57 protein-coding genes (2 of these 57 cut by a window edge) are annotated in these 57,671 nt (G+C 63.6%); 35 read left to right on the forward strand and 22 right to left on the reverse strand.

The features are described 5' to 3' along the window. Positions 1-531, reverse strand: the 5' portion of a protein-coding gene (locus G8767_RS20355; protein ID WP_166811432.1) for an NAD-dependent protein deacetylase. It extends 327 nt beyond the left edge of the window; the window shows 531 of its 858 coding nt (coding positions 1-531); its start codon is at positions 529-531; its stop codon lies beyond the left edge, outside the window. A gap of 50 nt (positions 532-581) precedes the next feature. On the opposite strand from G8767_RS20355, the gene G8767_RS20360 reads away from it, so the two are divergent. Further along, positions 582-1,103, forward strand: a complete 522-nt coding sequence (locus G8767_RS20360; RefSeq protein WP_206029569.1) for a VOC family protein — start codon at positions 582-584, stop codon at positions 1,101-1,103. Between the two features lie 44 nt (positions 1,104-1,147). On the opposite strand, the gene G8767_RS20365 is transcribed toward G8767_RS20360, so the two are convergent. The 9 genes from G8767_RS20365 to G8767_RS20400 all read right to left on the reverse strand — a co-directional run bounded on the left by G8767_RS20365 (position 1,148) and on the right by G8767_RS20400 (position 11,222). Further along, positions 1,148-2,080: a D-isomer specific 2-hydroxyacid dehydrogenase family protein gene (locus G8767_RS20365; RefSeq protein ID WP_166811436.1), complete on the reverse strand. Its 933-nt coding sequence runs from the start codon at positions 2,078-2,080 to the stop codon at positions 1,148-1,150. 9 nt (positions 2,081-2,089) lie between these two features. Continuing rightward, positions 2,090-2,488 (reverse strand): ectoine synthase, encoded by a 399-nt coding sequence (locus G8767_RS20370; RefSeq protein WP_095969734.1) that lies wholly within the window; start codon positions 2,486-2,488, stop codon positions 2,090-2,092. A 15-nt stretch (positions 2,489-2,503) separates the two neighbouring features. Beyond that, positions 2,504-3,766, reverse strand: a complete 1,263-nt coding sequence (gene ectB, locus G8767_RS20375; protein WP_234036631.1) for a diaminobutyrate--2-oxoglutarate transaminase — start codon at positions 3,764-3,766, stop codon at positions 2,504-2,506. A 48-nt stretch (positions 3,767-3,814) separates the two neighbouring features. Further along, positions 3,815-4,330, reverse strand: a complete 516-nt coding sequence (ectA, locus tag G8767_RS35870) for a diaminobutyrate acetyltransferase (protein ID WP_240952469.1) — start codon at positions 4,328-4,330, stop codon at positions 3,815-3,817. A gap of 160 nt (positions 4,331-4,490) precedes the next feature. Then, positions 4,491-6,590, reverse strand: coding sequence for a DEAD/DEAH box helicase (locus tag G8767_RS20380; RefSeq protein ID WP_166811438.1), 2,100 nt, complete (start codon positions 6,588-6,590; stop codon positions 4,491-4,493). Positions 6,591-6,629: 39 nt separating this feature from the next. Further along, entirely contained in the window at positions 6,630-7,451 is an 822-nt protein-coding gene (locus tag G8767_RS20385) for a MerR family transcriptional regulator (protein ID WP_166811440.1), read from the reverse strand. 94 nt (positions 7,452-7,545) lie between these two features. Next, positions 7,546-8,436 (reverse strand): ribokinase, encoded by an 891-nt coding sequence (locus tag G8767_RS20390; RefSeq protein WP_166811442.1) that lies wholly within the window; start codon positions 8,434-8,436, stop codon positions 7,546-7,548. Next, a complete protein-coding gene (locus G8767_RS20395; RefSeq protein ID WP_095969738.1) occupies positions 8,433-9,875 on the reverse strand; it encodes an MFS transporter in 1,443 nt (480 codons plus the stop codon). Before G8767_RS20395 ends, G8767_RS20390 begins: the two co-directional genes overlap by 4 nt. Before the next feature lie 243 nt (positions 9,876-10,118). Next, the gene (locus G8767_RS20400) at positions 10,119-11,222 is read right to left on the reverse strand and encodes an NADH:flavin oxidoreductase/NADH oxidase (protein WP_095969739.1); all 1,104 of its coding nucleotides are present in this window, start codon (positions 11,220-11,222) and stop codon (positions 10,119-10,121) included. 195 nt (positions 11,223-11,417) lie between these two features. Between G8767_RS20400 and G8767_RS20405 the strand changes: the two genes are divergently transcribed. The 11 genes from G8767_RS20405 to holA all read left to right on the forward strand — a co-directional run bounded on the left by G8767_RS20405 (position 11,418) and on the right by holA (position 22,959). Further along, on the forward strand, positions 11,418-12,704 hold the full coding sequence (locus G8767_RS20405; RefSeq protein WP_166811444.1) for a glutamate-5-semialdehyde dehydrogenase: 1,287 nt from the start codon (positions 11,418-11,420) through the stop codon (positions 12,702-12,704). A 41-nt stretch (positions 12,705-12,745) separates the two neighbouring features. After that, positions 12,746-13,657, forward strand: coding sequence for a MoxR family ATPase (locus tag G8767_RS20410; RefSeq protein ID WP_019749056.1), 912 nt, complete (start codon positions 12,746-12,748; stop codon positions 13,655-13,657). Positions 13,658-13,665: 8 nt separating this feature from the next. Continuing rightward, positions 13,666-15,129 carry a VWA domain-containing protein gene (locus G8767_RS20415; RefSeq protein ID WP_166811446.1) on the forward strand — a complete coding sequence of 488 codons (1,464 nt, stop codon included), beginning with the start codon at positions 13,666-13,668 and terminating at the stop codon, positions 15,127-15,129. 18 nt (positions 15,130-15,147) lie between these two features. Then, a complete protein-coding gene (nadD, locus tag G8767_RS20420) occupies positions 15,148-15,867 on the forward strand; it encodes a nicotinate-nucleotide adenylyltransferase (RefSeq protein WP_095969742.1) in 720 nt (239 codons plus the stop codon). A 46-nt stretch (positions 15,868-15,913) separates the two neighbouring features. Further along, positions 15,914-16,360: a ribosome silencing factor gene (gene rsfS / locus G8767_RS20425; protein ID WP_003944502.1), complete on the forward strand. Its 447-nt coding sequence runs from the start codon at positions 15,914-15,916 to the stop codon at positions 16,358-16,360. Then, positions 16,357-17,031 carry a histidine phosphatase family protein gene (locus G8767_RS20430; RefSeq protein WP_166811448.1) on the forward strand — a complete coding sequence of 225 codons (675 nt, stop codon included), beginning with the start codon at positions 16,357-16,359 and terminating at the stop codon, positions 17,029-17,031. The genes rsfS and G8767_RS20430 overlap by 4 nt, the downstream gene beginning before the upstream one ends. Next, positions 17,018-17,800 (forward strand): diglucosylglycerate octanoyltransferase, encoded by a 783-nt coding sequence (octT, locus tag G8767_RS20435; protein WP_064689237.1) that lies wholly within the window; start codon positions 17,018-17,020, stop codon positions 17,798-17,800. The genes G8767_RS20430 and octT overlap by 14 nt, the downstream gene beginning before the upstream one ends. A 4-nt stretch (positions 17,801-17,804) precedes the next feature. Further along, positions 17,805-18,647, forward strand: a complete 843-nt coding sequence (locus tag G8767_RS20440) for a DegV family protein (RefSeq protein WP_124569245.1) — start codon at positions 17,805-17,807, stop codon at positions 18,645-18,647. Positions 18,648-18,728: 81 nt separating this feature from the next. Beyond that, positions 18,729-19,628 (forward strand): ComEA family DNA-binding protein, encoded by a 900-nt coding sequence (locus tag G8767_RS20445; protein WP_166811450.1) that lies wholly within the window; start codon positions 18,729-18,731, stop codon positions 19,626-19,628. Beyond that, on the forward strand, positions 19,625-21,985 hold the full coding sequence (locus tag G8767_RS20450; RefSeq protein WP_166811452.1) for a ComEC/Rec2 family competence protein: 2,361 nt from the start codon (positions 19,625-19,627) through the stop codon (positions 21,983-21,985). The genes G8767_RS20445 and G8767_RS20450 overlap by 4 nt, the downstream gene beginning before the upstream one ends. After that, on the forward strand, positions 21,982-22,959 hold the full coding sequence (holA, locus tag G8767_RS20455; RefSeq protein WP_166811454.1) for a DNA polymerase III subunit delta: 978 nt from the start codon (positions 21,982-21,984) through the stop codon (positions 22,957-22,959). Before G8767_RS20450 ends, holA begins: the two co-directional genes overlap by 4 nt. A gap of 179 nt (positions 22,960-23,138) precedes the next feature. Here holA and rpsT read toward each other — a convergent pair whose 3' ends face one another. Further along, positions 23,139-23,399, reverse strand: coding sequence for a 30S ribosomal protein S20 (gene rpsT / locus G8767_RS20460; protein WP_003944567.1), 261 nt, complete (start codon positions 23,397-23,399; stop codon positions 23,139-23,141). A 197-nt stretch (positions 23,400-23,596) separates the two neighbouring features. Between rpsT and G8767_RS20465 the strand changes: the two genes are divergently transcribed. The 4 genes from G8767_RS20465 to G8767_RS20480 are packed head-to-tail and all read left to right on the forward strand — an operon-like array spanning position 23,597 to position 27,922. Continuing rightward, on the forward strand, positions 23,597-25,222 hold the full coding sequence (locus tag G8767_RS20465) for a circularly permuted type 2 ATP-grasp protein (protein WP_166811456.1): 1,626 nt from the start codon (positions 23,597-23,599) through the stop codon (positions 25,220-25,222). Positions 25,223-25,278: 56 nt separating this feature from the next. After that, the gene (locus G8767_RS20470) at positions 25,279-26,250 is read left to right on the forward strand and encodes an alpha-E domain-containing protein (protein WP_095969748.1); all 972 of its coding nucleotides are present in this window, start codon (positions 25,279-25,281) and stop codon (positions 26,248-26,250) included. A gap of 8 nt (positions 26,251-26,258) precedes the next feature. Beyond that, the gene (locus tag G8767_RS20475) at positions 26,259-27,089 is read left to right on the forward strand and encodes a transglutaminase family protein (protein WP_095969749.1); all 831 of its coding nucleotides are present in this window, start codon (positions 26,259-26,261) and stop codon (positions 27,087-27,089) included. A 59-nt stretch (positions 27,090-27,148) separates the two neighbouring features. Next, a complete protein-coding gene (locus tag G8767_RS20480) occupies positions 27,149-27,922 on the forward strand; it encodes an aquaporin (RefSeq protein WP_042952240.1) in 774 nt (257 codons plus the stop codon). A 30-nt stretch (positions 27,923-27,952) separates the two neighbouring features. Here the strand turns inward: G8767_RS20480 and G8767_RS20485 are convergent, their stop codons facing one another. Beyond that, a complete protein-coding gene (locus tag G8767_RS20485) occupies positions 27,953-28,486 on the reverse strand; it encodes a type II toxin-antitoxin system PemK/MazF family toxin (protein ID WP_030536620.1) in 534 nt (177 codons plus the stop codon). A gap of 72 nt (positions 28,487-28,558) precedes the next feature. On the opposite strand from G8767_RS20485, the gene lepA reads away from it, so the two are divergent. The 4 genes from lepA (at position 28,559) to G8767_RS35880 (ending at position 32,448) form a co-directional block, all read left to right on the forward strand. Next, complete coding sequence (lepA, locus tag G8767_RS20490) at positions 28,559-30,451, forward strand: translation elongation factor 4 (protein ID WP_003944564.1); 1,893 nt, start codon at positions 28,559-28,561, stop codon at positions 30,449-30,451. A gap of 6 nt (positions 30,452-30,457) precedes the next feature. Further along, positions 30,458-31,387: a nitronate monooxygenase gene (locus G8767_RS20495; RefSeq protein WP_166811458.1), complete on the forward strand. Its 930-nt coding sequence runs from the start codon at positions 30,458-30,460 to the stop codon at positions 31,385-31,387. A 71-nt stretch (positions 31,388-31,458) separates the two neighbouring features. Next, the gene (locus tag G8767_RS35875) at positions 31,459-31,950 is read left to right on the forward strand and encodes an ABC transporter substrate-binding protein (RefSeq protein ID WP_240952472.1); all 492 of its coding nucleotides are present in this window, start codon (positions 31,459-31,461) and stop codon (positions 31,948-31,950) included. Beyond that, positions 31,951-32,448, forward strand: a complete 498-nt coding sequence (locus G8767_RS35880) for an ABC transporter substrate-binding protein (protein ID WP_346843017.1) — start codon at positions 31,951-31,953, stop codon at positions 32,446-32,448. Between the two features lie 56 nt (positions 32,449-32,504). On the opposite strand, the gene G8767_RS20505 is transcribed toward G8767_RS35880, so the two are convergent. Then, complete coding sequence (locus G8767_RS20505) at positions 32,505-34,463, reverse strand: glycoside hydrolase family 15 protein (protein WP_003944557.1); 1,959 nt, start codon at positions 34,461-34,463, stop codon at positions 32,505-32,507. A gap of 82 nt (positions 34,464-34,545) precedes the next feature. Here G8767_RS20505 and G8767_RS20510 point away from each other — a divergent pair, with 82 nt between their 5' ends. From G8767_RS20510 to G8767_RS20530, 6 genes are all read left to right on the forward strand, one after another. Next, positions 34,546-34,752, forward strand: a complete 207-nt coding sequence (locus G8767_RS20510; protein ID WP_095969753.1) for a hypothetical protein — start codon at positions 34,546-34,548, stop codon at positions 34,750-34,752. Between the two features lie 123 nt (positions 34,753-34,875). Beyond that, complete coding sequence (locus G8767_RS36575; protein ID WP_309599318.1) at positions 34,876-34,965, forward strand: Ms4533A family Cys-rich leader peptide; 90 nt, start codon at positions 34,876-34,878, stop codon at positions 34,963-34,965. Between the two features lie 198 nt (positions 34,966-35,163). Then, complete coding sequence (locus G8767_RS20515; protein WP_003944569.1) at positions 35,164-36,195, forward strand: sulfate ABC transporter substrate-binding protein; 1,032 nt, start codon at positions 35,164-35,166, stop codon at positions 36,193-36,195. 7 nt (positions 36,196-36,202) lie between these two features. Further along, on the forward strand, positions 36,203-37,051 hold the full coding sequence (gene cysT, locus G8767_RS20520) for a sulfate ABC transporter permease subunit CysT (RefSeq protein ID WP_124569250.1): 849 nt from the start codon (positions 36,203-36,205) through the stop codon (positions 37,049-37,051). Continuing rightward, complete coding sequence (gene cysW / locus G8767_RS20525; RefSeq protein WP_003944503.1) at positions 37,048-37,854, forward strand: sulfate ABC transporter permease subunit CysW; 807 nt, start codon at positions 37,048-37,050, stop codon at positions 37,852-37,854. The genes cysT and cysW overlap by 4 nt, the downstream gene beginning before the upstream one ends. Further along, positions 37,851-38,900: a sulfate ABC transporter ATP-binding protein gene (locus G8767_RS20530; protein ID WP_007731046.1), complete on the forward strand. Its 1,050-nt coding sequence runs from the start codon at positions 37,851-37,853 to the stop codon at positions 38,898-38,900. Before cysW ends, G8767_RS20530 begins: the two co-directional genes overlap by 4 nt. A gap of 126 nt (positions 38,901-39,026) precedes the next feature. On the opposite strand, the gene G8767_RS20535 is transcribed toward G8767_RS20530, so the two are convergent. The 7 genes from G8767_RS20535 to G8767_RS20565 form a co-directional block, all read right to left on the reverse strand. Next, positions 39,027-39,923, reverse strand: coding sequence for a universal stress protein (locus G8767_RS20535; protein WP_095969755.1), 897 nt, complete (start codon positions 39,921-39,923; stop codon positions 39,027-39,029). Positions 39,924-39,978: 55 nt separating this feature from the next. Next, positions 39,979-40,755, reverse strand: coding sequence for a DUF998 domain-containing protein (locus G8767_RS20540; protein WP_095969756.1), 777 nt, complete (start codon positions 40,753-40,755; stop codon positions 39,979-39,981). A gap of 94 nt (positions 40,756-40,849) precedes the next feature. Beyond that, on the reverse strand, positions 40,850-41,605 hold the full coding sequence (locus G8767_RS20545) for a sirohydrochlorin chelatase (RefSeq protein ID WP_095969757.1): 756 nt from the start codon (positions 41,603-41,605) through the stop codon (positions 40,850-40,852). Positions 41,606-41,608: 3 nt separating this feature from the next. Then, positions 41,609-42,895: a GTP-binding protein gene (locus tag G8767_RS20550; RefSeq protein WP_095969758.1), complete on the reverse strand. Its 1,287-nt coding sequence runs from the start codon at positions 42,893-42,895 to the stop codon at positions 41,609-41,611. Beyond that, complete coding sequence (cysD, locus tag G8767_RS20555; protein ID WP_020908199.1) at positions 42,895-43,830, reverse strand: sulfate adenylyltransferase subunit CysD; 936 nt, start codon at positions 43,828-43,830, stop codon at positions 42,895-42,897. The genes G8767_RS20550 and cysD overlap by 1 nt, the downstream gene beginning before the upstream one ends. Next, entirely contained in the window at positions 43,827-44,570 is a 744-nt protein-coding gene (locus tag G8767_RS20560) for a phosphoadenylyl-sulfate reductase (RefSeq protein ID WP_095969759.1), read from the reverse strand. Before G8767_RS20560 ends, cysD begins: the two co-directional genes overlap by 4 nt. Then, positions 44,567-46,297 carry a nitrite/sulfite reductase gene (locus G8767_RS20565; RefSeq protein WP_019749031.1) on the reverse strand — a complete coding sequence of 577 codons (1,731 nt, stop codon included), beginning with the start codon at positions 46,295-46,297 and terminating at the stop codon, positions 44,567-44,569. Before G8767_RS20565 ends, G8767_RS20560 begins: the two co-directional genes overlap by 4 nt. 518 nt (positions 46,298-46,815) lie before the next feature. Between G8767_RS20565 and hemW the strand changes: the two genes are divergently transcribed. Then, positions 46,816-48,042: a radical SAM family heme chaperone HemW gene (gene hemW / locus G8767_RS20575; RefSeq protein WP_166811460.1), complete on the forward strand. Its 1,227-nt coding sequence runs from the start codon at positions 46,816-46,818 to the stop codon at positions 48,040-48,042. Between the two features lie 35 nt (positions 48,043-48,077). Further along, positions 48,078-48,698, forward strand: coding sequence for a hypothetical protein (locus tag G8767_RS20580; protein WP_166811462.1), 621 nt, complete (start codon positions 48,078-48,080; stop codon positions 48,696-48,698). Between the two features lie 26 nt (positions 48,699-48,724). On the opposite strand, the gene G8767_RS20585 is transcribed toward G8767_RS20580, so the two are convergent. After that, positions 48,725-49,048, reverse strand: a complete 324-nt coding sequence (locus G8767_RS20585) for a type II toxin-antitoxin system VapB family antitoxin (protein ID WP_003944521.1) — start codon at positions 49,046-49,048, stop codon at positions 48,725-48,727. 157 nt (positions 49,049-49,205) lie between these two features. Here G8767_RS20585 and hrcA point away from each other — a divergent pair, with 157 nt between their 5' ends. From hrcA to G8767_RS20610, 5 genes are all read left to right on the forward strand, one after another. Beyond that, entirely contained in the window at positions 49,206-50,249 is a 1,044-nt protein-coding gene (hrcA, locus tag G8767_RS20590) for a heat-inducible transcriptional repressor HrcA (protein ID WP_003944583.1), read from the forward strand. An 80-nt stretch (positions 50,250-50,329) separates the two neighbouring features. Then, a complete protein-coding gene (gene dnaJ, locus G8767_RS20595) occupies positions 50,330-51,481 on the forward strand; it encodes a molecular chaperone DnaJ (RefSeq protein ID WP_003944460.1) in 1,152 nt (383 codons plus the stop codon). Positions 51,482-51,483: 2 nt separating this feature from the next. Then, on the forward strand, positions 51,484-52,245 hold the full coding sequence (locus tag G8767_RS20600) for a 16S rRNA (uracil(1498)-N(3))-methyltransferase (RefSeq protein ID WP_095969764.1): 762 nt from the start codon (positions 51,484-51,486) through the stop codon (positions 52,243-52,245). 123 nt (positions 52,246-52,368) lie between these two features. Beyond that, complete coding sequence (locus G8767_RS20605) at positions 52,369-53,607, forward strand: Ig-like domain-containing protein (protein WP_166811464.1); 1,239 nt, start codon at positions 52,369-52,371, stop codon at positions 53,605-53,607. Positions 53,608-53,621: 14 nt separating this feature from the next. Continuing rightward, entirely contained in the window at positions 53,622-54,398 is a 777-nt protein-coding gene (locus tag G8767_RS20610; RefSeq protein ID WP_166811466.1) for an alpha/beta hydrolase, read from the forward strand. Here G8767_RS20610 and G8767_RS20615 read toward each other — a convergent pair. Next, a complete protein-coding gene (locus G8767_RS20615; RefSeq protein ID WP_166811468.1) occupies positions 54,390-55,994 on the reverse strand; it encodes an MFS transporter in 1,605 nt (534 codons plus the stop codon). The two genes, G8767_RS20610 and G8767_RS20615, sit on opposite strands and share 9 nt — an antisense overlap. A gap of 128 nt (positions 55,995-56,122) precedes the next feature. On the opposite strand from G8767_RS20615, the gene G8767_RS20620 reads away from it, so the two are divergent. After that, complete coding sequence (locus G8767_RS20620; RefSeq protein ID WP_166811470.1) at positions 56,123-56,818, forward strand: TetR/AcrR family transcriptional regulator; 696 nt, start codon at positions 56,123-56,125, stop codon at positions 56,816-56,818. A 199-nt stretch (positions 56,819-57,017) separates the two neighbouring features. Then, on the forward strand, positions 57,018-57,671 hold the 5' portion of the coding sequence (locus G8767_RS20625) for a PhoH family protein (RefSeq protein WP_223304543.1). The gene runs 348 nt beyond the window's last position; only the first 654 of its 1,002 coding nucleotides appear in the window; it begins with the start codon at positions 57,018-57,020; the stop codon falls past the right edge of the window.

Raw genomic sequence — 57,671 nt, forward strand, 5'->3', positions numbered from 1 at the left:
GCGAAAGTGTGCGGTGGATTCGATCACGGCATCTGCGTCGGGTGCGATCTCGACTCCTGTTGCAGCAGAGACTGTTTCGGCGAATCCAGGGTTGGCTTCTTCCAATCTCTCCGCGAGAGTGGTGCGGGAGATCAACCGCTGGCAGCTCAGGCATCGAACCTGCGCGTAAGTGCCGTGGAGGTCGATGACGTTTCGCGCGCCGGCCTTGGTGTGCAGGAGATCGACGTTCTGGGTGATCACGCCGACAGCACGCCCTGCTCGCTCGAGTGTCGCGACGGCCCGGTGGCCCTGGTTGGGCCGCGAGCTGTCCATGTATCGCCAGCCGATGTGGTTGCGCGCCCAGTAGTGCCGTCGAAACGCCGCATCGCCGATGAACTGCTGGAACGTCATCGGATTGCGCGGTGGCGAATCAGGGCCGCGGTAGTCAGGGATTCCGGAGTCGGTGGAGATTCCTGCGCCGGTCAGAATTGCCAGGCGACGCCCGGCCAGGAGCTCGGGAAGGGCGTCGAGGCGGCTGTTGTCGGTAGGCACCGTTCCAGGATAGGCGCGTGTGCGAGACGGAGGCGCGGAGGAAGTCCGAAATGTTCAATAGAACACGTGTGCGATCCCCAATACTCGTACGCATGAGCACAGTGAACCCAATCCCCGCTGGTTACCGCACGATCACTCCGTACCTCGCGGTGCCGGACGGTCATGCCGCACTCGACTACTACAAGCGAGCACTCGGAGCTGAGATTGTCGATGCGATGAACGCTCCTGACGGCTCCCTCATGCATGCGGAGATTCGGATCGGCGATTCGATGCTGCAGCTCTCGCAGGAGATGCCGGACTTCGGACTCAAATCACCACAGGGCGGCTGGGTGCATTCGTCGATCGTCGTCTACACCGAGGACACGGACGAGTTTGTCGCTCGAGCCGTTGCTGAGGGAGGCACGCTGGTCACGGCTGTCTCCGATACGTTCTCGGGTGACCGGCATGGCGTTTTTCTCGATCCGTTCGGTCACCGATGGGCAGTCTGCACGAAGGTCGAGGACGTACCAGCCGAGGAAGTCGCTCGCCGGGCGAGGGCGCTCTTCTTCCCTGATACGGAATCGCCACAGTAATTCGTGGCAACCGTCGTCTGAGCATTCGAGCTTCGACGGCGTGCTCAGTATCCGGCGACCGGGTCCACGAGGGCAGCCAGCGCCTCGCCCTTCGCGAAGCGGGTCACGTTCTTGGAGACGTGATCCGCGAACGCGGCGGGCCGAACGCCCGGCGGATTTGAATCGTGGGGTGTGATGATCGCATTCGTCAGATCCCACAGAGGGTGACCGTCGGGGAGGGGTTCGGGATCGGTGACGTCGAGACCGGCGCCGCCGATCTGTTCCGACTCGATTGCCTCGACCAGCGCGTCGGTGTCCACCAGTGATCCGCGCGCGACATTGATCACCCAGGAATGGGGTTGCATCTCCGCCAACTGCGCACGGCCCACGAGGTGACGGGTAGCCGGGGTGGCGGGCGCTGCGATCACGAAGTGATCTGCGCGAGAATATATTTCATCCATCCTGGATGCGGGGAACGTCGAGATCGCCCCGGGGACAGGGCTACCGGAACGATTGACTGCGATGCTGTCCGCCCCCTGCGCGGCCAGCATCGGAATCAGCGCGCGGCCGATACCGCCTGCGCCGATGATCGCAACCGTCGAACCACGGAGTGTGCCGATCTTGGGAAAGAACTCGAACTGACGCCACGTTCGAGCCTCGATGTGCGCAGGCAGGTGACGAACTCCGGCCAACAGCAGCATGAGCGCGTGCTCGGCCACCGATGCCGAAAACGCGCCGGCCGCCGAGGTCCACGTGATATCGGTGTCCTTCGGAATCACACCGGAGTCGAACCAATCTTCGATTCCGGCCGACGGCAGCTGCACCCACCTGACCGACGCCGGTAACTCCGACGGAAAGGTTTCGGGTGAGCCCGCCCAGATCAGGGCGTCGGCAGTGTCGATCGGACTGATCAGACCACCGCCCCGAAGCACCGCGCTGTCGAGCAGTGCATCGGGGACGGGGCCGATCGCTACGCGTGGAGAGGTGTCAGTCGCCATGACTAGACGCTACGCGGGGACCTCCACCAGTGGGTAGACACCGTTCTCGTCGTGTACCTCACGCCCGGTGACCGGCGGATTGAACACACAGAGCATGCGCATCTGCGTATCGGGCTCGACGCGATGACGCTCGTGGCCGTTGAGCAGGTACATCGACCCCGGCGCGAGATCGTATTCCTCGTTGTTGTCCAGGTCGATCAGCTTGCCGGTGCCCTCGACGAGCCAGACCGCCTCGACGTGGTTGGCGTAGTGGAACTCGTTGACCGAACCTGCCTTGATGGTGGTTTCGTGGAACGAGAACCCGACGCGGTCGCCGCCGAGGACGATGCGCTTGCTGCGCCAGTTTCCGTCCTCGCTCGTGATGTCGCGGTCGGTGTCGGTGATCTCGGTGGTGGTGCGAACGATCATGGGAGAGTCCTTCCTCTAGCTGCAGACCTTGAGTGTCGCCTCGGCCAGGATGGAGAGGCCGTGCTCGAGCTCGTCGTCGGTAATCGTCAGTGCCGGAAGCAGTTTCACGACCTGGTCAGAGGGTCCGGAGGTCTCGGCGAGCAATCCCTCGTCGAATGCCAGCTGGCAGACCTTGCCGGCGCGCTCGGGCTGTTCGAAGACGAGGCCCTGAACCAGGCCGCGTCCACGGTGCGAGACCTCGCCGGGGAACTGATCGGAGAGATTGGCGAAGCATTCGCTGATGCGTGCGCCCTTCTTCAACGTCGTCTTGGTGAGTGCGTCGTCGGACCAGTAGTGATCGAGTGCCACCTTGGAGGTGACGAACGCGGGGTTGTTGCCACGGAAGGTGCCGTTGTGCTCACCCGGGCCCCAGACGTCGAGTTCACGCTTGAACAGCGTGAGCGCCATGGGCATTCCGTAGCCACCGATCGACTTGGACAGTGTGACGATGTCGGGAACGATTCCGGCCTCTTCGAAGGAGAAGAACGGGCCGGTGCGACCGCAACCCATCTGGACGTCGTCGACGATCAGCAGGATGCCGCGGTCCGAGCACAGCGTTGCCAGTGCCCGAAGCCATTCGGGACGAGCGACATTGACGCCGCCTTCACCCTGCACGGTTTCGACGATGACTGCCGCGGGACGGTTGATTCCACTGCCGGAATCGTCGAGAACGCGAGAGAACCACTGGAAGTCCTCGGTGACGCCGTCGAAGTAGTTGTCGAAGGGCATCGGTGTCGTGTGCACAAGGGGGACACCGGCGCCCGCGCGCTTCATCGAGTTGCCGGTCACGGAGAGTGCACCGAGTGTCATTCCGTGAAATGCGTTGGTGAAGTTGATGACTGCCGAACGTCCGGTGACCTTGCGGGCCAGCTTCAGTGCAGCCTCGACGGTGTTCGATCCGGTCGGGCCGGGGAACTGGACCTTGTAGTCCAGGCCGCGCGGCTCGAGGATGTTGCGTTGAAAGGTCTCGAGGAACTCACGCTTGGCGACTGTCGACATGTCGAGGCCGTGTGTGATGCCATCGCTCATGATGTAGTCGACCAGTGCAGATTTGAGCACCGGGTTGTTGTGACCGTAATTGAGGGCGCCGGCACCGGCGAAGAAATCGAGGTAGTCGCGCCCGTTTTCGTCACGAATCCAGGATCCGGATGCGCTGGTGAACACTGCAGGCCAGTCACGGCAGTAGCTGCGAACCTCGGACTCGAGGGTTTCGAAAATGCTTGCTTCGTTGATATTCATATCTTCTTTGTTCCTCCGGGGCATGCTGTATGCCGAGCGCGAAGTGCGCTAGGCGCCGATCGTGTAAAGATCTTCGGCTTCGTGTCCATCGGGAAAATCATTGGGCGAGAACAAGTTCTGCCTGGTTATCGGTACTTCGCGCCGACGTGCGAGCGCGGTGAAGAGTGCGATCGAAGCCTCGTTGTCGGGGCTGATCGTCGTCTCCAGATGTGTAACACCCAGTGGGGCAGTGCGATCCATCAAGTCGGACAGCATGCGGGCAGCAATTGCCTTGCCGCGCTGGTCCTCGTCGACCGCAACTTGCCACACGAACAGGGTTTCCTGTGCGCTGGGGCGGGTGTAACCGGAAACGAATCCGACTACACGGCCGTCCACCTCTGCGACGATGGACGTCGCGCTGAAATCCTCGCACCACAACAGGTATGCATAACTCGAATTGAGGTCGAGCACCTTCGAATCACGTGCGATCTCCCAGAGCCGGACTCCGTCATCGATCTGTGGGCTTCTGAACAACACCGCGTCCGGCGCGGTGGTCGGGATAGCTCTCGTATCAACAGGCTTCATCGGTCATCTGAACGTAACAATCATTGCTGTCGAAGTCATGCAGATGTCCGTTTCGGGCCGTGCGGAACCCGTTGCGCCCCAGGTGAGGACATGAATGTGATGGTGCTCACATTATGTAACTTTTGCCGTTGTCCGAGCGACTATTTCGGGCAAAAACTCGCTATTTCGGGCTCGCGAGCGCCAATGGAAGTACGGAATGGGCGCCGGCCTGCCGAAGTGCGCGTGCGGCCATCGTGAAAGTCCAACCGGTATCGGCGATTGCGTCGACAAGAAGTATTGGTCCCTGATGAATACTCATGTCCGGGACTTCCCAAACATCGACCAGTCCGGACACGCGATAGGCGGAGTTCGCTGCTGACACCGGAGGGTGGTCGGGTCGCAAGCGAAGGGTGCCGAGGTCGGTCAATCGCCCGACCTCGGCCAACTTGGCGGCCAGGCTCGACACCAGCAACGGATGCGTCGTGGATTCGAGGGCCATGACACCGGTGGGACGCTCGGCCCAATTCCAGGCAGCCAGAACACTGATACACGCGCTGACCACCGCATCGGGTACCTGGGCGTCGGGGCCGTCGAAAAGCGCGCGGAGACGTTGGCCCCAGCCCAGATCCGACATCCGTCCGAGAATGCGCCCGGTTTCCGGACCCTCGGTGATCTTCCCGGACAGCTTGACACCCAGCTTGCTCAGGCCGGTCGGCCACATCTTGCGCGGCTCCAGGTCGAATCCGGGCCGCTGCAGGCGCGCCCGAGTCTCGTCGAGGGCGGTGGTGTCGACAGTGGTGTCGTAGCGATTGCCGGTGCAGTTGTCACAGCGACCGCACTGTGAGTTCTCCGACGTCAGGCCCGGATCGTCGAGTTGTTCACGCAGGAAGGTCATTCGACACGTCGTGATGCTCTGGTACTCGACCATTGCGGCCTGCTCGGCCTGGCGAGCGTCGTCGAGTCGGCCGTAGCGCTCGGCGTCGTACACCCAAGGTTCTCCGGTGCTGATCCAACCGCCCTTGACTCGTTTGACCGCACCGTCGACGTCGAGGACTTTGAGGACCATTTCGAGACGGGTGCGATTGAGTTCCACCAGCGGTTCGAGTGCCGGTGTCGACGTGGCCTTTTCGGTGTCGAGGTGTTCGATGACGCTGCGGACCAGGTGCTCGCGGGGGAAGGCGACCGAGGCGAAGTAGCTCCAGATCTGCTTGTCCTCGGCGCCCGGCAGGAGGATTACGTCTGCCCTGTCGGTGGACCGACCGGCGCGGCCCACCTGCTGGTAGTACGAGATCGGCGACGACGGTGCGCCCAGGTGGACGACGAACCCGAGATCGGGCTTGTCGAAGCCCATCCCGAGGGCCGAGGTGGCCACCAGAGCCTTGACGCGATTGCCCAACAAGTCCTGCTCGAGGGATTCACGTTCAGTGGGATCGGTCTGGCCCGTGTAGGCGGCGACGGTATGGCCGCGCTCGGAGAGCAGGCTTGCGAGGTCGCGAGCGGCCGAAACCGTCAGCGTGTAGATGATGCCCGATCCCGGCAGCGTCTCGAGCATGTCGGCAAGCCAGGCAGCGCGCGCCGTCGCCTCCGGAATGTGGACTACAGAGAGGTGAAGTGACTCGCGTTCGAGCCCGCCGCGAAGGACGAGGGTTTCCTCGCCGCCGACGTCCAGTTGGGCGGACACGTCCTCGACAACGCGGTTGTTGGCCGTTGCCGTGGTCGCGAGGACGGGAATGCCCTCGCCGAGTTCGGCGATCAACGTCCTGATGCGCCGGTAGTCGGGACGGAAGTCGTGTCCCCAGTCGGAAACACAGTGAGCCTCGTCGACCACGACCAGGCCGGCGTCGGCTGCCAGGGCCGGGAGCACCTGATCGCGGAAGTCGGGGTTGTTCAGGCGCTCTGGGCTGACCAGAAGTACGTCGAGATCATTGGCTGCGACGCGGGCGTGGATGTCGTCCCATTCGGTGACGTTGCCCGAGTTGATGGTTGCGGCTCGCACTCCGGCACGCTCGGCAGAACTGACCTGGTTTCGCATCAGGGCCAACAAGGGCGAGACGATGACCGTCGGGCCGTGACCTGTTGCCCGGAGCAGCTTCGCCGAGATGAAGTAGACCGCCGACTTGCCCCAGCCCGTCCGCTGGACGACGAGGGCGCGTTTGCGTTGCACCACCAAGGCCTCGATGGCAGTCCACTGGTCCTCGCGTAGGCGGGCATCCGGCCCCGCGAGTTCGCGGAGCAGCCGCTCGGCTTCGTCGCGCATGGCTGGGGCAGTGGCGGTGGTCATGGACCCCATGGTGCACGACCCTGCCGACACGTGCGGGCTTCAGGGCTTGGCAACAGGTTCCTGCAGCTCGGTGACCCAACCGTCGACGTCCTCCGGGCACGCCAGCGTCACCTCACGGCTGGGGCCGGCATTGCGGTATCCCGCTGCGTCGATCCACTGAGCCAAGGCCTGATATGCGGGCAGGCAGTTGTCCATCGACCCCTTGTGCAGCAGCGAAGCCACCTGAGCTTCGGCCTGCAGGTCGACGACCGCGAACTCGTAGTCGCCCTCGGGGTCCGCGTCGACCGGCAGCGCGGCATGCACGACGACGTGCTCGTCGTCGCCGACATCCTCGTAGTACGCGACAGCAGGGCCGATCGGGACGACACCGGCACGATCCAAACCGGTACACAGCCGCTCGTACAGCCCGCGAACCACCGGGCCGATCGACGACGGATCCATCGTCTTGGCGGTACCGGTCAACTCCGCGACCCGCAGCGCCGGAACGGACTTGATCACAACCTCGTATGCGGACATCTGTCCCTCACTTTCGATGATGCGGAGGCGCGCCTGCACGTGCGCCAGTCGCGCGGTGTCTTCCTGGATTCGGGTCTCGAGTTCTGCTCGGCGAAGCATGAGCATCCCGCGGATCTCGTCGACCGTGACCGCCGACTCCACCACCTGCTGGACCTGGGCCAGGGTCAGGCCCAACTCCTTGAGCGCGACGATGCGGTTGAGCGACGCCAACTGGCCGGCAGTGTACGAGCGGTACCCGGTGGAGGCGTCGACCCTCGCCGGTGTGAGCAGGCCGATGGCGTCGTAGTGGCGAAGCATGCGCACCGACACACGACCTGCTCTCGCGAAGTCTCCGATGCTCAACATGGTTGCTCGCCCCGTTTCTCCCTCACCAACCTGACACCTACAGGTTTAGAACCTCACACGGTGTCAGAGTCAAGCCGAGCTTGCTGTGTCAGAGTCAAGCCGAGCTTGCTGTGTCAGAGTCAAGCTGTCGGTTCAGGACTTTTTCGATCGCAGCGCGAGCAGGCGACGACACCGAGGCGCCGCGTACCGTCGTCGCCAGGCTTCCCGCCGTGGCCGCGAACTGCAGGGCGCGGTCCTGGTCCTGCACCCACTCCACGGCGAAGGCCCCGGTGAAGGCATCGCCTGCGCCGGTGGTGTCGACGGGTGTCACGGTAGGGGAGTCGGCGTGGACGGTCACATCGCCGGACCGAAGATCCGCGCCGCTCGCTCCGAGCGTCGTGACGAGGTGCGCGACGCGACCTGTGACCGCGGCCAACTGCTCCGACTCGGTCTGGTTCACGATCAAGATGTCGACTGCATCGATCAGTGGATCCGGAAGTTCTTGCACGGGAGATGGATTCAGGATGACGGTCGTTCCGTGGGCGTGTGCGTGCTGGGCCGCTGCGGTGACCGTGTCGAGTGGTATTTCGAGTTGGCACAGGAGAACGTCGGCGTGTGCGATCGCGTCGAGGTCTACTTCGGACAACGCGGTGATCGTGGAATTGGCGCCCGGGACGACGATGATGTTGTTCTCCGCGTCTTCGCTCACGGTGATGGCCGCGACGCCACTCGGGCCGTCGACGCCACGTAGCAGTGCGGTGTCGACCCCGGCGTCTTGCAGGGTCTCGCGCAACTGGGCGCCGAAACCGTCGTCGCCGACCGCGCCGATGAAGGACACGTCCCCACCGGCCTTCGCGGCGGCGATGGCCTGGTTACTGCCTTTGCCTCCCGCCGCGGTGGCAAAGGCAGTGCCGAGCAGTGTTTCTCCCGGAGCGGGAAATCTGGCCACTGACGTGGTCAGGTCCATGTTGATACTGCCGACGACGACGATTCGAGGCGTGCTCATACCTCGAGGTTATCGGCCTTCATTCTCTTTCGGCGAACCTTCCGAATGATCCGGCGTGCTTCCTCGTCGGTGGCCACGGCGGGCGGAGAGCCGTCCAGTGGCTTCCGTGCCGTCTCGGGGATGAGCAGTACCGCGATACCGCCGATCACTGCGGCGATCATCATGTACATCGGCGCGACCAAGTTGCTGCCCGTTGCACTTTCGAGAGCTGTCAGCACCAGGGGAGTGGTCCCGCCGAAGATGGAGACCGCGAGGTTGTATCCGATTGCCAAGCCGCCGTACCTGATTCCGGTCGGAAAGAGTGCGGGAAGCACGGACGGGAACACTCCGACGAACAGCAGGAGCAGGCCGCCGAGAATGGCGAGTCCGAGGAAGACCGTCACGTAGTTGCCGACGCCGATCAACAGGTAAGCGGGCAGGGACAGGACGAAGAATCCGATGAAACCGCTGAGCAGCAAGGGTTTACGCCCGACGCGGTCCGAGAACTTTCCGACGTAGCTGATTCCCATCATCATCACGATCATGACGATGATCATCAGAACGAGTCCGTGGGATTCGTCGTAACCCAAGGTGTTGGTCAGATACGTGGGCATGTAGCTGAGCAGGCCGTAATGAGCGATGTTGTACGTGGCCACCAGGACGATGCACAGAACAAGGGGACGCCAGTTGTCGACGAGAGTTTCGCGCAGTTTCTTGCCGGTGGATTCGTCTGCGAGGGAGCGCTCTTCGGCCTGCTCCATCATCTGGAATGCGGGAGTTTCTTCCAGGCGCAGACGAAGGTACAGGCCGATGAGACCCAGCGGGCCGGCAATGAGGAAGGGGATTCGCCAGCCCCACTGGAGGAGATCCTCGGCGCTGACGACGGTCTGGATGATCGTCACGATGCCTGCTGCCGCCACATATCCTGCCAGAGTCCCGAATTCGAGGAAGCTGGCGAAGAAACCGCGCCGCTTGTCCGGTGCGTATTCGGCGACGAACGTACTGGCCCCGCCGTATTCGCCGCCAGTCGAAAAGCCCTGCAACAGGCGTAGGAGTACCAGCAGGATCGGGGCGGCGATACCGATGGACTCGTAGCTCGGGATGAGGCCGATGGCGAAGGTGCTGCCCGCCATCAGAATGATCGTGGTGGCCAGGACTTTCTTGCGCCCGATGCGGTCACCGAGTGGGCCGAAGAACAGTCCGCCGAGAGGGCGGACGATGAAGGCTGCTGCAAAAATTGCAAAGGTCGAGAGGAGTTGAGCGCTGCCGCTCGCCTCCGGGAAGAACACTTTTCCGATAGTGGTAGCTAGATATGCGTAAACGCCGAAATCGAACCACTCCATGGCATTTCCGAGCATCGTCGCCTTGACAGCGCGTTTGACGGACGCATTGTCGGTGACGCAGACATCGGGTGATTCGGCCACTTCGAGAGCGCTGATCGAGTTCTCTGGTGTAGTCATGACATGCGCTCCCCAGCGCAATCATCGAACCGAGCGGGGCACGTACCTGATGCACGCATCTTTTCGTTGCCCACTCGCCGATGAGCCGGTCGGGAAATCGAGCGTCCGCGTGCCCTGTGGCTCGTTGCGACCCCCGTCGCACGGCTCTGGCCCGCGGCAGTGTCCGGAGCCCACAGGGCTCCGGACTACCGGCAAGTAAGACGCTTACGCTATCAAAGTTGGACGCGGGAGCCGATTTTCGGGCTAGAAGGCGCGAGCGTACTGCGACGGGATATGTGGTCCCACCTCGGCGTTCAGTTCCCGGGCCGCCCGGCGCGCCCAGTACGGATCACGCAAGAGTTCGCGGCCGAGGAGCACCGCCACGGCGCTGCCGTCCTCGACGATCTTCTCGGCCTGTTCGGGTTCGGTGATGAGGCCGACGGCGGCGGCAGGCAACAGGCTTTCGTTCTGCAGGCGACGGGCGAACGGAACCTGGTATCCCGGCTCCACCGGAATCTGCGCCGCCGGTGAATTACCGCCGGTGGACACGTCGACCAGATCGACGCCGTAGTCGGAGAGGATGTTGGCGAGGGCAACGGTCTGATCCGCGGTCCAGCTGTCGACCTCGAGCCCACGCTCTTCCGTGAGCCAATCGGTCGCCGAGACCCGGACGAAGAGGGGTAGCTCGGCCGGCCACACCTCGCGGACCGCTGTGAGGATTTCGAGGAGCAACCGGATACGGTTTTCGAAGCTGCCGCCGTAGCGGTCGGTCCGCTTGTTGCTCTCGGGAGAGAGGAACTGATGGATCAGGTATCCGTGGGCCGCGTGAATTTCCACGACCTTGAATTCGGCCTTCAGTGCGCGGGTTGCCGCCGCTGCAAAGTCCGCGACGACCTTCTCGATGCCTTCCGTGGTCAACTCGACCGGATCGGCAAGGTGACCGAACGGAACCGCGCTCGGGGCGACGGTCTGCCAGGCGAGTCGGTCGTCGGCGGGCAGGCTCTTGCCGCCGCGCCACGGAACCTGCGTCGACGCTTTGCGTCCGGCGTGAGCCAACTGAATCCCGGGCACTGCGCCGAAGTACGCGAGTTGCGCATTGATCTCGGCGAAGGCTTGTGCCTGCGTGTCGTTCCAGATCCCCAGATCGGCGGCCGAAATGCGGCCTTCGGGGCTGACGGCGGTCGCCTCGGTGAGAATCAGGCCGGTGCCGCCGATCGCGCGGCTCACCAGGTGCGTGCGATGCCATTCGTTGGGCACTCCGACCTGGTCGCCGATGACGTCAGCCGAATACTGGCACATCGGTGCCATCCAGACGCGGTTCGGGATGGTGACGCCGCGCAGGGTCAAAGGCTCGAACAACACACTCACGGATGGCTCCTGACTCGAAGAAGAAGGTCGGTGGGTGCAACAGTGTCGCGCGCCGGAATTGTTCCCCGGCGGTGCGGCGAAATGTTCCTCGGCGGTCCGCCGCAATGCTCCTCGGCGGTCCGCCGCAATGCTCTCGGGTGGTCACAGCCTCGTTCCGCCGAGCAGGCCGCCACGGTGGGTGGTTAATGTGTATTCATGACCGCTGTGACTTCCGACGCAGAAACCGTCGACTCGAACGCGTCCGACACCAAGACCGTCGTGCACGACGCCGCACGCCGAGCCCGCAAGGCGTCGCGCGTCCTGGCTCTGCTGACCACGGCACAGAAGGATGCCGCGCTCCACGCCGCAGCCGACGCAGTACTCGCGGCGAGTGATCGGATTCTCGCGGCCAATGCTCTCGATATCGACACCGCGAAGGCGGGCGGTACCGAGGAATCACTGCTCGACCGTCTACGGCTGACCGCTGACCGCATCGAGGGCATCGCGTCAGGTTTGCGCCAGGTTGCCGGACTACCCGATCCGATCGGCGAAGTTCTTCGCGGCTCCACTCTGCCGAACGGTCTGGAGCTGCGCCAGCAGCGTGTTCCGCTCGGCGTCGTCGGAATGGTCTACGAGGCTCGACCCAACGTGACCGTGGACGCGTTCGGTCTGACACTCAAGTCGGGAAATGCTGCGCTGCTTCGTGGTTCGTCTTCGGCGGTCAAGTCCAACGAAGCGTTGGTGGCGGCCCTGCGTGCGTCGCTGGTCGCTCAGGGACTGCCCGAGGACTCCGTTCAACTTCTGCCAAGTGCGGATCGCTCCACGGTCACTCATTTGATTCAGGCCCGTGGCCTCGTCGACGTCGTCATCCCACGAGGCGGCGCCGGCTTGATCAGCGCCGTCGTTCGCGATGCCACCGTTCCCACCATCGAGACCGGTGTCGGTAACTGTCACGTCTATGTTCACTCGGCCGCCGATCTGCTCATGGCCGAGAAGATTCTTCTCAACTCCAAGACTCGTCGGCCCAGCGTGTGCAACACCGCGGAGACGGTGCTGGTCGACGCCGCCATCGCCGAGACGGCCGTGCCGAAGTTGCTGCAAGCGCTTCAGATGCACGACGTCGTCGTGCACGGCGATCTGCCGGGACTCGTCCCGGCCACCGAGGACGACTGGTCGAAGGAGTACCTCACGCTCGACGTCGCGCTCAAGGTCGTCGAGAACCTGGACGCTGCGGTCGAGCACATCGACCAATACGGGACCGGCCACACCGAAGCCATCGTGACTTCCGATCTCTCGGCTGCCCGTGAGTTCACCGCTCGCGTCGACGCCGCGGCAGTGATGGTCAATGCGTCGACTGCCTTCACCGACGGTGAGCAATTCGGGTTCGGCGCCGAGATCGGCATCTCCACCCAGAAACTGCATGCGCGTGGCCCTATGGGGTTGCCGGAACTGACGTCCACCAAGTGGATCGTCTGGGGCGACGGGCACACCCGACCCGCCTGAAAAGTTCACCAGACTTGCCCCACCCTTTTTAGGAGTTAACCGTGGACCGAGCTCTTCCCGATACAACACCGTTCTTCTCGAGCGTCGACGACGTGATCGAGCGTTTGGCCGAGACGGGTTACCTGTCCGACAAGGGCACTGCAACGGCAGTGTTCCTTGCCGACCGACTGGGCAAGCCCCTGCTCATCGAGGGACCGGCCGGTGTCGGTAAGACCGAGTTGGCGCGCGCGGTAGCCCAGACGACAGGCGCCGAGTTGGTGCGCCTGCAGTGCTACGAGGGCGTCGACGAGGCTCGTGCGCTGTACGAGTGGAATCACGCGAAGCAGATTCTTCGGATTCAGTCCGGAGGGGCGAGCGGAGCGAGGGGTGATGTCGCAGTCGACCACAGCTGGGACTCGACGAAGGCGGATGTCTTCTCGGAGGAGTTCCTGCTCGCACGTCCACTGCTCAAGGCCATTCGCCGCGAGGACCCGACGGTGTTGTTGATCGACGAGACGGACAAGGCCGACGTCGAGATCGAAGGTCTGCTCCTCGAAGTGCTCAGCGACTTCGCGGTCACGATCCCCGAGCTCGGAACTATCACCGCCACCCGCAAGCCGTTCACGGTGTTGACGTCGAATGCCACTCGCGAACTCTCGGAGGCTCTGAAGCGTCGTTGCCTCTTCCTGCATCTCGATTTCCCGGACGCGGACCTCGAGCGTCGCATTCTCGCAAGCCGGGTGCCGGAGCTTCCTGAAGCGATTGCCGAGCAGCTGGTGAACACCATTCGTGTTCTTCGCGGAATGCAGCTCAAGAAGGTCCCTTCGGTGTCCGAGACCATCGACTGGGGACGCACCCTTCTTGCTCTGGGCATGGACACTCTCGACGACGATGCCGTTCGCGCCACGCTCGGCGTGATCCTCAAGCACCAGTCGGACCAGGTGCGTGCCGCCGCTGAACTTCGGCTGAACTGAGGTCTGACATGGCTCCCGCAGGATCGACGTCGCCGCTCTCGCCTGGCGGCCTGGCAGCGCCGCACGGGATTCCCGGTCACCTCGTCGATTTTGTCGAGGCTCTGCGACGCCGCGGAATCATGGTCGGCCCGTCCGAGACCGTCGACGCCGGTCAGGTCATGTCCGTTCTCGACCTGCTCGATCGTGAGGCTCTTCGTGAAGGGCTGGCGTGCTCGCTCCTGCGTCGACCTACCCACCGGGCGACGTTCGACGCCGTCTTCGACCTGTGGTTTCCCAAGGCGATCGGTGACCGTGCGGTCGGCGATGTCGACGTCACACTGCCGCGCAAGCCCGATGGCTCGATCGACCTGCAGGCATTGCGCGAGTTGATCGCGGAACTGTTGACGGACGGCAGCGACGAGGCGATGGAGATGACCGAACTCCTGACCGCCGCCATGGTCGAGGAACTCGGGCAGTACCAGTCGAGTAACGGCCCGTCGTTCTCCGCCTATCAGGCGCTGCGCGACGTCGCCCCGGAGACGTTGCTCAACAAGATCCTGCAAGGTCTACTCGGCAACCAGGAAGGCGCCGGGTCCGAGGGCAAGGACAATTCCGACTATCAGTCCGAGGTCGCCAAGCGCACGGCAGCGCAGCGCATAGCGGACTTCCGCAAGATGGTCGAGAAGGAAACGCGTCGACGCACAGCCGAGAATCTGGGTAAGGAACGCGTCGCCACGTACGGCGTTCCGAAACTCGCCGAGGAAGTCGACTTCCTGCGGGCCTCCGACGCAGAACTCACCACGCTGCAGAAGAACGTCGCACCCCTGGCTCGTCTGCTGGCCAGTCGACTCGCTGTGCGTCGTAGCCGCTCCCGCGCGGGTTCGATCGACCTGCGTCGCACGCTGCGCAAGTCCATGTCGACGGGTGGAGTGCCGATCGATCTGGTGCAGCGCAAGCCGAAGCGAGCGCGGCCGGAACTTGTGGTGATGTGTGACGTGTCGGGTTCGGTAGCGGGGTTCAGCCACTTCACCCTCCTGCTCGTCAATGCGTTGCGTGAGCAGTTCTCGCGAGTGCGGGTATTCGCGTTCATCGACACGACCGACGAGGTCACGCGGTTCTTCGACTCGAACGCCGACCTCGGATCCGCGATGTCACGCATGGTGCGTGAGGCCGAACTGATCACCTACGACGGCCACTCCGACTACGGACACGCATTCGGGGTGTTCCAGGAGAAGTTCGCGCAGTCCATCACCAGCCGTACGTCGCTGCTGGTACTCGGCGACGGTCGCAACAATTACTGCGACCCCAACCTCCAGTCGCTGTCGCAGATGGTTGCGGTAGCCAAGCACGCGCACTGGCTCAACCCCGAGCCGAAGGGGCAATGGGGAACGGGTGACTCCGCGGCGAAGGTCTACAACGAGGTCATCAGCATGCACGAGTGCCGCTCGGCCCAGCAGCTCGCCGACGTCGTGTCCAGACTGCTGCCGGTCTGACCCGTAAGCTCGACACTCGTGCAGAAGGGACTATCGGTGGAACGTGCTCGACGCCTCGGAGTGATGGGTGGCACCTTCGACCCCATTCACCATGGCCACCTCGTTGCGGCCAGTGAGGTCGCCGACCGGTTCGGACTCGACGAAGTGATCTTCGTCCCCACCGGACGGCCCTGGCAGAAGCAGGGGAGAGGCGTCAGTCCCGCCGAGGACCGATACCTCATGACGGTCATCGCCACCGCCTCCAACCCGCGGTTTTCCGTCTCTCGGGTCGACGTCGACCGTGAAAAAGTCACGTACACCGTGGACACCCTGCGAGACCTCCGGGCCTACCATCCTGACGCCGAACTCTTCTTCATCACCGGTGCCGATGCGCTGGCCAGCATCCTTTCCTGGCAAGATTGGGAAGAGTTGTTCGCATTGGCGAAGTTCGTCGGGGTATCGCGACCGGGTTTCGATCTCAATGCAGAACACCTGGCCGGTCACCTCGACACCATGCCCGCCGACGCGGTCACGTTGATAGAGATTCCGGCACTTGCCATTTCGTCGACCGAATGTCGTCGTCGGGCAAGTGAAGACCGCCCCGTCTGGTACCTGGTGCCGGACGGAGTGGTGCAGTACATCTCGAAGCGGAACCTGTATCGACCTGTCGACGCGGAGCGCCGCGACGGAGCTACAACGATGTCGGAGCCTGCACCGGGGAAGTCGGAAGCCGTCCCGGGCGCAACCGACTCGAGCTAGCCGAGAACAACAAGTACTTTCTGAAGACGAAACTGGAGAACATCGAGTGAGCGCAAACACCGAAGCCATCGACATGGCACGCATCGCGGCCTTGGCAGCCGACGAGAAGCTGGCCACCGAAGTGGTGGTGCTCGATGTGTCCGAACAGTTGGTCATCACGGACTGCTTCGTGATCGCATCTGCGACCAACGAGCGTCAGGTCAACTCGATTGTCGAGAACATCGAAGACCGACTCCGCGAAGCGGGACACAAGCCTGTCCGCCGCGAAGGCACCCGCGAGGGACGCTGGGCACTGCTCGACTACGCCGACATCGTCGTCCACGTCCAGCACGACGAGGAGCGCAACTTCTACGCTCTCGATCGACTGTGGAAGGACTGCCCGACGGTCGAGGTCGAAGGCCTCGGACAGAACCGTCCCGGCCCCGCCGACGCCAACACGGTGTTCGAGACCGACACGGTTTCCGAGCCGGACGCGCAGGATCCCTCGCTGTGACTTCGTCGGCGCCCAGTGCGGCGTCGAACCCTGTCCGCCGGCTCATCCTGCTGCGTCACGGACAGACCGAATACAACGCCGACTCTCGGATGCAGGGGCAACTCGACACCGATCTGTCGGAGTTGGGACGCACGCAGGCCAAGAGTGCAGGTCCGGTGATCGCCGATCGCAGACCGTTGACGATCGTGTCCTCGGATCTGCGTCGCGCGTATTTCACAGCCGTCGCTGTCGGTGACGCCGCCGGACTTCCGGTCCTCACCGACACGCGTCTGCGTGAGACACACCTGGGCGAATGGCAAGGCCTGACTCATCACGACGTCGACGAGCGCAGTCCCGGTGTGCGATCTGCCTGGCGGGCGGATGCCACGTTGGCGCCGCCCGGTGGCGAAAGCCGAATCGACGTTGCACATCGCAGTCTTCCTGTCGTTCACGAATTGCTCGAGACGCACCCGGACTGGGCCGAGCGGCCCGTGGTTCTGGTGGCGCACGGAGGCTTGATCGCGGCTCTGACGGCGGCATTGCTCGACCTGCCCATAGATCGCTGGGCCGTCCTCGGCGGATTGGGAAACACCAGTTGGGTGCAACTCAGCGGACATGGTGACGTCAAGTCGATCGAGTGGCGACTCGACGTATGGAATGCTTCTGCGAGTGTCGCAAATGACGTCCTCTGAAAGTGCCGACGGGCAGCGCCCCGTCCTCCTCGTACTCGCGGATTCGCTGTCGTATTTCGGCCCCAAAGGCGGCCTCGCGGCAGACCACCCACGGATCTGGCCCAACATCGTGGCCGACGAACTCGGCTGGGACGTCGAGCTGGTCGCCCGTATCGGCTGGACGTGCCGCGACGCGTGGTGGGCACTGACTCAGGATCCTCGTGTGTGGGCGGCGGTGCCGCGGGCCGGCGCCGTCGTGTTCGCGGTCGGCGGTATGGACTCGCTACCGTCTCCGCTGCCTACCGCGCTCCGCGAGACCATTCGCTACGTTCGGCCACCCGCGCTTCGACGCGTGGTGCGCGAGGGTTATCAGTGGCTGCAGCCACGGCTTGCACCACTGGGCCGCCCGGTCGCGCTTCCGCCCAAGCTGAGCGTCGAGTATCTGGAAAGCTCGCGAAATGCGTTGGAGTACATGCGGCCCGAACTGCCGATGATCGCGACCCTGCCGTCGGTGCACCGCAGTGATGCCTACGCCAGCGTGCATGCCGGACGGCCGGCCGCGGTGTCCGCGATCACCGAGTGGGCTACGGAGAAAGACGTTCCCGTAGTCGATCTCGCGGATGCAGTGCGAGACAACGTCTTTTCCGAGAACGGTAATCCCGACGGAATTCACTGGGGTTGGGACGGTCACGTCGGTGTAGCCCGCGCGATGATCGCTGCGATTCGCGGGGTCGAGTCGCAGAAAACGGTTTCGCCGGAACTGGTATCACCGCCGAGCGAAGTCGGGTAGCAGAATGCCGGTCGTCGTCGTCACGGATTCCTCCGCCTGCATCCCGCAGGAGTCGGCCGACGCATGTGGCATTCAGGTGGTTCCGCTCCATGTACTCCGTGACGGCTGCGACTTGCGAGAGGGCGTCGACGCAATGCCGAACGACCTGTCGGGAGTGACAACGGCCGGAGCGTCACCCGCCGAGTTGTCCGAGGCATATGCACGCGCCCTGAAACTGAGCGACGGCGACGGCGTCCTCGCCGTTCACATTTCACGACAACTCTCGGGAACGTGGGAAGCCGGACGAGTCGCAGCCCAGGAATTCGGTGGCGCCGTCCGCATCGTCGATTCACAGTCCGCCGGAATGGGTTTGGGCTATCCCGCTCTCGAAGCTGCACGTCTCGCCGAGAAGGGCGCGTCACTCGAAGAGGCATACGGCCGGGCGGTCGACGTAGCGAGCCGTGGGCGCTGCTACATCGTCGTCGACAAACTTGATCAATTGCGTAGGGGCGGACGAATCGGAACCGCCGCTGCGTTGCTGGGTACTGCATTGGCGATGAAGCCGATCCTGCATCTGGTGGACGGCAAACTGGTGCTCGGCGAGAAAACACGTACCACCACCAAAGCTCTTGCACGCTTGGTGGATTCGGCAGTCGAACGCGCCGGTCTCGGCCGCGTGGCGATAGCCGTGCATCACATGCGAGCGCGAGAGCGTGCCGACGGGATAGCGGAACAGTTGGCCGAGCGCATTCCCGATGTAGCGGAATCCGTGGTTACCGACTTCAGCGCGGTTATCGGAGCGCACGTCGGTGTCGGCGCGATCGGTGTTGTGGTGTGCCCGTTGCCGGAGATCGACGCGAACACCTGATCGGTTCTCCACAATCCCCGAGTTCTCCACAGGTCGAAATTCATCGTCTTCGGTGGCATGGTCCCTCGTTAGCGTGCAGTCATGAGGATCAGCGAGGAGCGCGAGCGGGCGCGTGATCGCCTCGCGGCGATGGACGAAAACTACAGGCAGCGACAAGCCGTCGACGACTTCGAGGATTCAGTGTCTTTCGGGAGGTCCCCCGAGTGGCTCCAGGACTTCGACGAGGACGAATACGAAGTTCCGCCTGACTCGTCCAGGTTCGATCGCCTGCCCGAGCGCTGGCGCGGAACGCGTTGGCGCCCGAGCCGATCGGCGACTTGGGTGTTGGCGATCGTCGCAGCACTGGCCACGGCTATCGGCTTGTTCACCGTGTGGTGGGACTCTCCGAGTTTGCAGGCGGTCCCACCGTTGCCCTCGCCCCAGAATGTGACGGCCCAGAATGTCACGGAGCAGAGTGTCACTGTCGACGATGGTGAATCAGCCGGTCCCGTACCGACCGCCGTCGTAGCGGAGCAGTCGCCCGAGGCTCTGGTGGTCAGTGTCGTCGGACTCGTGCGCACGCCTGGGCTTGTCAACCTGCATTCGGGCTCGCGCATCGCGGACGCGCTCGCTGCGGCAGGTGGAGTGCTCGACGGAGCGGAGACGGTAGGCCTGAACCTGGCTCAGAAGCTTGCCGATGGTGATCAGATCGTGGTGGGTGCGGCCGATCAGTCCGGTGGTGTTTCAGCGAGTTCGAGTACCACTGCGGGAGGGACCAGCCCCGCCGCTGCGGGGGAATCCGGCGGGGCTGGGCTGGTGAACCTCAACACCGCCACCGAAGCCGAACTGGACGGGCTTCCCGGCGTAGGGCCGGTAACAGCGGCGGCGATCATTTCCTGGCGTACGTCCAACGGGAAATTCACGGACGTAGAACAATTGGGGGAAGTCGACGGGATCGGCCCGGCAAGGTTGGCGAAGCTGCGAGTGCTGGTGTCGGTGTGAACGAATCGGAGGTCCGGCCCGTTCTCGACGCTCGACTGCTTCTGTCGGCCGTCGCCGCGTGGGGAAGTAGCGCGGTGGGGATCCTGTTCGGCGCGGTCGCCGCGTGGGTACTGGCGGTGGCGTGCGCGGTTCCAGCGGCAATCCTGGCTGTCGTGGTCGTGCGCCGGACATCTACGGGGTGGGTGCGAATCATGTTGGTGGCACTACTGTTCGGTGCCGGGTGCGGTGTCGTCAGCGGATGGCGGGCGTTCGAGGGGGAGAGTCACCCACTGGCCCGAGCTGCCCTCGAAGGAGCCTGGGTGAGTGTCGACGTGGAACCAACTGAGGATCCGCACGTGGTCTCTGGCGCAGTGGGTCAAGGTCAGGTCTTCTTCAGGGCAACCGTCAATTCGGTGACTGCCCGGAATCACAGGTACTCCGGAGGCGGATTGGTCACGATCCGGGCGCCCAGTTCGTCGTGGCTCGACGTTGTTCCAGGGCAGAGCCTCACGGTTCGCGGCCGGGCGAGTAACCCATGGCGCAGCGATTCCACACTCGCCGTCATCACGTCCGAAGGGCCTCCCGTCGCGGTGGGAGAAGCGCCCTGGTACCAGCGATGGGCGAGTGTGGTGCGTACTCGTTTCGCCGCTGCGTGCTCGGCTGCGCTCCCGCCGGATCAGGCAGGTCTGCTGCCTGGCCTGGTCGTCGGAGACACGTCGTCGCTGTCGCCGGTGGTGAAGGACAACTTCACTGTTGCCGGGCTTTCCCACCTCACTGCGGTCTCCGGCGCCAACATCAGCATTCTGCTGGGGGCCGTTCTGCTGTTGGTCAGAGCGGCGGCACTGAGCCCGCGGGTCGGCGCCGCTTTGGCGCTGGTGGCTCTCGTTGCGTTTGTTGTCGTCGCGAGGCCGTCGCCGAGTGTGCTGCGTGCCTCGGTGATGGGTCTGATCGGCCTGCTCAGTCTGGTCACCGGTCGACGGAAACAGGCGCTGCCTGCTCTTGCCGTAGCCGTCATCGTTCTGGTTGTCGTGATGCCCGAGCTTGCCGTCGACTGGGGGTTTGCGTTGTCGACTACTGCCACGGGCGCGCTGGTGATCATCGCTCCGGTGTGGGTGGACGTGCTTCGCCGACGGGGTTGGCCCCGTTGGTTTTCGGAGATGACAGCTGTCTCGAGTGCTGCGTTTGTCGTGACTGCTCCACTGGTGGGCGCCATGGCGGGAACCTTCAGCGTGGTCACGATTGCAGCGAACATGGCGGTGGCGCCCGTGATCGGACTTATCACGGTATTCGGGGCGGTGATTGCACTGTGCGCGCTGATCTGTCCACCGATCGCGGTGTTCGTCGCGCCACTGGTCCGGCCGCCGATGGGGTGGCTGCTGTACGTGTCCGAGCGGGCGGGGGCTCTTCCCGGAGCGTCGGTGGTGGTGCCGTCGGGGCTCATCGGCGCTCTGGTCGTCGTGGGCGTCTTACTGGCCGCGGCCTTGACGCTGTGGAATCGGATTTCGAGGTGGGTGGTCGGTGTCCTCGTGTTGGCAGTCGTTCTAGCCCTGATCTTTCAGCACGTGTTCGGCGGCAGCCGCATTGCGCCGGGGTGGGTACTGGTGATGTGCGACGTAGGCCAAGGGGACGGTCTTGTGCTCTCGACCGGAGACGGCAGGGTGATCGTGATCGATGTCGGCCCTGATCCCACGTCGATGGATCGTTGCCTGAACATGGTGGACGTCAACGACATCGCTTTGCTGATGATCAGTCATTTTCATGCCGATCACATCGGAGGATTGGAAGCGGTCCTGGCTGGGCGTTCGGTCGCTGCGGTCGGAGTCGGGTCGATGTTGTTGCCGGAGTCAGGTTTTCGGGCAGTGAAGGATGCCGCCGAATCGCAGGCCGTTCCGGTTGTCTCGTTGCGTGCAGGTACCGAGTTGACGTTGGGATCGGTGAACGTGGAGGTTCTCGGTCCGTTGGTTCCGGCTCCCCGCGATGCGAGGGACGGCGCGGACGCCGCCAACGATCAGTCGCTGGTGGTGATGGCACACACGGACGCTGGTCGAATCCTGTTGACGGGAGACGCCGAAGTTGCGGGGGAGGAGGCCATTCTCCGATCGGGAACGGACGTGAAGGCCGATGTGTTGAAGCTGCCCCATCACGGTTCCCGGACCACGTCGTCGGCATTTCTGGAAGCGGTGCGTCCGAGGTTGACGATGATCAGCGTCGGCGCAGGCAACAGTTTCGTGCACCCGAACACCGAGGTTCTCGACGAACTGGATTCGTTGGGCGGGGCGGTGGTTCGGACCGACGTCGACGGCACCGTCGCCGTGTACGGCGGGGGCGGCGGGTCTGTGTCGATCGTGTCGGTTCCTCGTGGGACCATCTTCGGGTGAGTAATCCGTCTGGAGTCGATCCGCTGCATCTTGTTCTCGGGGACGACGAGTTCCTGATCGACCGCACGGTATCGCTGCTCATCAGAGCTGTCCGCGGTGACCGCGGCCAGGGTATTTCCGATCTCCCGGTCACCAAGATGCGTGCCGGAGACACCAATGCGCCGGAGTTGGCTGAGCTGCTCAGCCCTTCTCTTTTTGCCGAAGACCGTGTGATCGTCCTGGAATCGGCGGCGGAGGCAGGCAAAGATGCCGTAGCTCTTGTCCTCGAAGCGGCACGCGAGCCTGCGGAAGGCGTCGTTCTGATCGTCGTGCACTCGGGTGGTGGCCGTGCGAAGGCGTTGGCGCCGGCGCTGGAGAAGCTCGGCGCGACGGTTCATGCCTGCGGAAAACTGAACAAGAGTCAGCTTGTCGACTTCGTCCGCGGTGAGTTTCGGACCGCAGACGTCAGGGTCGCGCCCGATGCGATCGCCGCGATGATCGAAAGCGTCGGCTCCAACCTCCGCGAACTTGCGTCGGCCTGCTCACAATTGGCGGCAGATACCGGCGGCAAGATCGACGTCGCTGCGGTCCACAAGTACTACTCGGGCAAGGCCGAGGTTTCCGGATTCGATGTGGCCGACAAGGTCATCGTCGGCGATACCCGGGGTGCGCTCGAGGCCCTGCGGTGGGCTGATCAGATCGGAACGGCGCACGTTCTCCTCGCGGATGCCCTCGCTGATGCAGTTCACACCATCGCGAAGGTTGGCCCGTTTGCACGGGGCGGTGACCCGTTCCGGTTGGCGTCGGATCTCGGGATGCCGCCGTGGAAGGTCAAGAAGGCGATCAAGGAAGTCGGCGGTTGGGATCCCACGTCGATCGGCGCTGCGATGCAGATCGTCGCCGCTCTCAATGCCGACGTGAAGGGCGCCGCAGTCGACTCGTCCTTCGCCCTGGAGATGGCAGTGCGCAAAGTGTGTGCACTGCGGAAGAACTGAGGGCTCGATGTCCCGGTGTGCCGGCGGCCGGCACTAGTTCTGCGACCGTGGCGTCGGCCGTCCGGTAGCCGGGGCGTTCCGCGTCGGCCCGATCGGACACGCAAAATAGCCGCCTGGTCTTTCGACCTGGCGGCTATCGAGACGAACCAATATGACGGCGAACCGTCACAGTGGAAACGTCAGAGCTTGTTGGCAGCCTGCGAGAGTGCAGACTTCTTGTTGGCAGCCTGGTTGGCGTGAATGACGCCCTTGCTGGCTGCCTTGTCGAGCTTGCGGCTGGTGGAGACGAGGAGCTCGTTGGCCTTGTCCTTGTCACCGGCTGCCGCAGCCTCGCGGAATGAACGGATCGCGGTACGCAGCGAGGACTTCACCGACTGGTTACGGAGTCGGGCCGCCTCGTTGGTACGGATTCGCTTCACCTGGGACTTGATGTTGGCCACGCGTAAAATCCTTGTCGTCTTTAGCTGGTTACGGTCGAGAAAGCTGTGGGCGCACTGATGCACCGACTGGCAAGATTACCAGCCGAGGGCCCAAGAACCCAAACCGTCGCACGTTGCGTCTGTCGAGAAGAGTACACCGAGCGCCCGATTTCTCGCCGCGCTGCCGAATAGCCCCACTTGTAGCAGCATGTTGCCCTATGACGCCGCCGCCTTCGAAAAGTTCGAGTAAAACAGGTTCGACCACCACCCGAGCGCGTCCTGCTGCAGTGTTCGACGGATATTCAGACATCGGTCGCTACGAGTTGGCTTTCGACGAGATGTTCGAGCCCGACGGCTCGGTGCGTGCTCCGTACAAGGGCGTGTACAAAGCCCTGGCGCCGACGAGCAGCGCCGACCTCGCCGCGCGCGCAGACGCGCTCGGACGCGCATTCATCGATCAGGGCGTGACGTTCTCGCTGTCCGGGCAGGAACGACCCTTTCCGTTGGATCTGGTGCCACGCGTCATCGCCGCGCAGGAGTGGTCGCGCCTGGAAAAGGGCATCAAGCAGCGTGTGAAGGCACTCGAGCTGTTCCTTGCGGACATCTACGGCGAGCAGCGAATCCTGCGCGATCACGTCCTGCCTCGCCGCCTGGTCACCTCGTGTGAGCACTTCCATCGTGAAGCGGCCGGCATCGTTCCGCCCAACGGTGTGCGTATCCATGTCGCGGGTATCGACCTGGTCCGAGACGAGGCCGGAGAGTTCCGAGTTCTCGAGGACAACCTGCGATCTCCGTCCGGCGTCTCCTACGTGATGGAGAACCGTCGCACGATGACTCGGGTGTTCCCGGATCTGTTCATGTCCCACAAGGTGCGGGCGGTCGGTGATTACGCAACACACTTGCTCAGGGCGCTGCGCGCGGGTGCTGCACTCAACGAAGCGGACCCGACAGTGGTTGTTCTCACACCGGGTATCGCCAATTCCGCCTACTTCGAGCACTCGTTGCTCGCTCGTCAGATGGGCGTGGAACTCGTCGAAGGTCGCGACCTGTTCTGCCGCGACAACATGGTGTACATGCGAACGACGGAGGGCGAGCGCCAGGTCGACGTCATCTATCGCCGCATCGACGACGAGTATCTCGACCCGATGCACTTCCGTCCGGATTCGATTCTCGGCGTCGCCGGCCTGCTGAATGCGGCCCGAGCGGGCAACGTGGTGATCTCGAGTGCCGTCGGCAACGGAGTCGGTGACGACAAACTCGTCTATACCTACGTTCCGCAGATCATCGACTACTACCTCGGCGAGAAGCCGCTCTTGCAGAACGTCGACACATTCCGCTGTTGGTTGGACGAGGAGTGCGAGCAGGTCCTCGACCGCGTCTCCGAACTCGTCATCAAGCCGGTGGAAGGGTCCGGCGGCTACGGAATCGTCTTCGGGCCCGACGCGAGCCCCAAGGAACTGGCTGCGATCACCCGCAAGATCAAGGCAGACCCGCGCGGGTGGATCGCGCAGCCTCTCGTGCAGTTGTCCACGGTGCCGACCAAGATCGACGACGTTCTCTCGCCGCGACACGTGGACTTGCGACCCTTCGCGGTCAACGACGGTGAGGACGTGTGGGTGTTACCCGGCGGCCTGACCCGGGTGGCGCTTCCGGAAGGTTCGCTGGTGGTCAACTCGAGCCAGGGCGGCGGAAGCAAGGACACGTGGGTGCTCGCAAGCCGCACCTCCGACGAGGATCCGGAGCTCTCCGGTGAGGAACTGGTGTCCGAGCCCCCGGAATCCGCGGAACCGGTGCAGGGCCCCGAACTGAGCACGTCTCAACAACAACAGCAGCAACAGCAGTGAATACCTCAGAAGTGCCCAGCTACCAAGAACTATCAGCGAACGGAGCGTGGTGACCGATGCTTGCTCGCAACGCAGAGTCCCTCTACTGGATCGGCCGCTACGTCGAGCGCGCCGACGACACCGCTCGAATCCTCGACGTCGCCGTCCACCAACTGCTCGACGACGCCACCGTCGACCCGGACCGCACGTCGCGTCTGCTCCTGCGTGTCCTCGGCATCGAAGCGCCGGAGGAGAAGCTCGACGTACGCTCGCTCACCGATCTGGTTGCGTTCAGCCGCAATCAGGTTGGTTCGATCGTGGACTCGCTGGCAAGTGCGCGGGAGAACGCGCGCGGAGCGCGTGAGGTGACGTCGAGTGAGATGTGGGAGTGCCTGAACACCACGTACAACGGACTGGCCGAGCGTGAACGCGCGTCACGCAGGCTGGGGCCGCACGAGTTCTTCCGCTACGTGGAGGAACGCGCAGCGATGTTCGCGGGCCTGGCGGATTCCACGCTCAGCCGCGACGACGGTTATCGGTTCCTTCTGCTTGGCAGGTCGATCGAACGTGTCGACATGATCGTGCGGATGCTCCTGGCGCGCGCCGGTGACCGCCCGTCCTCGCCGGCGTGGGTCAGTGTGCTGCGCTCGGCGGGTGCGCACGACACATATCTGCGTACGTATCGCGGAGCGCTCGACGCCAATCGGGTGGTCGAGTTCATCTTGTTGGACAGGCTCTTTCCGCGCTCGGTGTTCCACTCGATCAGGCAGGCCGAGAAGTGCCTGCAGGAACTAGACCCCCAGCCGGGCAGTCGTGTCGGAATCCGGGCGGAGGCGCCGCGGCTTCTCGGCCGCGCGCGCAGCGAGCTGGAGTTTCTGCCGCAGGGCGTGTTGCTCGAGGATCTGCAGGGGCGATTGCTCGGTTGGCAGGAAACCTGCCGCGAACTGGGTGAGGCAATTGCATTGCAGTACTTCCACGCTGCGCCGTGGGTCGCATGGACGGATGCCGGCGCCGCGTATGCGGATTCGACGGTGGAGGGAGAGCTGTGAGCTGGCGAATGAGGGTCGTGCACACCACGGGATATGCGTACGACGCCCCGGTGACGTCGTCGTACAACGAAGCGCGTTTGACGCCTCGCGGTGACACCAGGCAGACGGTGATTCTCACGCGCGTCGAAACGCAACCGGCAACGCGGTCCTACCGGTACACCGATTACTGGGGTACCGCGGTGACCGCATTCGACTTGCACGCACCGCACACGGAGCTGGAAGTGACCGGACTGTCGGTAGTGGAGACGGAACCGTTCGTTCAACCCGAGGAAACCGTCGACTGGGATGAATTGTCGGGTGAAGCGATTAAAGATCGATTCAACGAGCAACTGAGTTTCACGAGATATGTTCCGCGTGATCGGAAGCTGGCGACAATTGCCAAAGAATTGCGCAAAGATAAATCACCTGAAGATGCAGTAGTCGCTGCGTCGCAATGGGTTTACGGCGAAATGTCATATGTTCCGGGTACGACCGGAGTGCACACGTCGGCGGTCGAGGCCTGGTCGGCCAGGAAAGGTGTCTGCCAGGATTATGCGCATCTGACCTTGGTATTGCTTCGAACGATGGGCATACCGTGTCGTTATGTTTCCGGCTATCTCCACCCCAAACGTGATGCGGCAGTCGGGGACACGGTGGTCGGGGAATCGCACGCGTGGATCGAGGCGTGGACCGGCGCGTGGTGGGGATACGACCCGACCAATGCGATAGCTGTGAATGAACAGCACGTCTCGGTGGGAATAGGAAGGGACTATTCGGATGTGCCGCCTTTGAAGGGAATCTTTTCCGGCGGTCGCTCCACAGATCTCGAAGTTGTTGTGGAGATCACCAGGCTTGCGTAAAGTCCGGCAAATCTAGGCGCGTGAGCATTACTACCGTTCGATGAGAAGAAGGTGGGAATATGTCTCCAACTGCACAGGAATTGACTGAGATCGAACCGATCTCGGATGTGAAGAAGTATGCGGCCGAAGCGGTGGGAACATTTGTGCTCGTGTTCTCCGCAGTCGGAACTGCCGTCTTCGCAGGAGCGAAAGTCGGCAATCTCGGAGTTGCCTTCGCATTCGGCTTGACCCTGCTGTTCCTCGTCTATGCGATCGGACCGATTTCCGGTTGCCACGTCAACCCAGCCGTGACTCTCGGCCAATTCGTGATCGGGCGCATCTCGGCCGTCAATGCGGCGATTTACGTTGTCGCGCAGGTGATCGGCGGCTTGGTCGCCGGCGTCGTGATCTACACGGTTGCGAACAGTCTCCCGGCGTACAACCGGGCCGCAGACGGACTCGGCGCAAACGGTTGGGGCGCGCACAGTCCTTCGGCCGAGAAGAATCTTCTCGGACAGGTGGTTTCCGACGGTTACGGCATCGGTGCCGCCATGATCATCGAGATTCTCCTGACCGCTCTGCTCGTGTTCGTCGTTCTCGCGTCGACCGATCAGATCTCGGACGTACCGCTTGCCGGAGTGTCCATCGGCTTCACCCTGGCCGTGATCCACCTGATCTCGATCCCGATCGACAACACCTCCGTCAACCCCGCTCGAAGCCTCGCTGTCGCGCCGTTCCAGGACGGCGCACTGGGTCAGGTGTGGTTGTTCATCGTGTTCCCGCTGATCGGCGGCGCACTCGGTGCACTCATCTATCGAGCACTCTTCGGACGGTTCAACCGAATGGACAGCTGATCGAGACTGCTTCCATCCTTCGGGTCGGCTTCAGCTCCAGCTGAAGTCGGCCCGAAGTTTTGCCGCGACCGCGTCGAACTTCTTGTGATCCATGACGGCACCCTCCCGGCGTATCCCGCTCTCGGGAACATCGAGCACCCGGTCGAGCCGAACCCAGCTTGGCCTGCCTTCGCCGTCCCACGGGCCCGAACCGATTGCGAGCCAGTCACGTTCACCCTCGCGCTTGCTCTGTGAAGACAACATCAAACCGAGCAGCGTGTCGCCGTCGCGGCCGACAACCAGCACCGGACGGTCTTTGCCCTGGGTCGGATCCTCTTCGTAGGCAACCCAGGTCCAGACGATCTCGCCGGGATCGGCCTTGCCGTCGAGGTCGGGGGAGTACTCCACCTTGCGGGCGCGATGCGCGGTCGGAGACGTCCGCGCGGCGATCGGGCGGCCCGACGGACCCGGCTTCGAGGCAGACGACTGAGACGTGGACGACTGCAACTGGCGCAGCAGTGCAGGCCCCTTCTCCACCGCGAGGGCGCCGAGGGTTCTGCCGATCTGCTTCCACATGCTTGCCATAGCGTTCGAGCATAATCACCCGCCCGTGGGAACCCCTGGTACGGCGGCGCCGAGACTTGGATATCCTGAGGGTTGACAGTGGCCCGGATCCGGGCCGGTGCCGGTCCGACTAAGGGGTCTCCCATCAGCAGCTTCGCCGACAAGACGTTCACGGATCCTGCGCAGATCCGGAACTTCTGCATCATCGCGCACATCGATCACGGTAAGTCGACGCTGGCAGATCGCATGCTTCAGCTCACCGGTGTGGTCGAAGAGCGGGCGATGCGTGCGCAGTACCTGGACCGAATGGACATCGAGCGTGAACGCGGCATCACCATCAAGGCCCAGAACGTTCGTCTGCCCTGGACCGTCGACGGCGAAGAGTTCGTCCTCCACCTCATCGACACTCCCGGCCACGTCGACTTCACGTACGAGGTCTCCCGTGCGCTCGAAGCGTGTGAGGGCGCAATTCTGCTGGTCGACGCTGCTCAGGGCATCGAGGCTCAGACGCTGGCCAACCTCTACCTGGCGATGGAGAAGGATCTCAAGATCATTCCCGTCCTCAACAAGATCGACCTCCCGGCCGCGGATCCCGACCGCTATGCCGAAGAGATCGCGCACATCACGGGCTGCGAGCCCGGTGATGTCCTGCGCGTCTCGGGCAAGACCGGCATGGGCGTCAAGGAACTGCTCGACGAGGTGATCAAGCAGGTGCCCGCGCCCGTCGGCGACGCTGACGGTCCCGCTCGCGCGATGATCTTCGACTCCGTCTACGACGCGTACCGCGGCGTGGTCACCTACGTGCGTGTGGTCGACGGTCGGATCCGTCCCCGCGAGAAGATCACGATGATGTCCACGGGCACCACACACGAACTGCTCGAGGTCGGCATCATCTCGCCCGAGCCGAAGGCCAGTATCGGTCTGGGCGTCGGCGAGGTGGGCTACCTCATCACGGGTGTGAAGGACGTCCGCCAGTCGCGCGTCGGTGACACCGTCACCACAACCCGCAACGGCGCGACCGAACCGCTGGTCGGCTACCGCGACCCCAAGCCGATGGTCTACTCCGGCCTCTACCCGATGGACGGCTCGGACTACCCGGTTCTGCGTGACGCTCTCGACAAGCTCCGTCTCAACGACGCGGCCCTGGCGTACGAGCCCGAGACGTCGGTTGCCCTCGGCTTCGGCTTCCGCTGCGGCTTCCTCGGCTTGCTGCACATGGAGATCACCCGCGACCGCCTCGAGCGCGAGTTCGGCCTCGAACTGATTTCCACTGCGCCCAACGTCGTCTACCGCGTCGTGATGGAGGACGGGGCCGAGGTCATCGTCACCAATCCGTCGTACTGGCCGGAAGGCAAGGTTCGCGAGGTCTACGAGCCCGTCGCCAAGTGCACCGTCATCGCGCCGAGCGAGTACGTCGGCGCCATCATGGAGCTGTGCCAGTCCCGTCGCGGTGAGCTCGGCGGTATGGACTACCTCTCCGAGACTCGCGTCGAGCTGCGCTACGAACTGCCCATGGGCGAGATCATGTTCGACTTCTTCGACGCCCTCAAGTCCCGCACCAAGGGATACGCCAGCCTCGATTACGAGGAGGCCGGTGAGCAGCAGGCTGACCTCGTGAAGGTCGACATCCTTCTGCAGGGCGAGGCCGTCGACGCGTTCTCGTCGATCGTGCATCGCTCCAACGCCGGTGCTTACGGCGGACGCATGACGTCGAAGCTGCGTGAGCTGATCCCGCGCCAGCAGTTCGAGGTTCCCATCCAGGCGGCGATCGGCGCCAAGATCATCTCGCGCGAGAACATTCGCGCGATTCGCAAGGACGTTCTTGCCAAGTGCTACGGCGGCGACATCAGCCGTAAGCGCAAGCTGCTCGAGAAGCAGAAGGAAGGCAAGAAGCGCATGAAGACCATCGGACGCGTCGAGGTACCTCAGGAGGCATTCGTCGCAGCCCTGACGTCGGAATCGGTCGGCGAGAAGCCCAAGAAGTAGGAGCGCATGGTCACCACCTGGTTGTCCCGAGAGTTCGGAATCGATATCCCCGTTCTCGGGGCACCCATGGGTGGCCGCGCGGGCGGCGCGCTCGCCGGAGCAGTGTCGGCGGCCGGCGGTTTGGGTCTGCTGGGCGCGGCCCGGTACAACACGCCGGAGTGGATCGAAGCGGAAGCCGAAGTCGCTCGGACCGCCGCCGGAAAATTCGGCGTCGGCCTGATGACGTGGTCGCTGCCCGAGAACGAGTTGATGCTCGATGCGGCAATTGCCGTCGAGCCGACCATGATCACCTTGTCGTTCGGTGATCCCGCCGCGTATGTCGGACGTATCCACGAGGCGGGCATTCCCGTTGTGTCCCAGATCAATACGCTCGAGGACCTTCGCATCGTCGAGGCCGCAGGTGTCGACGCGGTGATCGCACAGGGCGGTGAGGCAGGCGGCCACACCGGCCGGATCGGAACCTTGCCGCTGCTGCAGGAGATCCTCGAAGCGACGTCACTTCCGGTTCTGGCAGCCGGTGGAATCGGGACCGGCCGCGGTTTGGCCGCGGTTCTGGCGGCCGGCGGCGAAGGCGTGATGATCGGAACGGCGCTGCTCGCCAGTCCGGAGACGGTCGGCCCGGGATATGCCCGCGACCGCGTCGTCGAAGCCGGAAGTGCGGACACCGTCTACACCTCCGTTTTCGACCGTGCTCGCAGTCAGCCGTGGCCCTCGCGGTGGGGTGGCCGTGCGGTGGCCAACGAGTTCACCGCAGCCTGGGACGGAGTCGATGCCGCCGACGAAACGCTGGCACAGGCGTACGACCCGTCGGACCCGCACAGCGGAGTCGTCTATGCCGGAGAAGCAGTCGGACTCGTACACGGAGCCCATCCGGCCGGAGACGTGGTTCGACGCATCGGCGCCGATGCGGAGCGTCTGCTCGCTCGTTTTGCCTGAAAGCAAGGTCGGACACGGCCGGGTCCCATATGAGAAGGTAAGCCTCTACTAACTAGTGGAGGAGTATTTTCGTGCGTGCGATGAAGTTCTCGGCAGTGGCGCTCTTGGGAGCACTGGTCGTGGGTATCAGCGGTTGTTCGTCTTCGGACGCCGACGAGATCGCGGACGGTCGGGTCACCACGATCGATCACAAGTTCGGCGCCACCACGATCACCGGGACGCCGACGCGCATCGTCGCGGCCGACACCCAGTGGCTCGACGTTCTGCTCGAGCTGGGAATCCAGCCGGTGGGGTATCTGTCCGCCGGAACGATGGGCGACGAGCGTGGCCTGTTCCCGTGGGAAAGCGGCGTGGACGCGTCGGCAAAGGAACTCGATCGCTCGGCGATCCAGCAGGTCGGTGTCCCGCTCAAAGCCGAAGAAATTGCAGCCTTGGATCCCGATCTGATTCTCGGCGGGTTCTCCGTCGCCGATCAGGACGATTTTGATCAGTTGAGCAAGATCGCTCCGACAATTGCGGGTCTGTCCGAGGTCCAGGTCGATCCGTGGCAGGACCAGGTGTAGATTCTCGGTCGAGTTCTCGACAAGGAGTCGCGAGCCGACGAGATCGTCGAGGCGACAAACGGGCAGATCGACGCGCTCGCACAGCGACTTCCCGGGCTGAAGGGTAAGACCGCTCTTTTGTCGCAGTACGTCTTCCCGACGTCGCAGTTGGTGATCGTCGCCGATCCCAAGGACGGTGCATCGGGACTGTTCACGCGCCTGGGAATGTCGTTGCCGCCCAAGCTGGTCGAAGAGGCCGGCGTCACCGGTGGACGACTGATGCTCAGCCCGGAACGAGTCGACGCTCTGAGTGCCGATGTAGTGGTGCTGCTGCCGAACGGCGGAACGGTGGACGACATGATGAAGTTGCCGGGGTTCGCTGACCTCCCCGCAGTCAAGAGCGGCGGTCTGGCCATCGTGGACTATCCGACTGTTGCCGGGCTGAACACTCCGTCGTCGCTGTCGGTGAAGTACTCACTCGAATCGATCACGCCGCAGCTCGAAGCGGTGGCCGGCTAGACCTGCTGTGCGCCTTTATTAACCGCGGGCGGTTAATAAAGGCGCACAGCAGGGGTCTAGGTTGCGTTGTGCGCGGGCTGGAAAGCTCCGGCTTCGGCAGCTTCCTCGGCACGGATCACGTGGACCACGGCGTTGATCAGCGCCAGGTGTGTGAACGCCTGCGGGAAGTTACCCAGATGACGACCGGTGTGGGCGTCGATCTCCTCCGCGTACAGCTTGAGCGGGCTCGCGAACCCGAGCAGGCGCTCGCAGAGATGCTTTGCCCGATCCAGCTCGCCGATCTCGACGAGGGCGGAGACGAGCCAGAAGGAACAGATGGTGAACGTGCCCTCCTCGCCGCTCAATCCGTCGTCGGTGGTGTCGACGCGGTAGCGCAGGACCAGCCCCTCCTCGGTGAGCTCGTCGGCGATCGCCAGCACTGTCGCCCGGATACGCGGGTCGTCGGCCGGCAGGAAGCGCAGCAGCGGCGCCAACAGGAGCGACGCGTCGAGTGAATCATGCCCGTAGCGCTGCGTCAGAACTCCACGCGAGTCGACTCCGTGCGCAAGGATATCGGCCTTGATCTCGTCCGCGATGGCCGTCCATTGCTGCGCAAAGCTCTTCTCGCCCTGCATCTCTGCGAGCTTGGCACCGCGATCGAGTGCAACCCAACACATGATCTTCGACGACGTGAAGTGCTGCGGTTCACCGCGCACCTCCCAGATCCCGCGGTCGGGTTGGCGCCAGTGCTTGATCGCTTCCTCGACCTGCTTCTTGAGCAGAGGCCACAGTGCTTCGGGGACACGCTCGCGGGTACGGATGTGGAGGTACACCGAGTCGAGCATGGTGCCCCAGATGTCGTGCTGCTGTTGATCGAACGCCCCGTTGCCGATACGCACCGGACGGGCGCCGTCGTAGCCGGACAGATGGTTGAGTTCGGATTCCTCGAGCGTGCGCTCGCCGCCGATCCCGTACATCACCTGCAAGGGGTGCGGCTGACCGTTGTCCGAACTCGACACGTCGTAGATGAAGTTGAAGAAGTCGTTGGCCTCACGGTCCAACCCGAGCGTGTAGAGGCCCCACAGTGCAAAAGTGGAGTCGCGAACCCACGCGTAGCGGTAGTCCCAGTTACGTTCTCCGCCTGGTGTTTCCGGGAGCGAGGTCGTCGAAGCTGCGAGGAGGGCTCCGGTCGGTGCGTAGGTGAGGCCCTTGAGTGTGAGCGCACTGCGCTGCAGGTATCCGCGCCACGGGTGATCGGGGAACTTGCCGATCGTGACCCACTCGCGCCACGACTTGGATGTCTGCCACATCTTGTCGGCGGCCTCGTCGAACGTCTGCGGCGCGGGAAGATCCGACCACGAGAGCGCGACGTAGACGTTGTCGCCTTCGACCAGCCGTGTTCGGGCCCGTGCCTCACGACCTTCCAGACCCAGTCGTAGGTCGGTGGTCAAGCGCAGAGTGGGATGGTCTCCAGGCTTTGCGGAGCGACACGTTGCCGTCGCCTCTTCGTAGACCTTTCCGGTGTACTCCCAATTTGCCGTGCCGCGGTGATAGTCGAACGCGGGCTCGCAGCTCATCTCGAGTTCGACGGTGCCGCTGACACATTTGACCGTACGGAGAAGGGTGTGTTCGGCATCCCAGTCCGTCGGTGTGCGCTTGTGGGTGTTCGATCGCTTGTCGACGTTGTGCCACGGGCCGAGAACCAGGGCGTCACGGACGACGAGCCAGCCGGTCTCGGTCTGCCAGGTGGTCTCGAGGATCAGTCCACCCGGGAGATAGCGTCTTGCCGCGGGCACGTTCTGGCCGTAAGGGCCGATGCGGAAATGGCCTGCGCTGCGGTCGAGGATGGCACCGAACACGCTGGGGGAGTCCGGGCGGGGAACGCACATCCACTCGACAGATCCGTTACGGGCAATCAGGCACGAGGTTTCGCAATCGGAAAGAAACGCGTAGTCGTCGATCGGGGGAAAGTTGCTTCGATGGTGACCCGTGGAGGCGGGAGGAATCGTCTGCACCACTTCGTCGTCAGCACTCATTCGGCCATCATCCGGCCAGAATCGACACACGTCCAATCCACACGCTGTCGGGACCGTATCGCCCGAAGGATAGGGTGTTGGCGTGGAACGGATAGCGGATTGGTGGGACAGCTTCGAGCTGTGGATGGCGGGGCTCCCGTTCATCCCGCAGGTCGCGTTGGTCCTGATCGTCGTCGTTCCGCTGTGCCGCCTGGTGGCCATCGGTCTGGATCGCGCGTTGGCCGCCGTGCTCGCTCTGCCGCTCTTCGGCTGGTTGCGTAGGAATTCTCGAGAAGTAGAGGAAAGCTGATGCCCCGCTCACGGGTCACTCTCGCCCTGATCGCCCTGATTCTCCTCGTGATCGTCGCGTGGCTTCTCACCCGTTAGTTCTCCCGATTAGAGCGGTCGCCGGTGCTCTGCTAAAGTCCACCGCGTGTCCGAAGCAACAGCTCCCGTAATCCGCCACCAGTTGGCGTTGATTGCTGTCGGCATGCTCGACGTCGCTGACGTCGCCTGTTGTTGATTTCCTGAGTTCGACCTCTTCGGTGGTGCTGCGCACCCCACTCGAACTTCTCCGCGTGTAACTCGCGCCCCCCCGATTCAGGGCTCTTTGCCCGTCGGCTCTCCATGTCTGAACGTCCCGATGGAATCAGCCCCAGAGGTCTCGGACTTGTCGTTTGACCAACCCTCGTTTGTCAGTCCTTTCAGGAAGGTATCTGCAATGAAACGCCGTTCCCGCACACTTCTCACTGCTATCGCGACCATGGGGGCCGTGGTACTCACAGCGTGCAGTGGTGGCTCGAGCGACACCGTGGGTGGTGACAGCGCCGCCAGCGACGGTAGCGCCGGCACGATCAACCTGTTCGCCTACGCCGTGCCGAAGCCCGGCTTCGACAAGCTCACCGCAGCCTTCCAGGCGACCGACGAGGGCAAGAACGTCAACTTCAATCCTTCGTACGGCGCCTCGGGCGACCAGTCGCGCAAGGTGAAGGACGGCGCCGAGGCAGACTTCGTCAACTTCTCCGTCGAGCCCGACATCACCCGCCTGGTCGATGCCGGTCTGGTCGATCAGAACTGGAACCAGGACGCCTACAACGGAATTCCGTTCGGATCGGTAGTCACCATCGTGACGCGTCCGGGGAACCCGAAGGGCATCAAGGACTGGGACGACCTGCTTCAGCCCGGCCTCGAGGTCGTCACGCCGAACCCGTTCAGCTCCGGCTCGGCCAAGTGGAACCTCTTGGCGCCGTACGCCGCCAAGAGCGACGGTGGCAAGAACCCGCAGGCGGGTCTCGACTACGTCACCGCCCTGGTCAACGATCACGTCAAGATCCAGCCCAAGTCGGGACGCGAGGCTTCGGAAGCCTTCCTGCAGGGCAGCGGTGACGTTCTGATCAGCTACGAGAACGAGGCACTGTTCATCGAAGGCAACGGCGACCCGGTCGAGCACGTCACCCCGCCCACGACCTTCAAGATCGAGAACCCCGTTGCCGTGATCTCGAACAGCAAGGTCCTCGACAAGGCGACCGCGTTCAAGGACTACCTGTACACGACCGAGGGCCAGACGCTCTGGGCCGAGGCAGGATTCCGTCCCGTCGATCCCGCAGTCGCTGCCAAGTTCACCGACAAGTTCCCCGAGCCGACCAAGCTGTGGACGATCGCAGACCTCGGTGGCTGGAAGGCCGTGGACAGTGCCCTGTTCACCAAGGACACCGGTTCTATCGCAGTGATCTACGACAACGCGACCAAGTAAGACTGACGTGACTGACACTATCGACCCCACCCCCGTGGCTCGTCGGCGAAAACTCGCGCGGGTCACGGGGAGTGTGGGGCCGCTCGGAATCGGAGTGGCCACCCTGTGGCTCTCCGTGATCGTTCTGCTTCCGCTCGCCGCGTTGACCGCCACCGCGTTCGACGAGGGGATCTCCGGATTCTGGGACGCCGTCACCGCACCCGTTGCTTTGGCGTCGCTGCGCGTGACGTTGTTCGTCTCGATCATCGTGGCACTGATCAACGTCGTGATGGGCACGATCATCGCGTGGGTCCTGGTCCGGGACGAGTTCCCGGGCAAGCGCATCGTCAACTCGATGATCGACCTGCCGTTCGCTCTGCCGACGATCGTGGCGTCGATCGTGTTGCTGTCCCTCTACGGACCGCAGTCGCCGATCGACATCCACCTCAACGCAACCCAGCCCGGACTGATCGTGGCTCTGGCTTTCGTGACCTTGCCGTTCGTCGTCCGTTCGGTGCAGCCGGTGCTGATGGAGGTCGACCGCGAAGTCGAGGAGGCCGCTGCGTCCTTGGGCGCTTCCAACTGGACGATCTTCCGCTCGGTCGTCCTTCCGACGCTGGCGCCTGCCGTCATCTCCGGCGCGGGACTCGCGTTCGCCCGCGCGATCGGTGAATACGGTTCGGTCGTCCTGATCGGCGGCAACATTCCGCGCGTGACGCAGATGACGTCGCAGTTCATTCAGCAGCAGATCGAGATCGATCGGCCTACCAACGCCGCTGCTGTCTCAGTAGCGTTGCTGGCCATCGCATTCGTGACGCTGTTCGTCCTGCGAATCTTCGCTTCGCGGGGACAGCGACGTGAGGAGAGTTCCCGATGAATGTGTCCAGAGGATCGAAGATCGGTCTGCGGACCATCGCTCTCGTCTACCTGTTCGTGTTGTTGGTCGTGCCGATCGGCGTGATCCTCACGCGAACGTTCGAAAATGGAATCGGCCCGTTCCTCGAATCGATCACGACGCCAGCAGCGATCTCCGCGCTGAATCTTTCGCTGATCATCGTGGCGATCGTGGTCCCGATCAACGTCGTGTTCGGTGTGGTCACGGCTCTGGCGCTCGTGCGTGGGCGTTTCCCGGGGCGGGGCGTACTGCAGTCGGTGGTCGACCTGCCCTTCGCAGTCTCGCCCGTCGTCGTCGGTGTGTCGTTGATCCTTCTGTGGGGTGCAAACGGTTGGTTCGGCGGCATCGAATCGTTGGGGTTCAAGGTCATCTTCGGTTTGCCCGGCATGGTGATCGCGACGATTTTCGTGACGCTGCCCTTCGTCGTCCGGGAAGTCGAACCTGTACTTCACGAGATCGGCGACGAGCAGGAACAAGCTGCCGCGACGCTCGGTGCCTCGGGCTGGCAGACGTTCTGGCGGATCACCTTGCCCGCGATCCGCTGGGGCCTGACATACGGAATCGTGTTGACGGTGGCGCGTTCGCTCGGTGAATTCGGCGCAGTCATCATGGTCTCTTCCGGCTTCCCCGGGGTATCTCAGACACTGACATTGCTGGTGCATTCGCGATACATCGACGACCACAACACCTTTGGTGCGTATTCGGCGGCAACGCTGCTGATGGGCATCGCCATCATTGTCCTGTTGCTGATGACGCTGCTGGACCGTAAGAGGAGCACCACATGATCACAGTGACCGGGGCCCGCAAGAACTACGGTGATTTCGCGGCGCTCGACGACGTGACAGTCAACATTCCCTCGGGTTCGTTGACGGCATTGCTCGGGCCCAGTGGCTCGGGAAAGTCGACGTTGCTGCGTTCGATCGCAGGGCTCGAAGAACTCGATTCGGGAACCATCACCATCGCAGGCAAGGACGTCACAGGCGTCTCGCCGCAGAAGCGAGACATCGGTTTCGTGTTCCAGCACTACGCGGCGTTCAAGCACATGACGGTGCGGGACAACGTGGCGTTCGGGCTCAAGATCCGCAAGCGCCCGAAGCCGGAGATCGAGAAGAAGGTCAACGAACTACTGGGGATCGTCGGCCTCGACGGCTTTCAGCATCGGTACCCGGCGCAGCTGTCCGGTGGTCAGCGTCAGCGCATGGCGTTGGCGCGCGCTCTGGCTGTCGACCCGCAGGTGCTTCTGCTCGACGAGCCCTTCGGCGCGCTCGACGCGAAGGTTCGTGCCGACCTGCGCACCTGGTTGCGTCGTCTGCACGACGAGGTGCACGTCACCACCGTTCTGGTCACCCACGACCAGGAGGAGGCTCTCGACGTGGCAGACCGTATCGCGGTGCTGAACAAGGGTCGGATCGAGCAGATCGGCGAACCAGCCGACCTGTACGACCGCCCGTCCAACGACTTCGTGATGTCCTTCCTCGGATCCGTCGCGAAGCTCAACGGGCAGCTGGTTCGTCCGCACGACATCCGCCTCGGCCGCGATCCGAGCATGGCTCTCGCTCAGGAGTCCGGAACGGCCGAGTCCCTGGGCGTCACACGCGCCACCGTCGAGCGCGTCGTCTACCTCGGCTTCGAGGTTCGAGTGGACCTGCGCAACGAGGCAACGGGCGAGCTCTTCTCGGCTCAGGTCACGCGCGGTGACAGTGCAGCGCTGCACCTCGAGGCGGGGGAGACGGTGTACGCCCGGGCAACCCGGGTGCCGGATCTGCCGGAGACTCCGGTGTCGACGCCGGTGCAGGAGCCGGTCACGGTGAGTGTCGTCGGCCAGGTATGACCCGCTCGCCCTGATTGCCCAGTTCTACCCCCACCCATAGCTGAGCGAACGGCACTTTCGGTCTCCTGATGGCGCCGAACGTGCCGTTCGCTCAGAACCGGGGGGTCGGGCAACAGCGAAACGAGTTCAGCCCTCGCGGCAGACGAGGACCGGGCACTGGGCGTGGTGGATCAGGCTCTGACTGGTCGATCCGACGATCGACGCCATGAATGGGCTGCGGCCATGGCTGCCGACGACTACGAGTTGCGCCTCCGCCGAATGCTCGAGCAGCGCTTTCATCGGTCCGCTGCGTTGGACACTGCGGGTGACGTCGACGTCGGGGTACTTCTCCGTCCACCCGGCGAGGCACTCGGACAACAGAGCGTGCTCGTGCTGCTCGTACGGCCCCCAGTCCACGAAGCGCCTGGCTTCGGAATACCCGCCCAGCGAGGCGTGCTCGTTCCACGTGTGGACCGCAACCAACGGTGCGCCGAGGAACGCGGCAAACTCGAAAGCGTGTGCCACGGCTAGTTCACTGAGCTTGCTTCCGTCGACGCCGACGACGATGGGCCTGGTGTCGGCTGTCGCGTGATCACCGTTGCCGCGGAAGACAGCCACGGGACAGTGTGCCCGGTTGACCACCCGAATGGTGTCGGACCCGAGAAACACCGATTGCATCTCGCTCGTACCCGCCTGACCCAGCGCAACGATGCGGGCGGATTTCGACAGCTCGACGAGTGTGGTTGCGGGAGTGCCGGTCACGAGGCCGCGTTCGATGGTGACGTCGGTGTGGTCATCGCGGATGGCGTCCTCGGCCTCGTCGAGAAGTTTGGCACCCTCGACGCGAAGGTGGTGGTCGAACATCTCTTCGTCGGTGACGTTGGTACCGCCACCGGACTCGGGTTGTCCTGGCAGCACGTGGGTCAGCCGCAGTGGTTCGTCGAATCTCTTTGCAGCCGAGGCTGCCCACCTCGCGGCATTGACCGCGCTTGCCGAGCCGTCGATACCGGCCACGATTCCGTGTCGAACAGATGCACTGGTCATGGAAGTCTCCTCGCGTCGCCTCCCTACCAGTGTGTCCCTGCTCACCCCAGGTTCGCTACAAACTGGTCAGCTCCCGTGGGGCGAGAACGTCGGTAGGTACCGCTGCGCGAGATCGACGCGGGCGCAACGACAACAGAGCGGTGATGAATCCGTTACCAGGCAGTGTCAGTTCCACGTTCTTCAACACGGTTCGGCGCATCAACGCGAGCAGAGCTGCGACGCCGGTGACAGCCATCCACATCGGTAGTGGGTACAGCGTCAGGCGTTCACCCAAGCCGAAGGTGAGGGTTCGTCCGAGAAGCAGTACGGCGCCGACGATTCCGGTTGCTGCGCACAGTCCTGACCACACTGCGATCCACTTGCTGTGCTTCCAGAACTGAATTGCCATGAGTACGAGTACGGCATGACGGGCGACGAAGCCTGGAAGTACTGCGGTCCAGTGAACGAAGGTCCCGTCGTTGGCCGGGAAGAGTCCGGTAGCCGCGGTGCTCAATGCAACGACGACGGCAAGACCGAGAATCCACTTCTTCGCACGACCGTCCGGAATGTACTTGTGTAGCAAGGCCGCACCGAGGATGGTGAGCGCACCGAGGATCATGAAAGCCGCGTTCATGACGTCGTGCATCGGCGAACACGAATCCACGCTGCATGTCGTCACACCCAGTGAACTGATGGAGTCACGCGCGAAGCTGTACGGCGTCTTCCAGGCTCCGGCCGTGAAGATTTCGACAAGCAGGTAAAGCACCGACAGGACCCATGCGATGCCGGCTGTGCCGAGGCGAAGATTGTGAGTGATGGTGTTCCCTCTCGCGGCGCTCTGAGGGGATTGCACCCAAAGATCTGTTTCGCAGGCGAAGGAGGTACCTTCGCGGGCTGGACAGATCCAACACTACGGTAACAATCTGATAACGGCCTGTGAAACCGGATCAGGCGGAGCGGACCAGACGGTCGGGTAGTGCATCAGCGACTTGTCGGTAACGGTCGATCATCGTTTCGATCAGTAGAGAGTGCCCACCGATCGTGTCGGCGAAACGCGCGCGCGGACACGCCGTTGCTGCGGCAGCGCTGAGTCGATCGGTCAGCAGGCCGGGAGCCAAGAACCACGGTGCGACGACAACGCGTTCTGCGCCGTCCTGCTCGAGAGCGGAGATCGCCTGGGCAACTGTCGGTTCCGCAGACGTGGCGAAACAGATTCGAACACCCGACCAGTTGGTTCCGGTCAGAAGCGTGGAGGCCAATTCTGAGGTCGCGGCATTGGCGCGCGCGTCGGACGAGCCGACTGCCGCGAGAGCGACACCGACCGACGGATCATCCGGCCGTGCACCTGCTTCGAGAATTCGCTCGCGCACCGCTTCGATCAGCCGAGCATCGCGACCCAGTACGTCTGCTTGGAACACGGTCAGTTGGGGGTGGCGTACCGCGGCAGCGGCCAAGAGTCCCGGCAGATCTACCCGAGCATGGAAGGCGTTGCCCAGCAGCATCGGAACAACAACGGCGTGAGTATGGCCGTCGTGTGCAACTCCGTCCAGGACCTGATCGATGGACGGTGCATTGAGATCGAGAAACGCCAGCCGGACATCGAGGTCTGGCCGGGCTTCACGAAGAGCCGCTACGGCAGCCGTGATCACCCGAGCAGAACGGGGATCACGGCTGCCGTGAGCAACAGCAATGAGCGGAACCATCGTCTAGACGCGCTCGCCCAATTCGACAGCGGAAATGACGTCGCCGACGAGGCCTGCGGCGAGAGTGTTTCCACCGGCGGGATCGATCAGCAGGAAGCTGCCGGTGTGGCGATTGACGGCGTAGTCGTCGGCCACGATCGGCTCGGCCACCCGGATCGAGATCTTGCCGATCTCGTTGAGCTCGAGCGTTTCCGGGCCCTGATCCGTGGTGAGATCCTGCTCGTTGAATCGCTCCACCAAGCTGCCGACGATGGCCTGCGTCGTGCGCGTGCCGTGCTTGAGCAGCAAGCGTGCACCGGGGCGCAGCGGCTTCTCGGCCAGCCAGCAGACGGTGGCGTCGAATTCGCCGATCGGCTCGGGTGCGTCAGACGGCGAGGCGATGGTGTCGCCGCGGGATACGTCGACGTCGTCGGCCAGGATCAGTGTGACACTGCGTCCCGCGTGGGCGACATCCAGTTCACCGTCGGCCGTGTCGATACGAGTAACGGTGGTGCGCGTACCCGAAGGCAGGATCACCACTTCGTCGCCGGGTACGACGGAACCGGCAGCGACCTGACCGGCGTATCCCCGGTAGTCGAGGAACTCGGCGGTGCGGGGGCGGATCACGTACTGCACCGGGAAGCGCAGGCCGACGCGATGCGGCTCGGCGTCGACCGGAATCGACTCGAGGTGCTCGATCAGCGTGGGGCCGGTGTAGTACGGGGTCTTGTCGGAGCGGATGGCGACGTTGTCACCGTGCAGTGCCGACACCGGGATCTCGACGACGTCTTCGCTTGCCCAGCCCAGTGAGCTGGTGAGTTCGTTGAACTCGGCGGAGATCGAGGTGAAGACCTCTTCCGGGTTCTCGACGAGGTCGATCTTGTTCACGGCGAGCACGAGCTTCGGGACACCGAGCAACGCCAGAACCGCTGCGTGCCTACGAGTCTGCGCGATGACACCCTTGCGGGCATCGACCAGCAGGATCACGAGCTGAGCCGTCGAGGCACCGGACACCGTGTTGCGGGTGTACTGCACGTGGCCCGGTGTATCGGCCAGCACGAAGGTGCGCTTGGGGGTCGCGAAGTAGCGGTACGCCACGTCGATGGTGATGCCCTGCTCACGCTCGGCGCGCAGACCGTCCACCAGCAGTGAGAGGTCAGGGGTGTCGAGACCGCGGTCCACCGACGCCCGGGTCACGGCGTCGATCTGGTCGGCGAGAACGGATTTCGTGTCGTACAACAGGCGGCCCACGAGGGTGGACTTTCCGTCGTCGACACTGCCGGCAGTTGCCAGTCTGAGCAGATCGCTCATCAGAAGTAGCCCTCTCGCTTGCGGTCTTCCATGGCCGCTTCGGAAACTCGGTCGTCGCCACGGGTCGCGCCGCGCTCGGTCAAACGTGATGCTGCAACCTCGGCGAGAATCGCTTCGTTGTCAGCCGCATCGGAGAGAACAGCGCCGGTGGTCGAACCGTCGCCGACGGTGCGGTAACGCACCGAAAGGGTCTGCAGCTCTTCGCCGTCAGCCGGACCACCCCAGACTCCGGGGGTCATCCACATGCCGTCGCGCTGGTACACCGGACGCTGGTGGGCGTAGTAGATGCTGGCGAGTTCGACGTTGTCGCGAGCGATATAACGCCAGATGTCCAGCTCCGTGAAGTTGCTGAGCGGGAAGACGCGCACCTGCTCGCCGGGGGAGTGGCGACCGTTGTAGAGGTTCCACAGTTCCGGGCGCTGCTTCTTGGGATCCCACTGGCCGAAAGCGTTGCGCAGCGAGAAGATTCGCTCCTTGGCGCGGGCGCGCTCCTCGTCGCGGCGAGCGCCACCGAAGACGGCGTCGAAGCGGTTCTCGGAAATCGCGTCCAGCAACGGAACGGTCTGCAGCGGGTTGCGAATACCGTCGGGGCGCTCGGTGAGGCGACCGTCCGCGATGTACTCCTCGACGCTCGCCACGTGCAGGCGCAGGTTGTACTTCGCCACGACGTGGTCGCGGAAGTCGAGAACTTCCTGCAGGTTGTGGCCGGTATCGACGTGCAGCAGGGTGAACGGCAGCGGCGCAGGCCAGAAGGCCTTGATCGCCAGATGCAGCAGCACGGTGGAGTCCTTACCGCCCGAGAAGAGAATGACCGGGCGTTCGAACTCGCCGGCCACCTCTCGGAAGATGTGGATCGCTTCGGACTCGAGGGCGTCGAGAGTATCGAACTGTGTGCCGTCGAGCTGAGGACGTGAAAGTGTCAAGTCAACTGTCATGATGCGTGCAACCCGCATTCTGTCTTGGAGGCACCGGCCCAACGACCGCTACGCGGATCGCTGCCGGGGGCTGGCTTGCTGGTGCAGGGTGCGCAGCCGATGGACGGATAGCCCTCGTCGACAAGAGGATTGACGAGGATGGAATTGGTGTCGATGTAGTTCTGCATCTCCTCGTCCGACCACGGAGCGATCGGGTTGATCTTCACGAGTCCGAAGGCCTCGTCGAAGGAGATCAGGGGAGCGTTGGCGCGGGTGGGCGCTTCGACGCGGCGGATGCCGGTCACCCACGCGCTGTAGCCGGACAGTGTCTGCTTGAGGGGTGCGACCTTGCGCAATGCGCAGCAGCGGTTGGGATCACGGGCGAACAGATCCTTGCCCTCGGCGACGTCCTGCTCGGCGACGCTTGCCAGCGCGCGTGCATTGATGACGTTGACGCCGTAGACCTGCTCGACCGCGTCACGCGTGCCGATGGTCTCGGGGAAGTGGTAGCCGGTGTCGAGGAAGAGTACGTCGACGCCCGGATGAACTTGTGCGGCAAGGTGAACCAGCACCCCATCCTGCATGTTCGACGCAACAATGTAACCGCTACGATCCCCCGTCGCTGCGCTCGCCCGGTCACCGAACGTGTCCTCGGTCCACTGCAACAGTTCCTGTGCGCTGGCGCCGTCGAGTTCCACGGCACCGCGCTCGGCGATGGACCGAAGCTCGTCGGCAGTTGCTCGCGAAATGTCCACTGTCATCGCAAATCTCCTTCGTCTGCGCGCACTGCCCATTCGGCGAACCGTTCACCTTCGTTGCGGTTCTTCACGAACTGACGTACGACGCGGTCGATGTAGTCACCCATCTCGACGCTGGTGACCTTGTGCTGGCGCAGCTTGCGTCCGAAGGCGCTGTCGAATCCGAGGCTGCCTCCCAGATGAACCTGGAAACCCTCGACTTGATTCCCCTCACCGTCGTCGACGAGCTGGCCCTTGAAGCCGATGTCGGCGATCTGCGAGCGAGCGCAGGAGTTGGGGCAACCGTTGATGTTGATGGTGATCGGCACGTCGAGCTGGCTGTTGATGTCGGCGAGACGCTGCTCGAGTTCGGGCACGAGCACCTGCGAACGCTTGCGGGTCTCGGCGAACGAGAGCTTGCAGAACTCGATGCCGGAGCAGGCCATCAGGTTCTTGCGCCAGTGCGACGGACGGGCGGGAAGGCCCAGCGCGTCGAGATCGGCGATGAGCGGCTCGAGCGTCTCGTCTGCGACGTCGAGGATGATCAGCTTCTGGTACGGCGTGAAGCGGATCCGGTCGCTGCCGGCCTTCTCGGCGGCGTCGGCGACCTGAGCCAGGATGTCTCCCGAGACGCGGCCGGCGATCGGAGCGAAACCGACTGCGTTGTGGCCGTTGCGGGTCTTCTGGATGCCGACGTGATCGATCGGGCGCTTGGGCTTCTCCGGCGCGGGGCCGTCGATGAGCGGGCGCTTCAGGTACTCGGTCTCGAGAACCTCGCGGAACTTCTCGATCCCCCAGTCCTTGATGAGAAACTTGAGCCTTGCCTTCGCGCGCAGACGACGGTAGCCGTAGTCACGGAAGATCGAGACGACACCTTCCCAGACATCGGGGACCTCGTCGAGCGGAATCCAGGCGCCGACGCGCTGCGCCAGCATCGGGTTGGTGGACAGTCCGCCGCCGACCCAGAGGTCGAGGCCCGGGCCGTGCTCGGGGTGGTTCACGCCGATGAAGGCAATGTCGTTGATCTCGTGAACGACGTCCTGCTGACCGGAGATGGCGGTCTTGAACTTGCGCGGCAGGTTGGAGTACTTGGGGTCGCCGATGTAGCGGCGCACGATCTCGTCGATCGCCGGGGTGGGATCGAGGACCTCGTCGAGCGATTCGCCGGCCAGGGGAGAACCGAGGACGACGCGGGGGCAGTCACCGCATGCTTCGGTGGTCTTGAGCCCGACGGCTTCGAGGCGCTTCCAGATCTCCGGGACGTTCTCGACTTCGATCCAGTGGAACTGGACGTTTTCGCGGTCGGACAGGTCGGCGGTGTTCCGGCCGAATTCCTTCGAGATGCCGGCGATGGTGCGCAGCTGCTCGACGTTGAGAGCGCCGGCGTCGCAACGCACGCGCATCATGAAGTATTTGGCTTCGAGCAGGTCGATGTTCTCGTCGCCGGTGAAGGTGCCGTCGTAGCCTTCTTCGCGCTGGGTGTAGAGACCCCACCAGCGGAAGCGGCCGCGAAGGTCGCCCTTGTCGATGCTGTCGAAGCCCTGCTTGGAGTAGATGTTCTCGATGCGGGCCCGAACGTTGAGCGGGTTGTCGTCCTTCTTGGCCTGCTCGTTGGCGTTGAGCGGCTCGCGGTAACCGAGGGCCCACTGACCTTCGGCGCGACGCTTGGCGGGACGCGCAGCGCGTGCAGGCCGGGCTTCGGCGGGTGCTGCCGAATCGGCGGGTGTGGCGGCGTCGGTGGTCGACGTCATCGATGAACTCCTGGATCTGGGCGGTTGATCGGCACGCGGCACGCACTTTCGACGAACTGTGGCGGTGTCTGATCGGGACGCACCGGTCCGTGTCGGAAATCGAGGGGGCTGTCCTCGGTCTCGGAAAGCTCGCGGCCGGCAGGTGTGCTCACGAAAACGAACAGCTGGAGAAGCTGCGTCCCTGAAAAGGCATGTCCCTGAAAAGGCATGTCTCTGCAGAGAGTGTTTTGGCGAAGCAGATGGAGATGAGCGGGAAAGGCTGGAAGATCAGTGAAAGATCAACAGCTACACAGGTGCAGACACGACGAGCTGCACACACGCTTGAAGTCGACATGGCGACGCGCCACAAGTCGCACTCCGAGTCCGGTCATGCGGACCATTGTGCCACGTCAACTCGATAATTCCGACTCGGGCGTATATTTCCACGAAAAACGGGGGAAATATCGAGTTCAGGCCACGCGCCGACCTGCATCGCAGGCTGAATAGGTGTGCGTTCCGGATGCTGGGACACTGGAGGCGTGAATGCCACCAGCACGACTCCCACTCGACAGAGCGAGGCGACGCCCTTCGCCTTGCCCGCGCGATCGCTCGAGGGTGTCGGGAAACGGCCGTTCGGGATCTACATCCACGTCCCGTTCTGTGCCACCAGGTGTGGGTACTGCGATTTCAACACCTACACAGCCGGTGAGCTCGGAACCTCGGCCTCGCCGCAGTCGTGGTTGGAGGGCCTGCGACGCGAACTCGATCTCGCGGCCGAGATGACGGGCGCCCCGGCAGCGGAGACAGTGTTCGTGGGCGGTGGAACGCCGTCGCTGCTCGGCGGCGACGGGTTGTCGGACGTGCTGTCGGCGGTGCGGAGCAGCTTCGGCCTGGCGTCCGGCGCCGAAGTGACGACGGAATCGAACCCCGAATCGACGTCGCCGGAATTCTTCGGTGCTCTCCGCAGTGCCGGATTCACTCGGATTTCCCTCGGTATGCAGTCTGCCGCCCAGCACGTTCTGAAGATCCTCGACCGCACGCACACTCCCGGCCGCGCCGTTGCGGCCGCGAAAGAGGCTCGTGCAGCTGGTTTTTCGCACGTGAACTTGGATTTGATCTACGGAACGCCGGGGGAGCGCGACCAAGATCTGGACGCCTCGCTCGATGCGGTTCTCTCGGCCGACGTCGACCACGTCTCGGCCTATGCGCTGATCGTCGAGGACGGCACCGCCATGGCTCGAAAAGTTCGACGCGGCGAATTGCCCGCCCCGGACGACGACGTGCTGGCCTCGCGATACGAACGAATCGATTCACGCCTGTCCGAGGCAGGCTTGCAGTGGTACGAGGTCTCCAACTGGGCAAAGGCGGAAACCTCGGACTCCGGTGACACCCGCTGCCGTCACAACCTCGGATACTGGGACGGCGGTGACTGGTGGGGCGCCGGTCCGGGCGCGCACAGTCACGTCGGCGGAGTGCGGTGGTGGAACGTCAAGCACCCGGCGCGGTACGCGGAACAGTTGGCCCTCGGTGAACTTCCCGTCGGCGGCAGTGAAGAACTGACCCCCGAGGACGAACACATGGAGCGCGTCATGTTGACCGCACGGTTGCGGACGGGACTTCCGTTGTCGGAACTGTCTGCATCCGAACGACTTTCGGCTGAACAGGTGGTAGTCGACGGGTTGGCCGTGATCGAGAACGATCACGTGGTTCTCACCGACCGTGGTCGTCTACTTGCCGATGCGGTGATCCGCACGATCCTGACCTGACGCGCCACCATCCTTTGCCGCGTACCGTTACCGCGGTGGCCATCATTCATCGTGCGCAGTTGAATCCGTCCAAGAACGACCTGCTCCGAGCGTGGGTGCCGAAGCAGCCATGGATCGGGTCGGTCGACTGTTCGTCGCTCGAACGCGTCGACGCCTATCGTTTCGACGACCCGGACGGTGAGGTCGGAATCGAGACGCACCTGATGCGCTCGGCCGACGGACGATTTCTTCAGGTCCCGCTCACGTATCGTGGCGCTCCGCTGGACGGGGCGGAGAATGCGTTGATCGCGACCATGGATCATTCGGTACTCGGCGAGCGGTGGGTGTACGACGCGTGCTGCGATCCGGTCTACGTGAGCGCGGTGGCAACCGCGATTCTGACCGGTGGGGCCGGAGTCGATCTGGTTTTCGCCGACACCGCCGATCACATCCCGGTGACGGCTCACGTAGTAGGCAGCGGTACGGCCGGCGCATCGGTACCGGCAGTCGAATCCGTGACCTGCTCGACAGTCGGCACCGACACGATCGTCAGCGCGGGAGATCTGGAATTGACCGTGGTGAGAGTGATCGACGCAGACCGAGTGTCAGGCTCGGCGACGCTCACCGGAACCTGGCCGGGGCAGACGAATCCCGCATTGCTCGCGTTCGTCGGTTGAGTCTCGGCGCCTGAGCCGCGTGAGCGTCAGCGGACGCCCTCGATGACACCGGGCATCGCGTCGAAGTCGAAGACACGCGCGTGCAGCACGACGCGGTTTCGCAGGGCCGAGCGTACCGCTCGGTGCAGGCCGTCTTCGAGGTAGAGAGTGCCGCGCCACTGCACTGCGTGAGGGAACAGATCGCCGTAGAAGGTCGAGTCCTCCGACAGCAGGCGATCGAGTTCGAGGACCTTCGTGGTGGTCACGATCTCGTCGAGTCGAACCTGACGTGGAGGGAACTTCGACCAGTCGCGTAGAGACAGTCCGTGATCGGGATACGGTTTGCCGTCCATCACGCCTTTGAAGATCATGTGCCGCCTTGTCCATGGTTGTGCGATCGACCTTTCGCCGATCTCACTCCACAGTAAGGGCAACAGCCGTCTCTGGCGCTCGGGCGATTAGACTGCCAGTGGGAACCGATGTGTAAATGTCGGTGTTCGTTCTGTTCAGGAAACGGAGGTGGCAACGATGTCGAGTACCGACGACAGGCGTTTCGAGGTCTTACGTGCAATCGTGGCCGATTACGTCTCCACCCAGGACCCGGTGGGATCCAAGGCCCTGGTCGAGCGTCACAACCTCGGAGTGTCGAGCGCCACGGTGCGCAACGACATGGCATTCCTCGAGGCCGAGGGCTACATCGCCCAACCTCACACCAGTTCCGGGCGCGTCCCCACCGACAAGGGATACCGCGAATTCGTCGATCGCATCGCCGACGTCAAGCCCATGTCCGGGCCGGAGCGTCGAGCGATCCTGGAGTTCTTGGAGTCGGGGGTCGACCTCGACGACGTTCTGCGTCGCGGTGTGCGACTGCTGGCGCAACTGACCCGTCAGGTCGCCGTCGTCCAGTACCCGTCGTTGTCCGCGTCGTCGGTTCGGCACCTCGAGGTGGTCGCGCTGACGCCCGCGCGTCTGCTCCTCGTTCTCATCACCGATTCCGGCCGCGTCGATCAGCGAATCGTCGAGCTCGGTGACGTCCTCGAAGACGAAGACCTTTCCCGGTTGCGCACGCTTCTCGGCGGTGCCCTGGAAGGCAAGCGTCTGGCCGCCGCGTCGATTGCCGTCGCGGAACTGGCCGACGAGTCACCGGCCGACCTACGCGACGCCGTGATCCGGTCGGCAACGGTTCTCGTCGAGACCCTGGTCGAACATCCGGAAGATCGCCTCGTCCTGGGCGGGACCTCCAACCTCACGCGCAACGCCGCCGATTTCTCCGGTCTGGCTGGCTTCCCCGGTTCACTGCGCGCAGTGCTCGAAGCACTGGAAGAGCAGGTAGTGGTCCTCAAACTGCTCGCTGCGACGCAGAATTCCGGCACGGTCACCGTTCAGATCGGTGAAGAGACGCAGGTCGAACAGATGCGCGGAACCTCCGTGATTTCGACTGGCTACGGCGCGGCCGGTACCGTTTTCGGTGGTGTCGGTGTGCTCGGACCCACTCGGATGGACTATCCGGGAACAATTGCATCGGTTGCCGCCGTTGCCAGATACATCGGCGAAGTTCTCTCCGAGCGATGACGGACGTCGACATTCGTCGGCACGCCTCCTCGCGAGGACTGAGGAAAACCTAGAAGTAAGAGAAGGACGAGAGACTCAACGTGGCACGGGATTACTACGGATTGCTCGGCGTCGACAAGAACGCGACAGACCAGGAGCTCAAGCGCGCTTACCGCAAGCTGGCACGCGAACTGCACCCGGACGTCAACCCTGACGAGGCGGCGCAGGCCAAGTTCAAGGAGATCTCGACGGCCTACGAGGTCCTGACCGACCCGGAGAAGCGTCGCATCGTCGATCTCGGCGGAGACCCACTCGAGTCCGGCGGCGGCGGCGGTGGTGGCTTCGGCGGCGGATTCGGTGGCGGTGGCCTCGGCGACGTCTTCGAAGCATTCTTCGGCGGCGGTGGCGGTGCAGGTCGTGGCCCGCGCGGTCGTGTTCAGCCCGGAGCCGACTCGTTGCTTCGCACCAAGCTGACCCTCGCGGAATGTGCGACGGGAGTCAGCAAGCACGTGACCGTCGAGACGGCCATTCTGTGCGACAGCTGCACCGGCGCGGGAACCAACGGCGACTCCAAGCCTGTCCGCTGTGAGACCTGCAACGGTGCCGGCGAAGTTCAGTCCATCCAGCGCTCGTTCCTCGGCCAGGTCATGACTTCGCGTCCCTGCCCGACGTGCCGCGGTGCCGGTGAGACCATCCCGGATCCCTGCCACAAGTGTGGCGGCGACGGCCGAGTTCGGGCCAAGCGCGACATCACGGTGAAGGTCCCGGCGGGCGTCGCCGGTGGCATGCGCATCCGTTTGACCGCGCAGGGTGAAGTCGGCCCCGGCGGCGGACACCCCGGCGACCTCTACGTCGAGATCGTCGAGCAGCAGCACGACGTCTTCGTTCGAGACGGTGAAGACCTGCACTGCACCATCCGCGTTCCCATGGTCGACGCTGCACTCGGTACCACTGTCACCGTCGACACCATCATCGACGGCCCGAAGGAAATCACCATCGAGCCAGGCACCCAGCCCGGACACGTTGCTGTTCTTCGCGGTCATGGCATGCCGAAACTGCGGTCGGGAGTGCGCGGCGACGTGCACGCTCACCTCGAGGTGGTCATCCCGAGCCGTCTCGATCACAAGCAGTCCAAGCTGCTCAAGGAATTCAAGCTGCTCCGCGATCGTGACGAGGCCGAGGTTGTCTCGACGGCCTCGCAGAACAGCGGTGGACTGTTCTCGCGTCTTCGCGAAGCATTCAGCGGCCGCTGACGGTGGCCGCAACGGTCTTCTTTCTCGACCCGGTTCCCGGCGTCGGTGAAATCGCAGTTCTGGACGGGCAGGAGGGTCGCCACGCGGCCACTGTCCGCCGGATCGGCGTCGGCGAGCGATTGGTGTTGGCCGACGGTCGTGGCCGGGTAGCCGACGCCGAGGTGACGAGTGTCGGCAAGGATCGCCTGGAACTGTTGGTCAGTGACGTTCAGGTTCTCGAGCAGCCCAAGCCGTTGGTGACCCTGGTTCAGGCACTTCCGAAGGCCGAGCGCTCCGAGTTGGCTGTCGAACTTGCTACCGAGGCGGGGATCGACGCCGTGATTCCGTGGCAGTCCCTGCGTTGTGTCGCCAAATGGGAGGGCCCGAAGCTCGCCAAGGGCGTCGCTCGCTGGCGAAGTGCGGCGGTGTCTGCGGCAAAGCAGTCCAGACGTGCGTTCGTTCCGGAGATTGCGGAACTGCACAAGACGCCGGCGGTGATCGCGTTGGTTCGCGACGCCGTTACCCGCGGCGCTGTGGTTGCGGTGCTTCACGAATCGGCGACGACGCCGTTGGCCGGCTTGCCGCTGGCGAGCGCGGACGAGGTATTTCTGGTTGTCGGTCCCGAAGGTGGGCTGGACGATTCGGAGATCAGTGCGTTGTCGGAGGCCGGGGCCACTCCGGTGCTTCTCGGCCCGACGGTCCTGCGCACGTCGACCGCGGGGGCTGTTGCTCTGGGCGCGATCGGAGTGCTGACCGATCGCTGGGGACCACGGCCACTGCACTGATCGTGCTGTGATCCCGGGCTGAATCGGATCCGGCGCTCAGCGAAGTGTCAGATTTGCGCACTATCGTAAGGACGTCGGGGGTCGCCTTCGGCGTGAGTTGGTTCGGGGATTTCAGGAGGCCAGATGTTGTCACGTGCGCATATGCGAATCGTTGGAGCGGTGTGTGCCGTGGCGGCGATGATGCTCGTCGCGGGGTGCACAGTCTCCACGGGAGACGATCCGGGTTCCTCCAGCAGTGCCGTCACCACTACACCGACCAGCGAGGCTCTCGTCACCGTCACGCCGGCGGACGGCGGGACCCCGGTGAGTCCACTCGACCCCATCGAGGTCCAGGTCGCGAAGGGAACACTGACGACCGTCGCGCTGACCAATCCCGAAGGTAAGGAAGTCGCCGGTATCACGACGCCGGACAAGACGTCCTGGAAGCCGAGCGAGCCACTCGGGTACGGCAAGACCTACAAGTTGGTCGTCGACGCCGTCGACGCGAATGGTGTTGCCACGACCAAGAACACGACGCTGACCACCGTCGCGCCGAGTAATCAGACCCGCGCGTACATCAACACCACCGGTGGCGCCTCGATTTCGGACGGTGGCACGTACGGTGTCGGCACCGTCGTCGCCGTTCATTTCGACGAGTTGATCGGTGACAAGGCCGCGGCCGAGAAGTCTCTGCTGGTCACCACCAATCCGCCCGTACAGGGATCGTGGTACTGGGTCGACGGTCAGAACGTTCACTGGCGACCGCAGAACTACTACGCACCGGGGACGACGGTCTCGGTGAACGCGAACATCTACGGCAAGCAGCTCGGCAACGGACTGTACGGCCAGCAGGACGACACCGTGTCCTTCAAGATCGGCGATTCCCACGTCTCTGTCGCCGACGACAACACCAAGATGGTGACCGTCTACGAAAACGGTCAGGTGATCAAGGAAATGCCGACCTCGATGGGAATGGGCGGCACCGAAACGATCGGCGGCACGACGCTCTCGTTCTGGACCCAGCCCGGCACGTACACCGTGATGGACAAGGCCAATCCCGTCATCATGGATTCGTCGACCTACGGTCTGCCGATCAACTCGCGCCTGGGCTACAAGGAATCCATCAACTGGGCCACCCGCATCAGCACGGACGGTATCTATCTTCACGAGTTGGAGAGCACCGTCTGGGCGCAGGGAAACACCGACACCTCGCACGGTTGCCTCAATCTCAGTGCGGCCAACGCCAAATGGTTCTTCGATTTCTCGCAGCCGGGAGATGTCGTCGAGATCAAGAACACCGGCGGCGCTCCGCTGGAGGTGTGGCAGAACGGCGACTGGACCCTCTCGTGGGCAGACTGGGCCGCAGGCAGCGCTCTTGCCTGAGATAGATTTCCTCGGTGCCTCGATTCAAGATTCCGTACGGCCGACACGAGCAGCAGTTCGGGCATCTCTACGTTCCCGACGGAGTCGCTGACGGCCCGATCCCGATCGTCATGCAGATCCACGGCGGTTTCTGGAGCGGGCAGTACGGATTGACTCTGGGCACCGCATTTGCCGTCGAACTCGCGCGGCACGGTGTCGCGGTGTGGAACATCGAATACCGCCGCCTCGGAGCGGGCGGTGGTTGGCCGGAGATGTCCGTCGACGTGAAAACGGCGTACGACGAGATCCCCGGACTGGTGGCCGCGAAGTCCTCGGCCGAATTGGATCTGAATCAGATTCGCCTGCTCGGGCATTCGGCCGGCGGACATCTTGCAGTGTGGCTGGCGGGGGAGAGGGACACGTTCACCAGACCTGAACGGGTCATCGCCCAGGCTGCCGCACTCGATCTGGCGTCGGCAGGCGAGCGTGGACGACGGATCAGTTTCATCGAGGATCTGTTCGGCGTTCCGTTCGACGCGGACCCGGAGCTGTATCGCGGTGCTTCGCCACAGCATCGACTGCCGATCGGCGTCCCCGTTGTATGCGTCACGGGTGCGCTGGATCTGCAGGTGCCGGCCAAGGTGAGCTCCCGGTACGCGAAAGCCGCGGAAGCGGCTGGTGATCCCGTGGCACTGCGTGTGATCGAGGGCGAAGGACACGACGCATTTCTCTCACCCTCGACCGAGTCATGGCGGGTCTCCCGCGAGTTGGTTCTCGCCGAAGACCCGCTCGCGCCGAGCACGTCAGACTGACACAGGGCCTTGCTGCACCGGGGCCTTCTTGCCCGGCAGGATGAACGCCACGACAACTGCCCCCACGAACAGTGCAAGACCGCCCGCCCAACTGGCCGCCGAAATCGCGTCGGCGTACGCACTGCCTGCCGCATCGAGCAACGGCCCTGCCTGAGCTGCCGCCAAGGGATTGGCTGCCATCTCTTCGGCGACCAACGAAGCGCCGCCGACGGATTCTCCCGACACCTCCATCGCGTACGCGGCCTGTTGCGCCAGCTCACCCGTCAACTGCGGAACCTGCATGCCGCCTATGAAGCCTGCGATCGAATCCTTGTAGCTCGCAGCGAGGATGGAGCCCAGGATCGCGATTCCCAGCGAGCCGCCCAGTTCGATGGCGGTGTCGTTGAGGCCACCGGCGGCGCCGAGATCGTCCTCGGAGAAGTTGTCCATGATGGCGTCGGTGGCCGGCGGTTCACTCAAGCCGATGCCCAGGCCGAGCAGGATCAGTGGGACGGCGAACATCCAGTAGCCCGAATCGCCGTCTACCTGCGTGAGAATCAGAACACCGACCGCGGCGACGACCATGCCGCCGACGATGGATGCCCGGACGCCGATCAGCGGAGTGATCCGGCCACTGACCACGGCGCCGATCGAAACGGCAATTGCCAAGGGCAGCAGACGAACACCGGTTTCGAGTGCGCCGTAGCCGAGGATGAACTGGAACTGCTGTGAGATGAAGTAGATGGCACCGAACGCGGCCAGGAAGAGCAGAAGTACGGCGAGCGTCGCGCCGCCGACCATGCGCTGGCCGAGCTTACGGACGTCGAGCAGTGGTTGCGGGTGACGCAGTTCCCAGACGACGAACGAGACGAGGCCGATCGCAGCGAGTGCGGCGGCGCCGATGGGCCCGCCGGTCCACCCGAAGTGGAATCCGTTGATGATCGAGTACACGAGCGAGCCGATGGTGACCACCGAGAGTGCGCCGCCGATCCAGTCGATCCGGCCCAGGTGCTCCGCCTTGCTCGGCGGTACCAGGATTACGGCGGCGACGGCAGCGACTGCGGCGATCGGGACGTTGATCAGGAAAGTGATGCTCCAGGAATGGCTGTCGAGAATCCATCCGGCCAACAGCGGGCCGAGTGCGATCGCCAAGCCCGACGTCGCCGCCCACGCCGCGATGGCGCGTGATCGCTCCGCTTTGGGAAAGGTGGCGACCAGAAGCGAAAGTGTCGCGGGCATGATGATCGCGGCGCCGACGCCCATGATCATTCGTGCCGCGATGACGGCGTTGGTGGTGTCCGCGATACTGCCGAAGACGGCGCCGCCGGCGAACACTGCGAGTCCGGCGAGAAGTGCTCCGCGGCGGCTGTACTTGTCACCGATCACGCCGAACAGCAGCATCAGTGCGGCGTAGGGAACGGTGTAGCCGTCGATGACCCATTGAAGCTGCGTGCTGGTGAGGCCGAGGTCTCTGGTCATGTCCGGTGCCGCGACGATCAGCGCGGTATTCGCCATCACGACGATCAGCAGACTCAGGCACAACACCCCGAGCGCGGCCCATCGTCGTGAGTACGGCTGGTCCATCTCCGAGACAGGTTTGCTCATGAGTGTCGTCATGACGCGACTCCGTTCCTGATGATCGAAGAGACTCCTCGATCTATTTGCACACTGATGTGTAAGTTAATAACTTGCACACCGATGTGCAACTATGATTGACCTAGATCACAGTTGGGCAGTCGAAAGAGGTGGAACGCGCGTTGACGCACTCGGGCACAGTCGTTTCGGGAACTGCCGAATCGGGCGGACGGCAGCGTCGTAGTCAGGCCGCGGCGAATCGCAATCGCATCATCGAGGCGGCGATCACGGCGTTCGCTGCTGACCCGGATGCGAGCATGGACGACGTCGCGAAAGCCGCTGGTGTGGTCAGGCGAACCGTGTACGCGCATTTCGACAGCCGTGAGGCGCTGATCAACGGCATCGTGGACGAGGCGTCGACCGATCTTGTTGCTGCGCTGAGCCAAGCCGGTGAGCCGCCCGAGCGCCCGGATCTGGCGACCGCCGTACTGGCATTGCTGTCATGGCCGGTCGGCGATCGATTCCGGATGCTGCTCAGCTTTGCTCGCAAAGAGTTGGGGGAGCAGCGGATTCTCGATTTGATGGAGCCCGCGCGCGCCGTGAGTATCAGCGTCGTCGAGCGCGGTCAGCGTGACGGAACCTTCTCGACATACCTGCCGGCCGAGACTCTGGTAGCCATGACCGAGGCGATCACGATCACTTTGTTCGATCAGGCAAACAGTGGGCTCATCACGGACTCCGGCGAATCCTTTGCCGCCGTGTGCCTGGTCATCGCGGGTATCAGTCCGGACGGAAGTGCCGAGATCGTCGCCGAGGCGTCGGAATGGATCCGAGAATCGCTGCCGTCCGGTCGCCGCGAGGATTGAGCCGCGACGATTAACAAGTGGGCCGTGTCCGACTCTGGCGCTAGACTTCGAAGTATCGAGGCTCACGAGTCGAGTGGGCTGATCGGACCAGAAAGCAGGCCATATTCACCACGTGAGTGAACACAGTGAACTCGACGGGAACCGTGTAACCACCATCACCGAGCGCGCTCTGCCCGCAGAGCGCACCGTCCGTTCGAGTATGGATCTGGCGCCGGAGACCGTGCGTCAAATCCTGGGGGCGACGGACGAGAATCTCACCGCGATCGAACGTGAGCTTCGTGCCGACATTCACGTACGTGGCGGAACCATCTCCTTGTCGGGGACGGCTGCAGACGTTGCGCTGGCAGAACGTGTGTTCAGTGAATTGGCGTCGCTGGCCGGTCGGGGGCAGCCCATCGCACCGGACGCTGTTCGACGAACGATCGGCATGCTTACCAACGAGGTCGGCGAGTCTCCGGCCGAGGTGCTCTCCCTCGACATTCTTTCGCGTCGGGGCAAGACGATTCGGCCCAAGACCCTCAACCAGAAACGCTATGTCGACGCCATCGACGAGAACACAATCGTGTTCGGAGTCGGCCCGGCCGGTACCGGCAAGACCTACCTCGCCATGGCCAAGGCCGTTCAGGCGTTGCAGGCCAAGCAGGTCTCTAGGATCATCCTGACCAGACCGGCAGTCGAGGCCGGCGAGCGACTGGGCTTTCTGCCCGGCACGCTGCACGAGAAGATCGATCCGTACCTGCGCCCGCTGCACGACGCATTGCACGACATGATGGATCCCGAGGCGATTCCGAAGTTGATGCAGGCCGGAGTCATCGAGGTCGCTCCGCTCGCCTACATGCGTGGACGGACGCTC

This window comes from Rhodococcus sp. IC4_135 (genome assembly GCF_011602025.1).
GTDB lineage: Bacteria > Actinomycetota > Actinomycetes > Mycobacteriales > Mycobacteriaceae > Rhodococcus_F > Rhodococcus_F baikonurensis.

Coding starts and splice junctions, on each gene's coding strand:
- G8767_RS20565 (WP_019749031.1), bottom strand. CDS start 46,297: ATGACGTCGACCACCGACGCCGCCACACCCGCCGATTCGGCAGCACCC.
- G8767_RS20385 (WP_166811440.1), bottom strand. CDS start 7,451: ATGTTGAGCATCGGAGACTTCGCGAGAGCAGGTCGTGTGTCGGTGCGC.
- G8767_RS20530 (WP_007731046.1), top strand. CDS start 37,851: ATGATCACAGTGACCGGGGCCCGCAAGAACTACGGTGATTTCGCGGCG.
- hrcA (WP_003944583.1), top strand. CDS start 49,206: ATGTCGAGTACCGACGACAGGCGTTTCGAGGTCTTACGTGCAATCGTG.
- G8767_RS20470 (WP_095969748.1), top strand. CDS start 25,279: ATGCTTGCTCGCAACGCAGAGTCCCTCTACTGGATCGGCCGCTACGTC.
- G8767_RS20550 (WP_095969758.1), bottom strand. CDS start 42,895: ATGAGCGATCTGCTCAGACTGGCAACTGCCGGCAGTGTCGACGACGGA.
- G8767_RS20415 (WP_166811446.1), top strand. CDS start 13,666: ATGGCTCCCGCAGGATCGACGTCGCCGCTCTCGCCTGGCGGCCTGGCA.
- G8767_RS20545 (WP_095969757.1), bottom strand. CDS start 41,605: ATGGTTCCGCTCATTGCTGTTGCTCACGGCAGCCGTGATCCCCGTTCT.
- G8767_RS20560 (WP_095969759.1), bottom strand. CDS start 44,570: ATGACAGTGGACATTTCGCGAGCAACTGCCGACGAGCTTCGGTCCATC.
- cysW (WP_003944503.1), top strand. CDS start 37,048: ATGAATGTGTCCAGAGGATCGAAGATCGGTCTGCGGACCATCGCTCTC.
- octT (WP_064689237.1), top strand. CDS start 17,018: ATGACGTCCTCTGAAAGTGCCGACGGGCAGCGCCCCGTCCTCCTCGTA.
- ectB (WP_234036631.1), bottom strand. CDS start 3,766: ATGAATATCAACGAAGCAAGCATTTTCGAAACCCTCGAGTCCGAGGTT.
- G8767_RS20395 (WP_095969738.1), bottom strand. CDS start 9,875: ATGACTACACCAGAGAACTCGATCAGCGCTCTCGAAGTGGCCGAATCA.
- G8767_RS20585 (WP_003944521.1), bottom strand. CDS start 49,048: ATGATCTTCAAAGGCGTGATGGACGGCAAACCGTATCCCGATCACGGA.
- G8767_RS20535 (WP_095969755.1), bottom strand. CDS start 39,923: ATGACCAGTGCATCTGTTCGACACGGAATCGTGGCCGGTATCGACGGC.
- G8767_RS20615 (WP_166811468.1), bottom strand. CDS start 55,994: ATGACGACACTCATGAGCAAACCTGTCTCGGAGATGGACCAGCCGTAC.
- G8767_RS20480 (WP_042952240.1), top strand. CDS start 27,149: ATGTCTCCAACTGCACAGGAATTGACTGAGATCGAACCGATCTCGGAT.
- G8767_RS20515 (WP_003944569.1), top strand. CDS start 35,164: ATGAAACGCCGTTCCCGCACACTTCTCACTGCTATCGCGACCATGGGG.
- cysD (WP_020908199.1), bottom strand. CDS start 43,830: ATGACAGTTGACTTGACACTTTCACGTCCTCAGCTCGACGGCACACAG.
- ectA (WP_240952469.1), bottom strand. CDS start 4,330: ATGAAGCCTGTTGATACGAGAGCTATCCCGACCACCGCGCCGGACGCG.
- G8767_RS20605 (WP_166811464.1), top strand. CDS start 52,369: ATGTTGTCACGTGCGCATATGCGAATCGTTGGAGCGGTGTGTGCCGTG.
- G8767_RS20440 (WP_124569245.1), top strand. CDS start 17,805: ATGCCGGTCGTCGTCGTCACGGATTCCTCCGCCTGCATCCCGCAGGAG.
- G8767_RS20495 (WP_166811458.1), top strand. CDS start 30,458: ATGGTCACCACCTGGTTGTCCCGAGAGTTCGGAATCGATATCCCCGTT.
- G8767_RS20390 (WP_166811442.1), bottom strand. CDS start 8,436: ATGAGCACGCCTCGAATCGTCGTCGTCGGCAGTATCAACATGGACCTG.
- G8767_RS20405 (WP_166811444.1), top strand. CDS start 11,418: ATGACCGCTGTGACTTCCGACGCAGAAACCGTCGACTCGAACGCGTCC.
- G8767_RS20360 (WP_206029569.1), top strand. CDS start 582: ATGTTCAATAGAACACGTGTGCGATCCCCAATACTCGTACGCATGAGC.
- G8767_RS20380 (WP_166811438.1), bottom strand. CDS start 6,590: ATGACCACCGCCACTGCCCCAGCCATGCGCGACGAAGCCGAGCGGCTG.
- G8767_RS20485 (WP_030536620.1), bottom strand. CDS start 28,486: ATGGCAAGCATGTGGAAGCAGATCGGCAGAACCCTCGGCGCCCTCGCG.
- G8767_RS20475 (WP_095969749.1), top strand. CDS start 26,259: ATGAGGGTCGTGCACACCACGGGATATGCGTACGACGCCCCGGTGACG.
- G8767_RS20505 (WP_003944557.1), bottom strand. CDS start 34,463: ATGAGTGCTGACGACGAAGTGGTGCAGACGATTCCTCCCGCCTCCACG.
- G8767_RS20465 (WP_166811456.1), top strand. CDS start 23,597: ATGACGCCGCCGCCTTCGAAAAGTTCGAGTAAAACAGGTTCGACCACC.
- G8767_RS20365 (WP_166811436.1), bottom strand. CDS start 2,080: ATGGCGACTGACACCTCTCCACGCGTAGCGATCGGCCCCGTCCCCGAT.
- G8767_RS20445 (WP_166811450.1), top strand. CDS start 18,729: ATGAGGATCAGCGAGGAGCGCGAGCGGGCGCGTGATCGCCTCGCGGCG.
- G8767_RS20370 (WP_095969734.1), bottom strand. CDS start 2,488: ATGATCGTTCGCACCACCACCGAGATCACCGACACCGACCGCGACATC.